The sequence below is a fragment of the Bacillus cereus group sp. N14 genome, assembly GCF_016483555.1.
Lineage (GTDB): Bacteria > Bacillota > Bacilli > Bacillales > Bacillaceae_G > Bacillus_A > Bacillus_A wiedmannii.
The window spans coordinates 57672-115342 of the sequence record NZ_JAEHBQ010000015.1; the positions used below are offsets into that span (position 1 = coordinate 57672).

The window sequence follows — 57671 nt, forward strand, 5'->3', positions numbered from 1 at the left end:
CAGCTCACGTTGGTATTCCGAACTTTATCCCGCGCGAAGCTGTTACATGCTTTGATGAATATGTAGGACCAGGTTACGCGTTACCAACGCCAGAAATGGTGGAAGCAGTTCAATTACTTGCGAAAACAGAAGGTATTTTACTCGATCCAGTGTATACAGGTAAAGCGGTAGCGGGATTAATCGACTTAATTAAAAAAGGTACATTTAATAAAGAAGACAACATTTTATTCGTACATTCAGGTGGTTCACCAGCGTTATATGCGAATACATCTTTATTTGCGTAAGTGTAAAAAAGCATTGGGTATCCAATGCTTTTTTGTTATATACTGGAATTATTAGGAGGTGAGAGGAGGGAGTATATGAGTTCAAATGTAAAATGGACCATATATACGGTACTTAGCATTTCTATGTTACTAATTTTATTTGTGGCTTATGGAGTTTATTTATATTTCAATTAAGTGAAATGGTAACCAAACCAAAGGAAAAATAAAATAATTGCTGTGTTAAATAGAGTAAAACATAAACCGATAATGGCTAAAATTTTTTTCTCAGATTGGCTACAAAAAGAGATGACCGCTAATAGGATCGCTATAACAGCGGAAGCTAATATGAAGTAGGCGAAAGGCACGACATATTCTACTCCAACTCTGTCTAAAATAGGTGCGAAGAGAAAGAGATTAATAGTAACGAATATACTTACAATGAGAAACATATAACTTTTCCAAGTGTATGTTTGTAACTGCATAGAACGACACTCCTTTCTCTTTATTATTTATATTTTTAAGTTTAAATTAATTACCTTTATTTTACAAATCTAAATATTTTGTATTGAAAAGAGGGTATTAATATGAAAATTAGAAATTGGTCTCAAGTCTTTATTGCGATCTGTATACTCATAATAACCGGCTGCTCAAATATATCAGAAAATGAAGATCAAAGAATTCAAGTTCAAAAACATATTGGTGATAATGAATATGAAGATTTTAAGGCAGTGGCAGATAATAACGAAGTGTTGCAAGTAAAGAAAATATTAAATGATGCTAATTTTGAAAATAAAAAAGTGGAAATGTCTCGTCCAGCTGATTATCACTTTATTTTTCAATTTAAAAATCCGAAAATAGAGGCGAAGGCTGTGTTGTATCAAATTTGGGTAAGTCCTAATAAGGATAAAATAGAGATCATAGCGGGGGATAGTCGGTACGTTCAATTAGAAGGGAAACATGCAGCCACTTTGTTTCAGATTGTTACAGGGGAGAACCTAGTTGAATAAAAGTATATAGGGTTATAGGAACTCAGCTCGTATTTTTCATTTTGGAGATAATTAGTATTCAGCAAAAATAGCTATCTTTTTATATTGGAATAAATATTGAGAATCGGATAAAATGGAAATTGGACATTGACTTGATGAGCATGAGGTTCTCCGCTTATAAGCAGATTAATGAACCTTAAGGTTTCCATTAATCCGCCATTGAATAATAATACTAGGAAATATATTGTTTTTACAAAGATTCGATGTTATGTTTAATTTTCTCAATATAATATTTTCCTTATATAGGAGTGGCTATTTGAAGAAGTTAATATTATTAGTTTTATTGGCTACATGCTGTCTCACAATTGCAGGATGTTCTAATAATAGGATTACACCAAAGAATGAGTCTAAAACTTCAACATCTGTAAAGATTAAACGTATCAACAAAGCGTGGTACAAACATATTTAATAGTTTTAAGAAACTTGAAATTGTTGATGATAAAGGTCATAAGGTGAAATTCGTTAGGCTGATAGTAGAGGTTGTGAAACCTGGTGAAAAGCGGGAAGAATAGTTTGCATTTGGATTTATAAAAAATGCGACATTAAAATATTCACAAAAAAGAGTCTACATGTAGTCCTTTTTTTGTGGATATTTTTCATAAATAAAAGACATCTTATGGTGCCTTCCTCTAATTTGAAACATCCGAAAATTATTTTACCAAGTTAAGTAGTATCGCTCTTCAAAAGTCGGGGAATGCGAGGGCGCGTAATAGCTCGATTGATATGGTCCTTTTTTCACTTTATCTACCATCTTAATGTATCTGTCTATTAAAAAATCTAACTTTAATCGATTAAATGAGATGAAATCTGTTAAAAATAATGAAATTTCAGGAAAAATAAGGTACACTATTCAATGGTTTTGGTTTAAAATCGATTGACGTTAATGTATACGGGGGAAAGATTGATGAACAACAATACAGTAAATGAATCTGTTGAAGAAGTTGAGAAAAAACGGGTAAGATCAAAAAAACGTTTTACAAATTGGAAGCTAATCGCAGCGGGTGGCGGTGTAATTGCACTTCTTATTGGAGGAATGAGCTATTATCAAGCAACTCACTTCAATTCGAATGTTACGATTAACGATACAAAAGTCGGTGGTTTGAGCGCTGATCAGGCAATACAGAAATTAAAAACATCTGGACTAGCAAACAAAGTCTATATTGATCAACAACAAATTTTAGATGAACAAGATACAAAAACGGAACTGACGGAAAAAGACTTGCCACAAGTTAAGAAACTATTAAAAAGTCAGTGGACATTTTTCCCTTCCACAAAGGAAAAAGATTATTCATTGCTACCGAAAGAAGCGGATCAGTATCGTAGTGAAACGATGAAAAAACTTGTAGAAGAAAAGCTTGTTTCTATGAATGAAAAATTAAAAGCGCCTCAAGATGCTATGGCTAAGCTCGAACAAGGAAAAGTTGTTATTGCGAAGAGCGTTGATGGAAAACAGTATGACGTTACGAATCTACTAAAAGATTACGACAAGCAGAAGCATAAAAGCGAAATTCATCTAAAGTCTGCATACATACAGCCTATTAAAGAAGACGATCCAATCATCAAAAAAGAAGAGAAAGCATTACAGAATCTTCTTACGCAGTCTGTTGATTATAAAGTGCAGGATGAAGTGTATTCATTAAAAGCGAAAGATTTAATTCAAAATGCTACTATGTCAAAGGATATGAAAGTAACAATCGATGCGAGCGAAATTAAGAATAAGGTTGCTGAAATTAATAAGGCTAAATCTACATTACATAAAGACTTCGCTTTTAAAACACATTCTGGCTCGGTTATTTCAGTAAAAGGACAAGGATACGGCTGGGCACTAGATGTGGAAAAAGAAACAAAACAAGTTCAAGAAGCCTTTGAGAAAGGCGAAAAATCGCTTTCTGCTTCTAATATTCACGGGAATGGTTGGAAGAAGGAAGGGATCGGCTATGAAACAACAGCAAACAATGGCATCGGAGACACATATGCAGAAGTTTCAATTGCAGATCAACAAATTTGGATTTATAAAGATGGGAAATTAGTCGTCACAACAAATGTAGTAACGGGTAAACATAGCACGAGTGAAGATACATCACCAGGTGTGTGGTACGTTCTATATAAACGAACACCATACACGCTGAAAGGAAGCGCAGTAGGTAAAGCTGATTATGCAGTTAAAGTAGATTACTGGGTTCCATTCACAAATAGCGGTCAAGGATTCCATGATGCAGGCTGGCGAAAAGACTGGGCAAATAATGCTTATTTAACAGGAGGATCAGGCGGGTGTGTGAACCTTCTACCTAATGTTGCAAAAACTGTATATGATAGTTTGAACACGAATGATCCAGTTATTGTGTACTAGAAAATAGGTACGTATCAAGAAATAAATAAAGCAGGAAATCTTACCTGATGGTATATGAAAAAACACCTCTTGAATTCGCATACGAAGTATGTAAATTCAATGGAGGTGTTTTTGTTTGAAAACAAGAGTTCATTGCTTCTAAGAAACAAAGTAGAAAGTGATTGAGATGAAGAAACAAGTATTCAAATAGTCAATAAAATTGACATTGAATATCATTTTCACTTAATATAGAATCGTCGCATTTAATTAGACATGACTTTTTTATTAATATAATAGATTTTTAATAAGGTGTCCCATTAAAGAATTTAAACGTAGGAAAGGGTAATATAAAAATGAACTGGAAAAAAGGCGGATTATGGATTATTATTTTTTTCATTGTAAAAGGTACGATTTCTACACTGTTAATCGTTACAGGTGCTAAATATTTTGATTTATCATTTATGCAACTTTTCGTACTAATACTGGTCTTATTACTGATTTCTCTCATAAGCCGAAAATTGCTGTATAAACATAAACAAAACAAAAAGCAAAAAGAGCTAAATATATAATGAAGCCCCAGAGACCTTTGGATTTCTGGGGTTTTATTTCGATAGTTTTTTCTACATGTATATCAACTTAACAGAAAAGGTTGTCCAAAATGATAAAGTCGATGCTGATTAAAATGCGTCGGTTACTTTTATATAAGGATTGAAGAATCTTTATTCTGGAGCTACACACATTCATAAATTATGCTTGTTTTTCAATTGGTAGTTTAAATGTAAAAGTACTGCCTTCTCCTAATTTACTTTCAACTGTAATTTCTCCTCCGTGTAGTTCGACAATCCATTTTACCATCGACAATCCTAAACCTGTGTTTCCGGTGCTTGAAGATGTTCGTGCTGCGTCAACTCGATAGAAGCGGTCCCATATTTTCGTAATATGTTGCTCGCTGATGCCTATGCCATTATCGGAGACTTTACCTATTATGTTGGTTTCATCACGGAACAGTTGCATATGCACAGTGCCGTTCGCTTTGCTATAAGCAATCGCATTCGTTAGTAAATTTATTAATAAACGCATCATCAATGTTTGATCTGCTTTCATAAACAGGTCTTCCTCTATATGAGTTGTTATATCAATCGAAGCTTCTTGAACCATTAATGAAAGCTCTTCTACAACGATTTCCGTTAATTCACTCATATTGATACATTCAAATTGGAAATTATTATGCTTTCCTTGGTCAGCTCTTGCTAATAATAAGAGTTGTGAGATTAGCGCGGACATTTTACGTGATTGCTTTAAAATTACTTCTAACGATTCTTCCATTTCTTTCGGATTATTCCTCAGTGATAATGCGTATTCGCATTGTGAAATAATAACAGATGTTGGTGTTCTTAATTCATGAGATGCGTCAGATGTAAATTGTTTTTCACTTTCGAATGATGTCTCCAATCGCTCAAACATTTTGTCAAAGGTTTGTGCTAAATGATACATTTCGTCTTTCGGTGAACCTTGTAAATTAATTCTCTTCGAAAGGTCTTTACCATCACCAATTTTACTAGCTGAATCACTCATTTGTTGCACAGGTCGAAACGCTCTTTGTGTAATAAAATATCCTCCCACTGCGGCAATGAGAATAAGTAATGGGAATGAGATGAGTGTTATCACGATAAGCGTATTCATCGTTGATGATAATTGGCTCATAGTCATTATTCCACGAATCCAGACTTGCTCATCGCCGCCTGCATTATGGAGAAAATCATATACAATCCATTCTTTATTACCGTCTTTACTAGTTTGTATTTCATCGGATTTAAGCGATATCTTTTTATTAAAGCTTGTTGGACTATTTCCTGCCAGCGGCTCACCTTGTTTACTATAAATGATGATATTTACTCCATCTTCAAAGGTTTCAAAATCATCGTCCATCTTTAATTGACCATGCTTATACTCGATATCTTCAATACTTTCTTTTACTGTGCTCTTCAATTGATCTTTCATATTAAAAAGCAAAACTTTATCTGAAGAAGTTAAAATAAAAGCTAACACGAGTGCCATAATAATTACAATTAGCCCCGTATACCACAGGGTCACTCTCATTTTGATTGATAGTCTTTTCATGATTCTACTCGCAATACGTAACCAGTTCCTCGTACTGTATGAATTAACTTCGTTTCAAACTGGCTATCAATTTTTTTACGAAGATAGCGGACGTAAACATCAATAATATTCGAGCCACCTTCATAGTCGTAATTCCACACATGTTGCTCAATTTTATCTCGTGTCAACACAACTTCCTTATTACGAATCATATATTCTAAAATAGCAAATTCTTTACTGGAAAGAGTGATAACCTGGTCTCCTCTTGTTACTTTATGCGTATTACAATCTACCACTAGGTCAGCGATTTCAAACACATTAGATGTGTTTCCTGTATTTCTTCGCATTAACACTCGAATTCTTGCTAGCAGTTCGTCAAAAGCAAACGGCTTCACTAAATAATCGTCCGCACCTAAGTCGAGTCCTGTTACACGATCATCAATTGTATCTTTAGCTGTAAGAAGCAAGACAGGAGTTGTATGATTGTCCGCGCGTAATCTTTGTAATACTTGTAAGCCATCTATTCCGGGAATCATAATGTCAAGTACAATCAAATCGTAGGTAGCCATGTTTATATAATCTAAGGCATCTTCTCCATTCCCACATGCATCGACACTATAATGTTCAGCATTTAATCGTTTTACCAATATATTTTGTAAGTCTTGTTCATCTTCGACAATAAGAACTCGCATTACCATTCTCCTTTTCTTCTTATTAATATGTATCACTATAATTCCAAAACATTAAAGAAAGATTAGAAACTATTTAATTATATCATTTTATTTTTTTGTACATTAATCTTCCTTTAATGTTTGTTCAGTAATATAAAGGCAAGGATAAGGTGCACATGTAAAGGGAGGAAAACAGAATGAGAAAGTGGATGTTGATTGGAGCAATGTCTTGTTTAATTTTAACAGCTTGTTCTACTCAAGCTGATAACAATACAGAAGTACAACAACTGAAAGTGGAAAATGATACATTGCAAAAAGAAAGTGCTCAACTACAACAAGAACCACACAAAACAGGGCCTGCTACGAATGATACGAAGCAAATACAAGATTTTAAAAACGAAGTCACATCTATCGTTGAAAAGGCAAATAACACGAAACCAGTTGGAGCTAAAGAAGAAAACTTAAATACGTACTTAGCAGCAAAAAAAGAAATTGATCAATTAGATGACAAAATAGATCTATCTGATAATCAGCTAGAAGCAGATTATCACGCCGGAACGATAACTATTGAACAATATAAAGCGCAAGAAAGAGAACGCGATATACTGGAAGATCAATTAGAGCAAGCAGAAAATGCGCTTGAAGCAAGATTTGGAATAGATGATTAATTATTAAGGAGTGGATGAACATGTTAAAACATAAAAAGAAAATAATGATAAGTGTAATTGCTATTTTAGTAAGTGGTATTGCTATTGTTGGTGGATATTATGGTATGGGTTACAATTATGCAAAAAAGAATGAAAACTACACAGAGAAACAAGTTCGTGAAATTTCTTTAGCGCATACAAATGGAGAAATTATGAATGTGAAAAAGGAATTCGAATTAGAAGATGACAACTTAGCACAATCTACATTTGAATATGAAGTGGAAATCAAGACACCTGATAATCTGTTAAATAGTTTAAAGGTTAGTGCTAGAACAGGTACAATAGAAATCAATAGTGAAGATTAAAAAAATATCGCGTATTTGAAAAAACTCCTAACAAAATTTGTTAGGAGTTTTTTATGGTTATATTCTACTATTTTAAAAGAGGGACTGCTACATCACCATCAAGCTAACAAAACAAAATACCACCAAATATGAAAAGGTAGGTTATGCTTATGCGATGAACAAACATGGATTTGGCATGGCCAATGAACGAAGAGAACTTGCACTAATAAAAGCTCTTATACGGTTGCCTCTGAAAAAATGAAAATATGTAAAAGTAGTTGGAAATATTTTTACGTTGTACGGTTTTTGGCTATGAATAGTGGAATAAATATTAAGTATTCAACAGTTAAAATAAAACGAGTCATCTTTTTATTTTAAGAAAAAAGATGACTCGTTTTATGCTAAAATTCACTTAGTGTATATTTTCGTTAAAATGTGGGTGGGACCCCTTTTAGCAAAACCGGAGTGGAAATGATGAGTATAAACAGTTTTGTGGGATTGATAAAGGACGAATTATTAAAAGAGGTAAGTATAAGAAGTGAGGATGAATTCGAACCTGTAGTAGTTAAAGATATTCCTAGACTTTGGAAGTGTTTAGGGATGGGTAATTATGCCGCAGTATTTATGCACAAAGAATATAAAGATTGGGTAGTGAAAGTTTACGCACGAGAAGGAGAAGGAATTGAAAAAGAGTCAGAAGTATACCGAAGAATCGGAAATCATCCTTCTTATTCGAAGCTTATATATAAAGGAGAAAATTTCATAGTATTGAAACGTTTAAAAGAAATTACCTTATACGATGCTGTTCATAAAGGGATTAAAATTCCTAAGCAGGTGATCCTTGATATCAATGCAGCTTTAGAGTATGCAAGGGAACAAGGATTAACTCCTTGTGACGTTCACGGGAAAAATGTGATGATGGAAAACGGAAGAGGATATGTAGTCGATGTATCTGATTTCTTAAAAACAAAAGAAGATAGTAAGTGGAGAGACCTAGAAAAGGCATATTTTACATTTTATTTGCCTTTCATTTATAAATTTCCTTTTCCTATTAAAATACCGTATTTTATGTTAAACATCGTTAGACATTCGTATAGAAAATATAAGAAGTTTAAAAAGAAATTCAAATTGTAAAAGGACCACATACTTATTTTTAGGTTAGGTAAGTGAACCACTAGTAAACAAAAGGACCGTACATTTTAGATATGTCTAATATGTACGGTCCTAATTTTATAACTTCATGAAGTAATCAGTAAGCTTTACATTTCCTTTTTCACGCAATTACTTATTTTCTTCCTCAAACCCTTTATTCTTTTTCTCTAACTTTTCAATTCTTCTTTTAAGTAAAGCAATGACGGCATTTTGATTGTTCTCGCTCCGTTTAATCTTAGGGTCCACAAATCCTTTTTATTGTTGATTTTGCAAGGAATTGATGCGTTTTATGAGCACTGTATGGTTTTATTCACTCCGGCTTCTTTCTGTCACACTCTTGAAGTTAATTATATTTTTCTACGTACTAAATAAAAAGATAAGGCCCCCATAATAACAGGTGCAACGAAATCAAAGAAATGGGAAAAATTAAAAGGAAAAAGAAAAAGAAATGGTATAAGTGTATAGATAACTGCTAGTCCTATAAATACAGGAATTCCAAATTGAAATTCTCTACATCGTTTGATTTTCCTGTATAACACTTCCCCAATTAGACAAGCTACAAGAGTCGGTATACTACCATAAGTGACGATCATTTTAATGAATCCTAATACAATGTTTGGGTGAATAAAGCTAGGATGAGAAATATATGAAATCAAGAACCATCCAAAAATAAAAGCAAACAGACTTGCAGCATAACTAATTGCAAATTTTATCAATGTAATCATCCTCACAGTTTTCTAGTATTAACTCTATCGTATGACATGAAATCCTATTATTAGTAGTAAGAAAAAAGCGGATCCCTACTCTAAAAAGGCATCCACTCATCCTTCTATACTTGTTTTATTTTCTTTGCCCTTGCAAACTTCCAAAAAGCTGCAAGTAGTATGAGCAGTGGAATTCCCTGAATAAAGAGAAATCCTCCGAAAAAATAAAGTGCACGACTAACTAGAGGAGGGGCTGTTGCCGACTCACCCGCAAAATAAGCCCCATAATTAGCCGCTACACCTGCATAATCAGCTATCCCACCTATAAGAAAAGCCGCTGGACTTATGATTAGATTTATCCCTAAACAGATCATTATTGAAGATAGGTTTTTAGCCTTAATTTTTGGTGAAACAGACAAGAAAAATAAGAATATTGCAGTGCCGTTTATAAGAAGTAGTGTTATTACAAAATAAATTCCCATGATATCCCTCCATGATTTTAATTGTACCATCAGCAAGGACAACTTTGTGTAAATTTGGATGAATAGGGTCTTCATGTGAGGTTAACATAACGTCTCATTAACAGTAGTCAATGATGCATATAATTTTCGTTTTTGCTTTCTTTTCTGAGCTGGATAGCGGTGGGGGTGAGTCATAAATTGTGGAACACATTCTTAAGTTATTTAATATGAAAAAATGAAATTCTCCTTCTGCAATTCATTCAAATTGGCCAATCTCCACATCTTTTGAATTCCCTGAAGTGCTAAGCATAAGCAAAATAATTAACTATCCTATGCAAGAAAGTTAGGCTAGTTAATCGCATATGTTTTATTGAAGGGATGTGATTGCATTATGGAACGACCGAATTGGGGAATTGGAGGATTAGTATTCGTTGGCTGCATGTTTCTTGGCGGAGGAGTGGGATCTATATTAGGCGATACGCATGCTGGATGGCTAATAGGGATGGGTGCTGGATTTATTGGGATGGCTTTAACGAGACTGGTCAGAAAGTAATATAACGGGATTCTTCTTCGGGTAAATAAGGGAATATGTACGTAAGTAATTCATGGTATAAGAGCTCTATAAATTATAGTTAGAAACTTCTCTTTTCAAAATTTCTCCATACATAGATATGATTCTCAAGCCGGAGGATGGCACCTTAGGGTGTTTTTTTTATGCTCTCTAAAAATGTTTTACCATATAATAGATTTCGTGAGATTCCGATAATCTTTTTTGTAATAGAATAGATTCATTACCGTTTCAGACCGACGTATTCATTCATAACCTAACAGTAAAAGGGGGATGATTCAAGGTATGGCGTGTAATGATGAATTAATTTGTCAACAGTTTGCAAGAATTATCGGTGGCCAAGAAGGATTCGCCGGTGGAAAATGCGTGGCAACAATAAATCGGGATGAAATACATGCAACTATCTTAGGAAAACGTTTTAGAGTAACAACTTCCTTTTCATTCGAATCAAGAGATAATAAAACTGGACGAGCATTATGTCTAGGCCGGATAGCGCTATTACAAAAAGAAGTCAATGGATTTGTTGCTACAATTATTAAACAAGGAATAATCGTTTCGTCTATACACAATGAGTGGTTATGTGATGATCCAAATTTAATTTACGTTAATATCGAAGACGTTGATGATCCGCTAAGCTTTGCAAGGAAAGTTAGAAAAGCGTTATGTAATTAACCAATCTATTTAGTTAAATGAGCAATATAAAAGGATCTTCAATCGAAAGATCCTTTTATACATAAGGTGAAGGTTTTTCTTTGTATTGCATTAATTAAGTTCACTTGACTAGCAAACGGACGTAATTCCTATGCACGAATCGATATAATAATAATCTCCGCCTTTATTGTAGCGTGAGTGTTAGTCAAAATTAAATATATACGACAAATTTTGACAAAGAAATACATGCATTTTTGTTATGCTATGAAAGTTATTGATTTGTAATGTATATATAGGAGGATTTTTTAATGTTAAAGAAATTGTTATTTTTTGTACTTTTGAGTTTGTGTGTAATGTCTTTAAGTGCTTGTAAAGGTGATGAAGAAAAGTTAAAAGTAGCATCAGATGAGCAAAAAATAGATGAAGATAAAAAAGTAGCGGAGGAAGAAAAACGTAAGCAAGAAGAGCAACAAAGAGCAGAAGAAGAGAAGCGTAAGCAAGAAGAGCAACAAAGAGCAGAGGAAGAAAAACGTAAACAAGAAGAGCAACAAAGAGCAGAAGAAGAGAAGCGTAAACAAGAAGAGCAGCAAAGAGTAGAAGAAGAGAAGCGTAAACAAGAAGAGCAGCAAAGAGTAGAAGAAGAAAAACGTAAGCAAGAAGAGCAACAAAGAGTAGAAGAAAAGCGTAAACAACAAGAGCAGAAGACTCAGCAACAACAGTCTATACAACAAGAGAGAACACAAAAACAAGAAAAAACCACACAAGCAACAGGTGGGAAACCAACAAGATCACAAATTTCAGTTGGTTCACATGTAGTTATTCAATTAGATAATGACTATAGTAAAACTGTAAGTGGTGTTGTGAAAGACATTTTAACACATAGTGAAACACATACATACGGCATTAAAGTTCGATTACAAGATGGACAAATTGGCCGTGTTCAAAGTGTTAATTAGTGAAAAAAGATTTGACTACTTTTCAAATAAATAAACGCTACAAAAAACCGGTTCTTTCGTAAAGGAACCGGTTTTTTGTAGCGTTTTGCTTAGCGTACGAAATTGGCGTTTTGTTGATGTCACCACACCTCTATCAAGTTACCACATACAAGGTAATAGATGTTTTTATAATTTGAAAGGAGAGGAAACGAGCTTGGAGGGAGTACTGGAACCATACAATAAATACATTGAGGGGACATGTTTATCCGCCCGTTCTAATTAACTAAAAGAAGAACTTTCCCATACCGAGTAGACTACTAAGCATTCCGATTCCATTCATGGTGCCTTTTCCTACTGTCAGTAAGTTTCCAAGCAGTCCTGGCTGACCGTTATTCCCCCATCCCATAGGACTTACCTGTCCTCCCCATCCTGGAGGGTTTCCAAAAATACCCCAGTTATTATTGGTATTAAAATTAAAAGCTTTAGCTGGTGGCGATAGTAAAGCGGCGAGATGACCTTGTGCGAACATCCCTGTATGATTGAATGGTTGAGCCCAGGGTAAGGGAGGTTTTTGGAAATTACCTGCATGGCCTGGTAATGGAGTCCAATTAGCAGGATGTCCTTGGGGCATCATCCCTGCATAATGGATTGGCTGACCTAAAGAGAAGGGAGGAGTTTGAGGATTGAAACCCGTATAATTGGCTGGTGAATCCCAACCAAATGGATAGACTCGAGGACTACAATTCTCAGAGATCCTCAGACCATTCATTCCCTCGGCTTTAGTTATTAGGGGCTGTGAATATAATGATGACATTGAAATTTGGTTATTATAGTGTTCCTCGTCGCCCTTTGAATTCAAATACCAATATTGGTGCATAAGCTTATTCCCCTCACTTTAAAAATGTAATGTTAGACTTAGCCTATGTAATATTCCTTTTTATGGATGGTTACATAACTAGATTTACAAGCCTGTATTTAGAGGAATAGGTGTATGGTCTTGTTGATTTATCCTACTATTTGCGGGCAATAAGACAACTCCACCTCAAAATTCAGCCTAATTTAATTTCGGTTAACAAACGCGTTTATAAAGGTTTAATCAATAAAAAAGATTTTAAAACGTTATGTTGAGCAAATAGAATTGCTAAAAAGAGAATATCCATTCGAAGAGTTTGGCAAAATACTGCAAGGATAATGTATTCTTGTGCAGATATACAAACGACTTAAACGAATTAATGGAATTTATAATGAAGGGGTAAATGAATATATGAGTGAAACATTACATAAAAGAAAGCCACCATATTTAATGCTTGTAATCCTTTTTATTGGAGCATTTGTTTCGTTTCTAAATAACTCGCTTTTAAATGTAGCCTTGCCATCAATAATGAAGGATTTAGACATAAAAGATTATTCAACGATTCAGTGGCTTTCTACAGGGTATATGCTTGTAAGTGGTATATTAATTCCAGCCTCAGCATTTTTAATAACCCGCTTCTCCAATAGGAGCTTATTTATTACATCTATGTTGATTTTTATTCTTGGTACGGCCTTAGCGGCTTTAGCACCGAACTTTAGTTTATTACTTACTGGTCGGATGGTTCAAGCAGCAGGTTCTTCAGTCATGGGGCCTTTGTTAATGAATATTATGCTAGTAAGCTTTCCAAGAGAAAAAAGGGGAACAGCGATGGGGATTTTTGGGTTAGTTATGATTACAGCTCCAGCAATTGGACCGACACTATCAGGTTATATTGTAGAGTATTATGACTGGCGTTTGCTTTTTGAAATGATTTTACCGTTAGCAATCATTAGCTTACTGTTAGGGATTTGGAAGTCAGAGAATGTCATGAAACAAAACAAAAATGCAAAACTTGATTATCTCTCATTACTATTATCTTCTGTCGGTTTTGGCGGTTTGTTATATGGATTCAGTTCTGCAAGCTCCGACGGTTGGACGAATAAAGTGGTCTTAACAGCCTTAATCATAGGCGCTATTGCCCTAATTGCTTTCATTATACGTCAATTAAAAATGAATGAACCGTTATTGGATTTACGTGTTTATAAGTACCCAATGTTTGCACTTGCGTCTGTAATTGCGATTGTTAACGCAGTGGCCATGTTCTCGGGTATGATTTTAACCCCAGCTTATGTACAAAACGTCCGCGGTATTTCACCGCTGAGCTCTGGGCTGATGATGCTTCCAGGTGCGGTAATAATGGGGATTATGTCACCAATTACAGGTAAACTATTTGATAAATATGGCCCTCGCATTCTTGGTATAGTAGGACTTTCCATTACAGCCGTTTCAACTTATATGCTAGCAAATCTGCAACTCGACTCTAGTCACACGCATATTATTCTTATTTACACACTGCGGATGTTTGGGATGGCGATGGTGATGATGCCACTTATGACAAATGGTCTTAATCAATTGCCAACGCGCTTAAATCCGCACGGTACAGCTGTTAATAATACAGCTCAACAAGTATCCGGTTCAATTGGTACTGCTATCCTTGTTACGATTATGAATTCGGTAACAAAAACAAAAGCTGAAAGTCTAATGGCTGATGTAGATCCAACAACCTTCACAGAAGCTACGAAGGCAATGTTAACTCAGAAGGCTTTATTATCTGGAATTCAATATTCATTTTATGTAGCGCTTGGCATGAATATTGTTGCACTACTATTAGTTTTTTTCGTTAAACGTGTAGATACAAGCGCGGAAGCTGTCGAGAGGTTAAATCGGTAGAGTAAAATAAAACTTTAGATCATGATTCCTATAAGTTTTTACTGTTTAGTTAGACTATGAAGAAATGCAAATTTCTGCTGCTAAGGCGCTGGTATTTAAATTTGGAAAAGAACCAGTGAAATATAGTAAAAAGGATCTGATATTCATATCAGATCCTTTTTCATTAGTAACACAGTATACTTGCTTATCGTATTTGTTTGAATTGACATTAGGAACTACTGGTTTTCCCAATACTACAATCTTTAGCTCTCAATTTCTGATAAACATTATAATAATACGCTTCATTTTAATTTAGTATTTTCTCTGCAAGTTATAAATCTAATATTAACAAACAGCTTAGATTACCAACCTTATAAGCAATATCATAATCGTGAATAGTTAGGGAAAAGATAAAATAAGGTAATCAATTACATATCTTTATCCCAGGCGATTCATTGCTATCTTCTTTTTATTGAATGGGATATTTTATTTCATGCTTTTTTGAAAGGGTGTTTTTAATGGATAAAAAAGTATCTGCCATTCCTCAACCTAAAACATATGGATTGCTGGGGAATCTCCCATTAATCGATAAAGATAAACCGACCTTATCGTTTATCAAGCTGGCGGAAGAGTATGGTCCCATTTTTCGAATTCAAACTTTAAGTGATACCATCATTGTCGTTTCTGGACATGAACTGGTAGCAGAAGTCTGTGACGAAACAAGATTTGATAAAAGTATAGAGGGTGCTTTAGCGAAAGTTCGCGCCTTTGCTGGAGACGGATTATTTACAAGCGAGACTCACGAGCCTAACTGGAAAAAAGCTCATAATATTTTGATGCCTACATTCAGCCAACGAGCAATGAAAGATTATCATGCTATGATGGTCGATATTGCTGTACAACTCGTTCAAAAATGGGCACGGCTTAATCCGAATGAAAACGTAGATGTTCCGGAGGATATGACTCGCCTTACATTGGATACAATTGGTCTATGTGGTTTTAATTATCGATTTAATAGCTATTATCGTGAGACCCCTCATCCTTTTATTACTAGCATGAGCCGTGCTCTAGATGAGGCGATGCACCAATTACAGCGGCTGGATATAGAAGATAAACTCATGTGGAGAACGAAACGTCAATTTCAGCATGATATTCAATCTATGTTTTCTTTAGTAGATAATATTATTGCTGAACGTAAAAGTAGTGGAAATCAGGAAGAAAATGATTTACTTTCTCGTATGTTAAATGTGCAGGATCCGGAAACTGGTGAAAAATTAGATGATGAAAATATTCGTTTCCAAATTATCACTTTTTTAATAGCAGGGCATGAAACAACAAGTGGATTATTATCTTTTGCAATCTATTTTTTATTAAAGAATCCAGATAAATTGAAAAAAGCCTATGAAGAAGTAGATCGGGTTTTAACAGATCCCACTCCAACATACCAACAAGTTATGAAATTAAAGTATATCCGGATGATTTTAAATGAATCGCTACGTCTATGGCCTACTGCTCCAGCATTTAGTCTCTATGCAAAAGAGGATACAGTGATTGGTGGGAAATATCCAATTAAGAAAGGAGAAGATCGTATTTCTGTTCTTATTCCACAGCTACATAGGGATAAAGACGCGTGGGGAGACAATGTGGAAGAATTCCAACCTGAACGATTTGAAGAGCTGGATAAGGTTCCTCATCATGCTTATAAGCCATTTGGAAATGGTCAACGAGCATGTATCGGTATGCAGTTTGCACTTCATGAAGCCACACTCGTAATGGGAATGCTTCTTCAACATTTTGAATTCATCGATTATCAAGACTATCAGCTGGACGTAAAACAAACATTAACGCTAAAGCCTGGTGATTTTAAAATTAGGATTCTACCCCGAAATCAAACTATTAGCCATACTACTGTTCTTGCGCCTATAGAGGAGAAACTGAAAAACGATGAAATTGAACAGCAAGTTCTGAAGACTCCTTCTATTATTGGAGCCGATAATCTTTCGCTTCTTGTTCTGTATGGATCGGATACAGGGGTAGCAGAAGGTATTGCAAGAGAACTAGCAGATACAGCTAGTTTAGAAGGTGTTCAAACGGAAGTGGTAGCTCTTAACGATCGAATTGGAAGTCTGCCAAAAGAAGGGGCGGTTCTTATTGTAACTTCTTCTTATAATGGAAAACCACCAAGTAATGCAGGGCAGTTTGTGCAATGGTTGGAGGAATTAAAACCGGATGAGCTAAAAGGTGTTCAATACGCAGTTTTTGGTTGTGGAGATCATAATTGGGCTAGTACTTATCAGCGAATTCCAAGATACATTGATGAGCAAATGGCTCAAAAAGGAGCAACAAGATTTTCTACACGTGGAGAAGCGGATGCAAGTGGTGATTTCGAGGAACAGCTCGAGCAATGGAAACAAAGTATGTGGTCTGATGCGATGAAGGCATTTGGATTGGAACTTAACAAAAACATTGAGAAAGAACGCAGTACATTAAGTTTACAATTTGTTAGTCGTCTTGGAGGATCGCCTCTTGCGCGAACATATGAAGCAGTTTATGCATCTATATTGGAAAATCGTGAACTTCAATCATCTAGCAGTGAAAGAAGCACGCGACATATTGAGATATCCTTGCCACAAGGCGCTACGTATCAAGAAGGTGACCACCTTGGGGTGCTGCCAATTAATAGTGAGAAAAATGTCAACCGAATTTTAAAACGCTTTGGATTAAATGGGAAGGATCAAGTCATACTGAGTGCAAGTGGACGGAGTGTAAATCACATACCTTTAGACAGTCCTGTTAGTTTATTTGACCTTCTTAGTTATAGTGTAGAAGTTCAAGAAGCAGCCACTCGGGCACAAATACGAGAAATGGTGACATTCACAGCATGCCCTCCTCATAAAAAGGAATTGGAATCATTATTGGAAGAGGGAGTTTATCATGAACAAATATTAAAGAAACGTATGTCAATGTTGGATCTTCTTGAAAAGTATGAGGCTTGTGAACTCCGATTTGAACGCTTTTTAGAACTTCTTCCTGCGCTCAAACCGCGTTACTATTCTATTTCAAGCTCTCCACTCGTTGCACAGGATCGTTTGAGCATTACGGTTGGTGTTGTTCATGCACCTGCATGGAGTGGGGAAGGGACATATGAAGGAGTCGCTTCTAATTATTTAGCTCAGCGTCATAATAAAGATGAGATTATCTGTTTCATTCGAACGCCACAATCGAACTTTCAATTACCTGAAAATCCAGAAACACCAATTATCATGGTTGGACCAGGTACTGGAATTGCACCATTCCGTGGATTCTTGCAAGCGCGTCGTGTTCAAAAGCAAAAAGGTATGAACTTAGGACAAGCACATCTATATTTTGGTTGTCGTCATCCTGAAAAGGATTATCTCTATCGTACAGAACTAGAAAATGATGAAAGAGATGGATTAATCTCTTTACACACAGCTTTTTCTCGCTTAGAAGGACATCCTAAAACATATGTACAGCATTTAATAAAACAAGATAGAAGCAATTTAATTTCGTTATTAGATAATGGGGCTCATCTTTATATATGTGGTGATGGAAGTAAAATGGCTCCTGACGTAGAAGACACCCTTTGTCAAGCATATCAAGAAGTTCATGAAGTCAGTGAACAAGAAGCAAGGAATTGGCTGGATCGTGTGCAAGATGAAGGGCGATATGGAAAAGATGTTTGGGCTGGTATATGAATTTTTCTTAATTAGATAAGTAATATGTAACGAATGAACTTCTTTCGAATAAGTGTTAATTTAAAAAATAAACTTATATATAAAAATCCCGTATTATTATTGAATACGGGATTTTCTTATTTTTAAATAAGCTGAACTGATACTGTAGAAAAATAATAGTTAATTCATTTGACAATTAAAATGACCTAATTTAATATATATGTCATAGCATATAAATAGTGAAACAAACAAATTCATTGTGAATAATTGACTGGTATGCTATATCCTTTTATATCTTAATTTATAGAGGTGATATATGAATTTACATGATTTAATAGGCTATCTTGTTCATCGTACTGATGTGAAAATGACGAATTATTTTACGAAGAAATTAAAGCCTTATGGAGTTACGCCAGAGCAGTGGGGGATTATTAGTGTTCTTTGTAGCCAAAGGGGCACTACTCAAAAGGAGTTAGCAGAAGCTATTGATAAAGATCAAACTACTGTCGTAAGAATGATACAGTCAATGGAGAGAAAAGGGATTGTAAAGAAGGCTTTGAATGACCAAGATAGGCGTTCACACAACCTATTTTTAACTGAAAAAGGTGACGAGTTAAAAAAAGAAATCCTGCCTGTAGTAAAAGATGCTCACCATTTCGTTACGAGTAATCTGAGCGAGGAAGAGATTAAAGTATTACAATCATTATTAAACAAATTGTATGATACACGCTATTAATACTTGTTCCTTATTGATGCTATGCTATTTATAAGGAACAAATTGTATTTTAGGTAAAATATATGCTATAGCATATATTTTTATTTGAAGGAATGGAGAGATAGCTTTATTTTGTATGATAATTGATTCAGAATCACCTTTTTTCCTAGTACCAGTCAAATTTTTATATTATATATGCTATAGCATGTTGATTTTATCAAATAAATAAGAAAGATGTGATTGCAATTTTAATATTAATCAATGTAGTAAAAGTTGTATTGTTTGTTTTCTTTTTAATGACAGGTACGAAAATTATATCTGGGAAAATGGCAGAGGAGTTCAAGCGATTTGGTTTACCTTCGTTTTTTAATTTCTTAACCGGAGCTTTTGAGATTGTAGGAGCGATTGGAATGTTGATAGGAATTTGGGTTCCAATGGCAGCTTTATTAGCAGGATTGTTGTTAGGTGGTACGATGCTTGCAGCTGCATTAACTCTTATTGTACTAGTGAGAGATCCCTTTAAGAAAGCAATACCTGCGCTTGTTTTGTTTGTCCTTAGTTTAGGGATCAGTTTGTATCATATTTTTTAAACATAACCGAAAACTGTTAAACTTTATGCGTTCAAGTTGATATTATTTTGTAATTATTTTATAGATAGGGGTTGTGAAAATGTAGATAAAATTTCAAATGAGTGCAGGAATAACAGCAGCACTCATTTAAGATATTACCTGCATTCGAATTGAAAAATATTGAAAATAGGAGTGAGTAAAGATGGCATATTTATTACAAGTTGATTTTCCATTTGAAGGTCCTTTTGGTGAAGAAATGGAAAAAGGATTTTGGGATTTAGCAAACAGTATTAACGAAGAAGAAGGATTCCACTGGAAAATATGGACGGAGAATGAAGAAAAAAAAGAAGCTGGAGGCATTTATGTATTTGAAGAAAAACAAGATGCTGAAAAATACGCGAAAATGCACAAGGGCAGACTTCAAGTAGCTGGTGTTAAAGATATTAGAGTAAGAATTTTTAACATTAATGAAAAGTTAACTAAACTGAATCGTGGTTATAGTAAATAATGAGGGACACAGAATTCAAAAAAAGAAGGGGATAATCTCCTTCTTTTTTTGAATTCTTCTTTTATGTCTTATTATGTTTTATGCAAAAAATCCCTATATAAATAAGGATTCGTGTATCGGCATATAGTTCCTTAGAAAAGGTTGTACTAAGTCTAACATATGAGAGTTCTTATATTTGGGAAATTGACGTGAAAGTACTGTGAAAAAAGTTGTATTGAAATAATTATTTATAAAAGGGTACGCCCCTTACTGGGAGGTAAGGGGCACAGGAAATGCAAATTTATTTGTAATTTGCTAAGTTGGTTATAACATATATACCTGTCTATACATGTTACAAAATTATGAACATAATTAATATTTAGTAACTAGGAGTAAAGAAGGTTGTATGACTTAAGTTATTTTTTTTTAGGAATATAACAGTAAAATGCGAGAAGAGACCTGATAACAGGTCCGTTTTTGTTATTGCTTTGGCGTATAATAAATAATGTTGTTTCTCGCGTATCGATACGCGAGAAATAGAGGGAATATCTCATCGGTATCCTTTCCTATCAATCTACAGAAAGAGTAGCGTGTTTTTTTATTTTAGGGGCATCTCTTTTTATTAGTTTGATACCGATGTGACAATACCCCTTTATTGTTTTTCAGACTTCGCTTGTTCTAGAATGTATGCTTCTTCTTGTTCCGGTGTCGCTAATTTGTATGCCTTACCAGTGCTGTTATTGTCCCATTCCCAAAAAAAATTATGCTCCTCAACGGATTGAGAGGTTAGTAGATGATTCAAATCTAAATCATATTGTGGGTTCGGAATATAGTAACATAGCTTTGTTTGAAGTCGATGAAAATGGCAAATACACTATAATTGCTACTCCTAAATACGATGAGTTAAGGGTCACTTACTTTTATGGTGATTACGCAGCTAAAAAAATATAGAATAGAATCTTAGGTTGATTTGTTCAATCTTTTTTCAAAACACGTTTTTAATTTTTACTCGTTTATCAAGATTATTAGCATCCGTGTATTTATATAAAAATACGTATAGATTAAAAGTGAAAAAGCTAGTCGTAGAGAAACTTTAAGATATTGAATTGTAAAGAATAGTATCCTTGTACCAGAAGTATATTTATAGCTTGGATTTATTTTTTCTGACTTTCTATTTTTAATAAATATAAAATAGAAACCATTTTAGCATTCCAAAGCAAAATTTCCTATACAAATCTTTAATTAATATAATAATCTATGAGTAGAATTAACATTTTATTTATATTAAAACATCGAAAAGAGGTGGGACTTTGAACAAATGGGCTATATTATCTTTAATATGTGTACCTTACGCTCTTTTAACTATAATAAATGAGCATACATTACAAATAGGTGGATCAGCGAATATCTTTTGGAAAGTTGGTTTAATTGCACCACTTATAGGCGTTTTATTTTCAGCTGGAGCCAGTAAAACTTACCAACGTGTTATGCTTGCAATATTTAATTTAGGTTACTATTTTGCACTTTACATCTATATGATATACACTTTTTAAAATACTTTTATATTTGTTTATGAACATATATTTTGGGAGAAAATCATGAAAAATAAAACATACTATTTATCAATAATTTTCACAAGTCTTGTTTGTTTATTTTTATTTACAAAAGCTTTAGGATTTATCTTTTGGATAAATGGTGCACCAATAGACAAATGGGTAGCTTTGGTTGGTTTATTTACTATTCCGATTTTTACCTACTACTCTTTTACAGGACAAAATTTTAAAAAAACACAAAAAACGGTAACCATAGTTATAATAATAGTTCAAATAATATGGCTAAAATGGGCTATTAATCAATCCAAATATTATGTACATGTTAACAGTAATAACATTCTCCCATCTCCATATATAATTCAGGAGACTCCAAATTCAGATACTCCTATTTCTCTTGGTCAAAGACTTTTAACTAACTATACTTTTTATAAATCAATTCATTCATATCTATATGTAAGAGAAAATGTCACAGAAAGTGATCGAGGGATTGTTGATTGGATAAAATATTTTGATAGCGAAATAAAAGAAGAAAAAGAAGGACGCATCTATATCGAAACTTATAAGGGGACATTATTTTTCAAGTAAATTGTAAAGGGAGAATTCAATTTGAAATCTCCCTTTTACATTCAACCATTTACTATCTACTCTCCAAATATAAAAATATCAATAGAGTAGATACAATAATTTTTATTCTATAAACTATCCTTAATATTTGTTTATGGCATCTGACATCGTAGATTTCATTGTTTGTAACAGTTCTTCTTTTGTTATTATTTTTTGTACATTTTTAAAAGGTCCGCCTAAAGATTCACCATTTTGATCCTTAATCTCTAGTTCTGTTATCTTTTTATTATTCTTCTGAATGAGTTGAAATAGAGCATATAAACGATCTAATTCTACTGAATCCAATTGGCTAAAGTCAATCTCGTTACTCATTTGCAAAGTTAATAATAATTCATTAGTTGGTTTTCCTTCATCTGGATCTTTACTATCTAAAATATATTGAAGAGCATTTTCCGTTTCAGATTCCACGTAGCCTAATTTTTTCATTTCTTCTAGTGTTGGTTTGAATTTCTTATATTCCTCATATGTTTTTTTTCCATATTGGTATTCATCACCTACTGGATATGAATAGAGGAGACCTTGTACCTTTACTCGGAATTTTAGATATTTGTTATTTTTTTCTTGCACAGTATGGTAGGTATTACCACCATTATTTTCATTTATCGGGCTCCAATCTGTTACAACAACATCAATACCGTGTTTTTTTTTTATATATTCTTGTACCTCAGCTCCATTTGCTTGATTACAACTACTTAGACATAAGAAACAAAATACTAGCAATATTACATGTTTCAATCTTTTCATATAAGCACTCCCTACGTAAGAATTAATTCTTGAATGTGCAGCACACTACAAAACCTTCTTTTCCTGAGTCGTATACTTTAACTTTTATATAGTTTGAATCTTATTGAATCATTTAAGTTCCTGACGTTCCCAACTATACTGCTTGAAGCATTACAGTATTAAAATAAACAACTTATTTATTTTAAGGTCTTTCTCAATTCTATAAGCACATGGTTCATTGGGCTTATATCTAAAATGTACATTCATACGATGGTATCTATTTTACTATAAAATTTAGTTCTATTATTAAAAAGTTCCTTTTTTCTTTCCTAGTATAGATGTTCGCTCTACTTCAATGAGGGAGGATTTATGGAAGGACATTATACAATTTCAAGGTGTGCACCATATATAAGAAGAAAAAACATAGCTACAAACTAAATATAACAAAAGTTGTATATACGTATAATCTCATTTAAAAGCACTAATGATAATGTTATACTACTATCAACCAAGAAGAATCCAACAAACTATGATTAATCACTACATTTTCTTTCATAGCATGTCAACGTAAAAAAGACACTTTCCATTGTGTCTTTTTTTACGCTTTGAGATGAATACATTGACTCAATACTTATATTTGGGGTAGCATCACATTAAGAAAAGAAATAGGAGAGAATATCCTATTTCTTTTTATTAATATAATAAAATGTAATGGCTAAATCCAAGGTAATGATAATAATGAGAAGTAACAAGTGTATAAATGCATCAGTTTTACTGTGTAATAAAGACTTTATAAAGAAATCCCATTCTGTTTCATAGGGAGGTTCTACCCAATTTCGTTGCAGTCCTAACACCATTCCATTTATGAAATAGAAAATACTTAATAGAATCCTTCCAACAAATAAAGCAGCTACTTTTATATTCCACTTCTTTATTAGGATTATATAAAGAAGTGGAAATAGTATAAGTGCCCAAAAAACGATAATAAAAACTGTATTCATCAGTTTCTACTCCTTATGTTGATCATAAAGTTATGATCCCGCTATTTGCCAGGCAGTAAGATCTCACTTCAAAATTCAGCGAAAGAAAAGAAGTTAGGTGGGGATCAACTGCCCGTAAATGCCCGATTGGTGAGGGCTGATAATCATTGGGGGATGAAGCCCCCAATGATTAAAGCTTCACTTTATCTCTCTGTCTCAAAAAACTCAATCCATTCCCCATCGGGACCCGCGAAAAATATGTAACGTGTTCCATCTGGTAATGTTTCAATTTCCTCTCCTAGTAGGAAGGTTACGCCGTGTTTCTGTATTCTTTCGATTTCATCCTCTAATGAATCCACTTTAAAGCAAATGTGATGTACTTTTCCTTCTGCTGGAAGAGAAGAGTTGTAGCCTTCAATGAGTTCGAGTATCGTTTCCTTCGATTCTTCTACACCTAAAAAAGCGAGTTTTAAGTCTGGATTCGGGTGACCCATACGTTTAATGAGCTGTAAGCCAACTACTTCTTCATAAAATGAAATAGATGTTTCTAAGTTTGCGACCATAAGACCGATGTGTTCAATTCTTCTAACTGGCATGTAGATCCCTTCTTTCTGAAAATTATATACAACATGTTATTGAAAATTAAGAAAATAAGCAAGATAAAAACCTTACAAATTTTAGCGTGTTATATGGTATAGTGAGAAAGTATGTTTGGGGAGAAGGAAGGAGATTATACGATGAATACACCTACTCAAACTCCTTCATTATCGGCAACGATGAAAGAGTGGCATTATGCATTAGCGTATGAAATTAAACATTGGAAAACGATAGGTGGTAGTAAAATTTCTATCATGAACGGTCGTTTTTTATATACAGATTATGAAAGTACAGTATACGTATTTCAGCTCATATCGGAAGTAAGCTTACCGGAAGGTTCACCAATTCGGATTGAGTTTGATGGTGAGGAAGCGACAGGAGAAGTATTATCTGTACATGGATTAGAAATAGAACTGAAATTAAATGATTATATACAAGGTGAAATACGAGAAGCTGTTTTATACAGTGAACCGTGGCAATTGTTAGAGCAACTACAAGAGCGATTGAAAGAGGCACATAAAGATAAGCTAAAACGTAGTCGTATAAAGCGTCTTGTTGATGGGACGAGCAGTCCAAAACATATTGAGAAGATGAAAAATCCGAAAAATGAATTGGCGTATCGTTCATTTTACAATCCGACAACGTACGTGTGGGGACCACCTGGAACAGGGAAGTCTTACAATTTATCACGTATTATTTCGGCTCATTATCAAAAAGGAAAATCGGTACTTGTATTAGCTCATAGTAACGCGGCAGTAGACGTATTAATGAGTGAAGTAACGAAGCAAATTGAGAAGAAAAAGAAATGGACACCTGGCGAAATTGTTCGTTACGGTTATAGTCAACATGAACATATACGAAATCATGAAACATTACTTACGTCGAAGCTAGTTGAAACGACGAACGGATCATGGGGAGAAGAAAGACTCTATTTAGAGGAAACACGACAAGATCTTCGTGAAAAGATTTTATCATATAAAGCGACTTCTGCTGATAAGAAGCGTATACAAGAGATTGAAAGTGATCTTCGAAAGCAAAAAGCGAAAATTAAAGAAGTAGAAAAAGAATATATTGAAAATGCAAAAGTAATCGGCGCAACTTTATCGAAATGTGCCATTGATTCACTTATTTATGAGCGTACATTTGATTTAGTTGTCGTAGATGAAGTGAGTATGGCATATGTTCCGCAAATTGCATTAGCTGCTTCACTTGGAAAACGTATCGTCGTTTGTGGGGACTTTTTACAGTTACCTCCAATTGCGATGGCGAACCATGAACTCGTTCGAAAATGGCTTGGGGAAGATATGTTTTACCATGCAGGGATTGTTGATTCTGTCAATAAATCAGAAGCACATCCGAACCTATTTATGCTGCAGGAACAAAGACGTATGCATGCGGATATATCGAAGTTTACAAACTCATTTATTTATAAAAATAGAGTATACGATCATCCGTCTGTTTCAGAACGTAAAGAACTTGCGAAACTACAACCGTTCGCAAATGAGGCAAGTGTTTTATTTGATACGAGCTTAATGGGAGCCTTTTCGTTAAAGGACGCTGCTTCTGGTTCTCGATTTAACATTATGTCTGGTTTAGTAGCGATGCAAATGATGTTAATCGGGCTGTTAGATGGTGTTCAATCGATTGGTGTTGTTACACCTTACAGGGCACAATCCCGCTTTTTATCAACGTGTATTAGAGAAATGTTGCAGAGAACGAAATATCAAAACATACCAGTTTTAGCGGCGACGGTTCATAAGTTTCAAGGGTCTGAAAGAGATATGATGATTTTTGATACGGTTGATAGTTATCCGCAAGAACGACCTGGCGTGTTATTCTTTGACCATAAAAACCATCGCCTCGTCAACGTTGCAGTAACGAGAGCGAGAGGGAAGTTCATTCAATTATCAGATTGCCATTATATGCGTAAAAACTTATCGAGAAAACAAGCGTTATCACAATTAACAGCTCATATAGAACGACACGGAGATGTGTATGATCGTACGACATCAAGACAATTGTGGGAACGGAAAATTTCGAAACGTTTACGTTGGTTTATGGAAATGAATCTTGAAGAGCCGAAAGGACTATTGAAAGATATTTTGGCCGCAAAACGAAAAATTATTATTTCACTTCCAAGCACAAAACAAGTGGATAAGCGAGTATGGCAAGCGTTAATGCGTACAAATGCGCAAATAACAGTGTATAGTGATGGACCAGTTCCATTAAAAAATGTAAAGTTACAAAGGCAAAATAAAGCATTCCCGTTTATCGTAATCGATGATGAAATCTTTTGGGCAGGCGCACCGCTCACATCACAAATGATATTTGAAGGTAGTATGGAATTTCCTTACGTATGTGCAAGATTACAAGCACCGGAAACAATTGGTGTGTTAAAAGGATTTTTAGATATTCGGTAAATTCGGATAGGAATTCCTTGACTTTTAATCGAAATGAACTTAGAATGAATGTAATTTAATATAATCTTATGAAAATTCTTATCACGAGAGGTTGAGGGACTGGCCCTATGACACCTCGGCAGCGGATTCTTTATGAATACTGTGCCAATTCCAGCAAGGTAACTTGAAAGATAAGAAAGAAGCTCATTTTGACTGTATATACAGAAGCCTCTTTCTATCTTTTAGAAAGAGGCTTTTTTACGTGAAAATATAAGGGGGAAGAAAAATGGGAGCGACTGGAGTAACGTCACAAAGAAAAACAATTGAAGAGAGTATAGAAAGAAATAAGGAAAAGTACATAGAAACAAGTCACGATATTCATGCGAATCCGGAGATTGGTAACCAAGAGTTTTATGCATCAAGAACGTTGAGTTTATTATTAGGAAGCGCAGGATTTCAGTTACAACACAATATAGCTGGACATGAAACAGGTTTTATCGCACGAAAAAGTTCAGGAAAACAAGGGCCAGTTATCGCATTTTTAGCTGAGTATGACGCTTTACCAGGACTCGGTCATGCATGTGGTCACAATTTAATTGGCACAATTAGTGTTGCGGCTGCGATTGCATTATCAGAAACGCTTGAAGAAATTGGCGGGGAAGTTGTCGTATTCGGAACGCCAGCAGAAGAAGGCGGGCCAAACGGTAGCGCAAAATCGAGTTATGTAAAAGCTGGTTTATTTAAAGATGTTGATGCGGCACTTATGATTCATCCGAGCGGAAAAACAGCGACAACGAGTCCGTCACTAGCAGTCGATCCACTTGATTTTCATTTCTACGGAAAAACAGCTCATGCCGCAGCTTCACCAGAAGAAGGAATTAACGCATTAGATGCGATCATCCAGCTGTACAACAGTATTAACGCACTTCGCCAACAACTTCCGTCAGATGTGAAAATTCATGGCGTGATTACTGAGGGCGGAAAAGCGCCGAATATTATTCCAGACTACGCAGCAGCAAGGTTCTTCATTCGCGCAGCAACGAGAAAAAGATGTGCGGAAGTAACAGAAAAAGTAAGAAATATCGCACAGGGAGCAGCATTAGCAACAGGTACGACAGTGAAAATTCATCAATTCCAAAATGAAATCGATGAACTACTCGTAACAAAAACATTTAATGACGTCGTAGCCGAAGAATTAGAATTACAAGGTGAAGACGTAAATCGTAAAGAAAGATTTGGCATCGGCTCAACAGACGCAGGAAACGTAAGCCAAGTCGTACCGACCATTCATCCGTACATTAAAATCGGTCCAGACGATTTAATTGCGCATACGAATGAATTTAGAGAAGCAGCACGTTCAGAACTTGGAGATAAAGCATTAATTACATCCGCAAAAGCACTAGCAAATACAGCGTATCGATTAATTACAGAAGAAGGGTTGTTAGAGAAGGTGAAGGAGGAGTTTAGAGAGGCGCAGAGAAATCAGGGGTAGGTGATTAAAAGGAGTGGATGATCCACTCCTTTTTCTTTTTTGGGAAAGCTGGTGCCTGTCAATTTAAATAAAGTGTTCATTTTCACATTGAGATGTCAATTCTCTTATTCCTTTATCAGAACGACAATTTCTCCTCAAACTCACTTTTTAAAACAATTAAAGGAGATGATAATCCGAATTGCATTAAAGAGTCTAAAAATGTAGCGAGAGAATCCATCGAATCGCTCATGACCTTCATCATATAATTAAACTCCCCGCTAATTCGATATAAATCTATTACTTCAGGAGCGGCATTACAAAATTGGATAAAATCAGAGCATTGGCTCGTTTTAAACATGATGAATGCTTGAATGTTCTTATTAATTTTAGAAGGCTCAAATTTCGTTCGGTAAGCCGCTATAACACCTTGATCCTCAAGTTTATTCATACGCTCTTTTACAGCAGGCTGCGTCATGGATATGATCCGTCCTATTTCTGAAACGGAAATTCTCGCATTTTCATATAACAAGTTCATAATTTTATGATCGATTTCATCCAGTTTTACTGCGTTTTGCATTGTGTAGCCTCCTTGTTTTATTTTCTAAAGTAAATCGTAAATTATAACTATAATATCATAGGTGGATGAACTAGATTGCCTATAAATATATATTTTAAATTATTGGTGTTTACATAAAAATATAAGTATAGGTTTTTATCAAACGGAAATTTAGGAAGGATGGAAAAAATGAAAAATCTTGATGGGAAAGTAGCGTTAGTAACAGGAGCGAGTCGCGGCATTGGCCGTGCGATTGCGATGAGATTAGCAAACGACGGTGCATTAGTTGCAATTCACTATGGCCGAAATAAAGCAGCTGCAGATGAAACAATTAGTGAGATTGAATCTAATGGAGGAAAGGCATTCTTAATTGAAGCGGATTTCAATTCAATTGATGGTGTCAAAAAGATAGTAGAACAATTGAAGAATGAATTACAAATAAGAGTTGGTACATCAGAGATTGATATTTTAGTAAACAATGCAGGGATAGGTACACAAGGAACAATTGAAAATACGACAGAAGAAGTTTTTGATGAAATTATGTCTGTAAATATGAAAGCACCATTCTTCTTAATTCAGCAAACATTACCGTTACTACGAGCAGAGGGACGCGTTATTAACGTTTCATCAGCTGAAGTACGACTTGGTTTTACAGGTTCCATTGCATACGGCTTAAGTAAAGGTGCATTAAATACGATGACACTGCCTCTAGCTAAACATCTTGGAGAAAGAGGGATAACAGTGAATACAATTATGCCTGGATATACGAAGACAGATATCAATGCAAAATTGCTAGATGATCCGGAAATACGAAATTTTGCTGCGAATTCATCTGTGTTCGGACGAATAGGGAAAGTTGAAGATATTGCAGATGCAGTAGCATTTCTTGCTTCTTCTGATAGCCGCTGGGTAACAGGGCAAATTTTAGATGTTTCTGGAGGGTTTTGCTTATAGGGGCACTACGCCATACCCATCAAGCTAATCAAGTAAATTACTAGTTATGAAACGATCCTTGTTTCATAGCTAGTAATTTATAGAAAGGTAGGCATGCTAAAGAAGCCTATTAAAACGTGATTTTTTCGCTAGACAACTTGAATAAGGGGTCTATTTTTAATTATTCGTAATCTAACATAATCAAATTTTATTTTACAGTAACAATAAAACAAAATTATTGACCGCGTGGTACAAAAAGGGTATTCTATTCATGTTATCTTTAAAATGAGAGGAGGATACGGGTGAATAAACGCGGCAGACCTCGAGAGTTTGATTATTCCTCAATTGTAGATGTTGCAATGAAAACATTTTGGTTAAGAGGATATGAAGGGTGTTCTACACAAGATTTATGCAGTGATACAGGACTTGGAAAAGGAAGTTTATACAATACTTTCGGTAGTAAACATGAACTGTATAAACAAGTATTAGAACGCTACCATGAAATTGGGATTAAGGAACAAAGGAAATTGTTACATACTCCAATTCCAGTTAAAGAACGATTAAGTAATTTTTTTGAATGGGCATTGAAAGAAGACTTTCAGAATGTTGATCAAAAAGGATGTTTATTGATTAATGCCAGTATAGAACGTGCTAAAAACGATTTAATGGTACAAGAAATTTTCTCGAAGCATGTTGAACTTCTTAAACAAGCTATTGTAACAGTGATGGAGGAAGGATTGCAAACAGGTGAAATTTCAAAGAAGCAATCAGCTGAGGAATTAGCTAGTCTGCTTTTAAGCAGTTATTACGGATTCCGTGTTCTTAATGTATCGATGCAAAATCGGGTGTTGTCTGAACAAGTTATCAAAGGAACAATAGAGTCTATTTGTGGCGCTTAGTGCGCTCTTTTTTCGCACTATTTTTGTACCAATCATTACAATAATGAATAAGGAGTGTTTTTATGCCATCGATTATTTATTTATTAGCTTTAGCAATCTTTTGTATGACTACATCAGAATTTATGGTTGCAGGTATGATGAATGAACTTGCTCTTGCATTCCAGGTTTCTGTATCATCTATTGGTTATTTAATTTCAGCTTATGCAGGAGCAATGGTAATAGGAGGCCCCATTTTAACTGCAATCCTCTTACGAATGCGCAGCAAACAAGCATTATTGTTTTTAATGTTCGTATTTTTAATTGGTCAATCGCTCGGAGCTATTGCTTGGAACTATGATATTATGATGATTTCACGTATTATAACTGGTATTGCTTCAGCTTCAGCTTTTGGAGTTGCGATTTCCTTTTCTGCGACATTGGTTCACTCTGATTCAAGGGGAAAAGCTGCATCAATTGTACTTGCAGGTTTAATGTTCGCAACTGTATTAGGTTTACCTATAACAACCGTTATTTCCCAATCTTTTGGCTGGCGTATTAGTTTTGGGGCTGTTTCTGTTCTTGTGCTAGTATCAGGGCTTATGATTCAACGGTTGTTACCATCATCTTCAAATAAAGAGCAATTAAATTGGAAAGACGAACTTCTGCGATTTAAGAATATTCATCTTTGGGCAGCGTACGTAACAAGTATGTTCATTATTGGTGGTACGTTTGCAGCATTTAGTTATTTCACTCCGATCTTTACAAATGTCACAGGCTTTTCAAGTGCAAGTATTCCATATTTACTTGCTCTCTATGGTAGTGCGACGGTAATTGGAAATATAATAATCGGCAAGTTTGCTGATGAATTTACAATGAAAATACTTATGGGTGGATTAATTATATTAATCATAGCGTTGTCTGTATTTGCTTTAAGTGCAGAGAATAAATACATTGCAGTGATTTCTACAATTTTTATTGGTTTAACTGGTGTAGCATTGAATCCAGCTATGGTTGCGAGGGTGATGAAAACAGCTAGTAATGGAATAATGATAAATACCGTTCATAGTTCTTTTATTACGCTAGGTATTGTTATTGGTTCGTCACTAGGTGGTCTTGGAATCAGTAAAGGATATGGTTTTGTATCTCCGCTATGGATTGGAGCTTGTTTAGCTATCCTTGGGGTAATTTCATTATTCCCATATTTACATAAAGGAAAGGCAGATTAAGATGTTTAAAATTTCTTTATATGGGGGAGCACCACATCACCATCAAGCTAATATTTTCATATCCCCCTAAATTAAAATTTTCTTTCTCTACAGATAGCTATTCTGAGAAGCCGTTCATTTGTTCGTTTTTGGGGCATTTCTTTTTCTTAAGTTGATGGGCATGTATGGTGACCTCTATTAGACGATAGTGAATGAACAATTTCGGGGTTCAGTTCAACTTTATTCAAAATAAGATTTTTTTGCAGTAAAATCAATGTTAGTGGAACTTTTTTAATCAAACTTTTTTCTAAATGAACATAAATACTTGCAATATTCAAATTAGTACTATATAGTTCTAATTATGACAAAGGTAAAATTAATGAATCAAAAACGTGTGATTGAAGTAGCTGCAACATTATTTTTAGAAAAAGGGTTTGCTTATACAAGTATGGATGAATTAGTACGTGTAAGCAAAGTTTCAAAGTCTAATGTGTATTATCACTTTTCTAATAAGGAAGTATTATTAGAAGGGGTCGTTGATTATTGGATTGAAATGTATCAATCTGCAATTGATGACGTACTTTCTCAGAACCAATTTTTAGTTGAAGATCGTATCCAACTGTTTTTAAAGCAATTATCACAAGGAGTTCAGTCGAGAGAGTATAAGGGGAGCTGTCCATTTATTACTCTTTATATTCAAAGTCCTACACAGGCCACGCAAATAAAAGAAAAAATAGGTCTTTTTTTTACAGGATTACAAAAGAAAGTTTCTCTATTACTTAAACAAGGGGTAGAGAATGGAGAATTCAGAAATACGATTAATATTGATGAGGTAGCATCACTTTTTATTACAAATCTTGAAGGAGCGTTATTTATTTCAGAAACATTGAAGGATGCAACTGTAATCACGAAAACAGCTAATCATTTTTTAAAATTGCTTCGATAAAAGAAGCATTTTTTTTACATCAAATTAGTACTAAGTAGTACTAAAAAGGAGATTTTATATGAGAACAGTATTTTTAACTGGTGGAACAGGCTTTATTGGAAAGCAATTAGTGAAAGAATTAGCCAAAGAGGATGTTAAAATTCTTCTTTTAGTAAGGTCGAAAAGTAAAGCAACAAGCATTTTTCAAGAAAGAGGCATCTTAAAAAAGGAAGTTATGCACTTTATTGAAGGTGATTTGACGAAAATAGATTTAGGTCTAAGTGCTGAAGATAAGGAGAGGGTATTGAAAACGGATGTGATTATTCACGCAGGAGGCCCCATGGATATTCAAGCGACAAGTAAAGAGGCAGCTTCCGTATTTTTAAATGGTGCCAAACATATTAGTGAATTAGCTAAAAGTATTCATCAATTGAAGGGCTTGCAACAATTTATTCATGTTGTAGGTTATATGAGTCCCTTTGATGATAAAAATAGCAAGATTGCAATTGATGTGTTTCAAGAAGGAAACAATTATTTGAAAATAAAAAATCCATATGAGAGAACAAAATTTTTAGCAGATCTTTATATCCGTCACCAGGCATTAGCGGTAGGTTATCCGCTTTCTGTAATTAATCCGCCAACTGTAGTCGGTAGTAGCAAAACAGGGAGTACAGAGCAGATAGCAGGATTAGGTTTGCTTGTGATGAGTATGCGAAGAGGGCTCATGCCAGTGATTCCTGGAGGTAAGGGATATAGGTTACCACTTATTTCAAACGATGAGCTTGCGAAGTTTATTGTGCAGGTTTTCAGATTGGAGCAACCGACTATTCAAACATATACACTTGTTGAAGACAAACAGCACGATCAGAACATTGCTGAATTATTAAGTATTATGTCGGAAAGTATGAATATGAGGGCACCAAAAATCTCTGTCCCAATGCCACTTATGAAAGCAATTATGAATAGTGGAGTAAGTAAAATAACAAAAATTCCTTCTGATGGACTGAATTTTATTACAAAACGAAAATTTTCAAATGTTTCAGCGAAAAAAATTATGGGAGGAGATTGGTTTAAGAAGACGAGTGTAATGAAATTTTTCCCTGCCGTAGTAGCTGATCTGGATTATCGAATGATGTATCAAAATGGCCAGCATAATCATTTATTTAAACGAACATTATGCGATAACACTACCCTTTACCAATTACACGGAGAGGGTAAACCGTTTATTTTATTACATGGTTTATTGAGTGATGGAGAGGATTTATTTCCTTTAGCACAAGAGCTTCATGAAAAAACTGGTCAACCTGTATGGATCTTGGATCTTCCAGGTTTGGGACGTTCTCCTTTTAAACGAGAGAAAAATATTCTAGATATCTATTTGAATGTAGTGAAAAAGTTATTGGAGAAAGCTACTAATGGTGCACATTTAATTGGCCATTCATTCGGTGCGTTTATTCTTCTGGAAGCATTGGCACAAGAGTACATAGATAAGAAGTATTCAATCACTTTACTTCAGCCACCTGTTGCTAAAAAAAATGCTAAATCGCTAAATGTTCCTCAATTTATGAACAAATGGACATTAAAATTGGCAACTACTAATTTGATAGGGCGTTATTTATTAAGTAATGGTTTGTTTGAAAGTATGGAGAGCATCCCTAGACATTATATTGAAAAAATAAGTAACAGTTTTACTTCTCCTAGAATTTTAAATACTACGGTTCAGCTTAACAGTTTACTATTGAAAAACGATCAAGGTGATTTCAATGAAGTAACAAAGTATAATCTTCACATTATTTGGGGGGATTATGACAGAGGCTATTCTGCTCCATCGCATCTTGGTAAGGTTGATTTTGTTCCATATGGCCATCATTTTCCTCTTAGCCATCCGAGTGAAACGGCAACATTAGTAATAAAAAATAGTAATACTAGCAGATGAGAGTGTGGGATAAATAAAAAGTGTGTAATAAGATCGTTGTGTCTTTGAAATAAAATCGTACTGTTTTGGGTCCCCCTATCATCATCAGACTAAGAAACGCCAATACCTCAAAACGAAAAAATGAGCATTTTGTTACAAGATAGTACAAAATTTCGTTCTGGGGGTACTATAAGATGTTAGCTTGATGGGCATGGGATCCCGCCCACATTTTAACGAAAATATACGCTAAGCAAATTCCAACATAAAGCGAGCCGAATTTTCTACTCTTAAGAAAAATTTCGGTTCGTTTTATGGTTTCATGACAAGTTGTTTACTGAACAATAAAGTTCTTTATTGGAACAGGCTACTTTCTTCAACAATTGGGCCAGATTGTTGAAGAAGAAATATAATAAAAATGCTTTTGATTGTTTTATTAAACGAATTAAACCGCAAAAAACAAGAAGAATTCCCCCCCTTTTTACTAGTACACTAAATGCTATAAAAGGGGGGGGGAGATTATGAACAATAAAGCCATTGGATTATTTCAAGGAATTGCGTTATACATTTCAGCTATTCTAGGATCAGGTGTCCTTTTTTTATCGGGGGTAACGGCCTCAATAGCGGGCCCTGCATCTATTGTATCCTGGTTTATCGTTATTATAATTAGTTTTCCGCTTGCTTATTCCTTTGCTAGTTTGGCACGGATATATCCTGATTCCGGTGGAGCAGCAACCTTTGTTAGAAATTCTTTTGGATATCATCTTGGCAATATCGTTGGGTGGTTTTACTTTGTAACAGCAGCAGTTGGTCAAACGATTGTATCTTTAACTGGTGCTTTTTACGTCAGTCAGGCATTTGGATTTTCGCATTTTGAAACAATTATAATTGCCGTCTTTATTTTGGTAATTGCAGGTGTTTCCAATTATTACGGCGTAAATGTTAGTGGTAAAGTTGCAGTGTTTTTAAGTTCCTTATTACTGATTCTTTTAGCGTCAGCTGTATTTGTGGCGTTTCCAAGAATACAATGGGGGAATTTTACTCCCTTTGTTCCAAATGGATGGTTTTCTGTCGGGAACGCTATAACGGTTATCTTTTGGGCATTTTTCGGTTGGGAGGCGATTTGTAATCTGGCTGAGCACTTTAAAAGGCCAGAAAAAGATATTGTCAAAGGAGCAGTTATTAGTGCAGTTGTCATTGGATTATTATTTTTAGCGCTCAGCCTTGTCACTATTGGAACGGCCACGTATGGCAGTCAAGAAAGCAACCTGTCTCCTATTGGTGTTATAATGGGAGATACAGTAGGCGGAGGTGCCAAAGTCGTTACAGCTGTTTTAGCTTTAATTATTTGTACAGGGACAGCGAATGCTTTTGTAGCCAGCCTAACGCAATTAGGATATTCATTAAGCAGAGATGGTGCTTTCCCAAAATTTTTCTCAAGGCTGCATGCAACTACTCAAATTCCAAGACAGATGGTATTGTTTGTTATCTGTTTTTCGGTAGCAGGTGTGTTAGTGACAAAAGCTTTGTCACTAACGTTTGATGATATTTTGTTTATACCGACTTCTCTTGGGATTCTAGTTTATGTTCTTTCAATGGCAGCAGGCGTTAAATTATTTAGGAAGAACACACTGGCATGGTGGGCATCGTTAATCTCTTTCATTTTATGTTTGCTGGTGATTCCATTTTTTCAATTGTATATATTTGTTCCGTTAATTGTCGTGGCTATATATGCGATTTATATGATTTTGAGTAATAAGATTTTCGCCTACAAGGGAGGATTAAAATCTAATGAAGGATCAAAATAACCTTTCTAGAGACACCATGTGGAAAGCAACAGTATCATGTGATTCAGCGTATGACGGGATATTCTTTTACGCAGTAAAGACAACTGGAATTTTCTGTCGGCCTTCTTGCAAGTCTAAGGTTCCTAATTATGAAAATGTATCCTTTTTTTCAAATGCGCACGAAGCTCAAAGGGCAGGCTATCGCCCATGCAAAAGATGCCGATCAGATCTAAATATAAAAATATACGACCCGTTCGAATGCGTTTTGGAAGATACTATGCGATTGATAAAAAATAATTATGTTCAAAACATGTCTTTAAATGAAATTGCATCAAGGGTAGGAGTTAGTCGTTTTCATTTAAATCGGATTTTCAAAGAAAGAACAGGGTATACTCCTCGAATATATCTAGAAAGGATCAGAGTTAAGAAAGCAAAGGAACTGCTCTTGACAACGGTCTTTAATAGTACAGAGATTGGTTATCAAACAGGCTATCAAAGTGTATCTAGCTTTTATAATGCATTTAAAAGAAATACAGGATTTTCACCGAGTCAATTCCGTGCTTTCCATAGTGGAAATACCGTAAACCAAGAACTTGACTGAATTCACGTTCTTTAACAAAAGATAGCATGAATTAACAAGAGTGCTTTGTACTCATCGTATTTTTCGATAAATCATTACTGATTGATTAAAAGTAAACAACTTTGTATTGAACAATAATAAGCCATTTTTTCTCTGTTATAGAATTGTAAGCTTTTTAATTCACTCCTCAACAAACGGGCAGGATTATTGAACAAGTTTTATGAACTTTAGTGGTAGCATCATTAGTGAAATGCTTTATAACAACTAATTAAGGAGGGATAGAATATGAGAAATAACTTTCAAATCATTGCGTTACAAGAGAAGGAGTTTAATAACCTATTTCTAATGAATGAAGAAGTATTAAAAAGTATCGGGGCAGTCAAAATAATAGCAAATAAAAATCCTGGATATCCTTGCAGGATAAGTTTGAAGGATGCAGAGGTAGGAGAAGAGGTAATTTTACTGAATTACCAATATCATAGTGTTAATTCGCCTTATAAAGCAAGTGGTCCTATATTTATACGAAAGGGAGCAACTACTGCTAAGCTAGATGTAAATGAAATTCCGCATATGTTACATCATAGGTATCTATCTGTACGCGGCTACAATGCTGACTCAATGATTGTAGAAGCAAGGGTTACAGAAGGCGTAAATTTAAGAGAAAATATAGATGAAATTTTTGATAATAAAGAAGTAGAATATATTCACATTCTTAACGCTAAACCAGGATGCTATAACTGCCTTGTTAATAGAGTATAAAAAAAGTAGTTAGACTAGTGTATTTTACTCCGGTTCATTTCAAAATATAATTGAAAATTCATTTTTAAATTAAAAAAAGAAGGTGTTACCTTTATATATTAATACCTTCGAAATATTGTATAACAGATAATTTTTATGCATTATTGATTATTGTGCTAACGAATCAGGATAGTGTGGCGACCGACCAACTAAATAGTTGCTTCTCCTCAATTATTAGAAGGGAAGTTCTATCATTTCGCGAATTTATTAGACATAGACGAGTGCTATAATTTTCTATATCTACATAAAGAGGTGACTACGCATGAATCAAAGACCGTCAGAAGAAGAATACGCCGGGAACTCCGGCGAATATATCCGTTTGGTACCGGACGGTGAAATCATCGATATTCTGCTCGCCCAGGAAAAGCAAATGACCGAGCTCATGGCAGCGTTGACCGAAAGCCAGTACGCGTATCGGTATGCTGAAGGAAAATGGACGCTGAAAGAAGTCGTGGGCCACATTGCAGACTCAGAACGCGTCATGACCTACCGCCTGCTCCGGTTCGCAAGAGGGGATCAGACGCCTCTGACTGGTTTCGATCAGGAATTGTTCATGCCTCCTTTCGGAAGTTGGACAACCGAGCAATTGGCCGAAGACTACCGGGCCGTACGGCAATCAACGATCACATTGCTGCGCGGGCTACCGGTGGAGGCATGGACCCGCAAGGGCACAGCCAACAACCTAAGCATTACGGCGCGCGCCCTCGCGTACGGCATCGCAGGACACGAACTTCATCACATGGGGGTCATCCGAAACCGGTACTTGAGTTAATCGTCGGCTGAGGCTTTTGGAATGGAACTAACACCACTCATACAACCTTAGATACCGTTCTTATTAGGGTCCCGCCCCACAACCATCAACTTAAGGATTTAGACTATTTATGAATATGCACCAAAAACAAGAGTTATATCGATTTTTCTCATTTTGGGGTATTTGTTTTTCTTAGATTGAGGGTGACGGGGCACTACTCTATAATGATCAAATTAAAATTTAAAACAGTTATAGAGACTCCATTCCTCCGAAATATTGTAACTATTAAGTTGTAAAAAGAACCATAGTTTTTCATTTTTGAAAAGGCTATGGGCTTTTTTAGTTGTAGCAAAGATAGGATGCGAGGAAGTTTTTTTGATAAATCAAAAAAACTTGATGAACTAGTTGCATATAGAACTCATCTGCGTATATACTATAAATATCAAAAAAAATTGATGAAGGGAGAGTGAACTACAGTGGCACAAGATTTTCAGCTCTATGAGAAAAAGTTTAAAGCGTTGGCGGATCAGAAGCGTCTAGAAATCATGTATGAACTTTGCCAGCGAGGCCAGACTTGTGTATGTGATTTAACAGAGATTTTTGAAATGACGCAATCTAAGTTGTCATATCATTTAAAGATTTTATTAGATGCAGGTTTAATTGTAAAAGAAACAAAAGGTACGTGGAGTTATTATGATTTAAATGATGCGGAAGTAAATAATTTATTATCAGAAGAATTATGTTGTATCTTTAGAAAAACAGGAAAAGGTAGCTGTTGTTAAAATTTTGCACTATTAATCAAAAAAACTTGATTAATAACATATAAAGAGGAGGAATAAGCTATGAGATATGTTCATGTTGGTATAAATGTTACGGATTTAGAGAAGTCTATCGAATTCTACGAAAAGGTATTTGGTGTGTCACCAGTTAAGGTGAAAGTGGATTATGCAAAATTTTTATTAGAGACGCCAGGACTTAACTTTACGCTGAACGTACGAGATGAAGTGAATGGAAATCAGGTAAATCATTTCGGTTTCCAAGTGGATACAGCTGAAGAAATTATGTTACATAAAGAAAGGTTAGAAAAAGAAGGTTTCTTTGCACGTGATGAAATGGATACAACTTGTTGCTATGCGGTTCAAGATAAGTTTTGGGTAACAGATCCTGATGGGAACGAGTGGGAATTCTTTTATACAAAAGCAGATAGTGATGTTCATAAAATAGAAGAGGCATCTTGTTGCACGACTTCTAACGTAGTAGAACAAAATTCTTGTTGTTAATAGGAGATGGAAAATAAAATGAAACGTTTATCTTTTCTAGATCGATATTTAACACTATGGATTTTTCTAGCTATGGCTGTTGGGATTGGTTTAGGGTTTGTGTTTCCTAGTGTAGTAGACGGACTGAATACATTACAAGTTGGAACGACGTCCATCCCGCTCGCTGTTGGTTTAATTGTCATGATGTATCCACCATTAGCGAAAGTTCGTTACGAGGAAATGGGCCGAGTATTTAAAGACGTAAAAGTATTGGTTTTATCTTTAGTACAAAACTGGATTATTGGTCCTGTACTTATGTTTGTTTTAGCAATTATTTTTCTTCCAGATAAGCCAGAATACATGGTCGGGCTCATTATGATTGGTTTAGCACGTTGTATTGCAATGGTAATTGTTTGGAACGATCTTGCAGATGGGGATAAAGAGTATGCAGCAGGTTTAGTAGCTTTTAACTCAGTATTCCAAATGTTATTCTTCTCCGTTTATGCATACGTGTTTGTAACAGTCATTCCAGAATGGTTAGGGATTGAAGGGGCTATTGTCGATATTACAATGATAGAAGTAGCGAAATCAGTATTTATCTATTTGGGAATTCCTTTTATAGCAGGTATGTTAACACGCTTTGTACTCGTTAAGTTAAAAGGAAGACAGTGGTATGAAAAGGTATTTATACCGAAGATTAGTCCACTGACATTACTTGCATTATTATTTACAATCATCGTTATGTTCTCTTTAAAAGGGGAAATGATTGTTAGCGTACCATTAGATGTAGTAAGAATAGCGATTCCATTATTAATCTATTTTATTGTAATGTTTTTTGTTTCTTTCTTTATGGGAAGAAAAATTGGTGCAAACTATCCAGTGACTACAACGTTAGCATTTACAGCAGGTAGTAATAACTTTGAATTAGCAATTGCTGTAGCAGTTGGTGTGTTTGGTATTCATTCGGGTGCAGCATTTGCAGCTGTTATCGGGCCGTTAGTTGAAGTACCTGTAATGATTGCACTTGTAAACGTTGCTTTTTGGTTTAAGCATAAATATTTTAATGATCAACCAGTATAATTTAAAAATAAAGGCGGAAAACAACATGAAAAACAAAAAGACAATCTATTTCTTATGCACAGGAAATTCATGCCGAAGCCAAATGGCAGAAGCATGGGGCAAACAATATTTAGGCGATAAGTGGAATGTATATTCTGCAGGAATCGAAGCGCACGGAGTAAATCCAAATGCTATTAAAGCAATGAATGAAGTAAATATCGACATAACGAATCAAACATCAGATATAATTGATGCAAATATTTTAAATAACGCTGATTTAGTCGTTACCCTTTGTAGTCATGCGGATTCTGTTTGTCCTTCGACACCTTCGCACGTAAATCGTGTTCACTGGGGATTTGATGATCCGGCAGGAAAAGAATGGTCTGAATTTCAACGTGTTCGCGATGAAATTGGGGAACGTATAAAACGATTTTCTGAAACAGGGGAGTAAATAAAGAGTCAATCTTCTATTTTATAGGGATTGGCTCTTTTTTATTTTACATTTCAGTGGTTTAAAACAACTATTAAAACGAATAGAGAATATTCTGTCATAGTGGTAAAGTTAGAATAGAGAAGTTTCAGGGGGGCGTAACATATGATTTCTGAATTAAACAAGAATGATTTTTATCAATGTAACGGTTTAGTAAATGAAAAAGGTCAATTAGAAGTAAAAGCTGTAATTGCAGGGGTGAATCCTGGTCGTATATTTGTAGATAACATCTATTCTCCTAATTCGGGACTTATTTGGTTAGGGAATAACGATGGCTTCTTTTTTATAGGAAGTGCAGAAAATGAAAAGTTTAATAATGAAATTAGTAGTTTTATTGATAAGGTGATAGAGCCTGAGGCGAGAAAGGTTGGACTAAATTGCTTTGAAGCAATCGGTAATCATTCAAAGTGGAATAAAACAATCGAAAAAATATTTCAACATCGTAAATTAAAGAGTTGGAACCAAAGAGTGTATACGCTAAAAAGAGAAGACTATGAAGATCATTATGGACCTAAAATTGAACAAGGATATACAGTGCTAAAAATGAGTAAAGCTCTCTATGAAAATCAAGGGGGCTCATTGAAGAACATTGAATTTTTACAATCAAAAATTTTAGAGTTTTGGCCTTCACTGAATAGTTTTTTTAACAAAGGAATTGGTTATTGTATAGTTTTTGACAACATGATTGTAAGTGTATGTTTTTCAGGGTTTGTTTTTGAAAATATACATTGTATAGATATTGAAACGATAGAAGGTCACCAAGGGAGAAAATTAGCTCAAAGGATAGCTCATAGTTTTGTAAAAGAATGTTTGGAGAATAATATCATTCCATATTGGGACTGCATGGAATTAAATAAGCCTTCTGTGGCCGTTGTAGAAAATGTAGGTTTTACAAATGTGTTTAATTATGTAGGTTATTATTTTCTGTTTGAGTAAATTAGGGGGCTCTTATCTTAAAAGTTTTTTACATGTAAGGAGAATAGGATGAAACACATAACAAAAGACGTATTAATGAACTATTTTAAAGAAATTTATTCACTAGCAGTGGAAGAAGAATTACATAATAATAGTTGGAATACAGATTTACACTATAAAATTATGGTAAATGGAAAGCGGTATTCCGCTCGGTTTATAAATAGCAAGCGAACAATCAATCCAGCTTTTGGGGCGTTATCAAACGAACAATTGATAGAGCAAGTACGGTTTACGCATTATTTACGCGAGCATGGGCTTCCTTTTATGCAGATTAAGGAGAATAGGGCGGGGGATTCATTTACATTTGTCACTTGGAATGATGAACAGTACCGATTTGTATTATCTATTTGGATTGAAGGGGAACATATTACTCATTGTACAGAAACTATCGCAAAAGCCTTCGGAAAGGAAGCAAGAAAGATTCATGATATTTCTTGCGCATTTCAAAGCTCAATTTTTCAAAAGAAATCTCATTTAGATGGGTATGTTGAGTTTATTAATATGTTAGAAAGTAAGGCAAGCGCATGTGAAGAATTACGAGAGTATATAGATCTTGCTAAATATCATATAGAGTGCGCATATACGAGTGAATTAGAATTTATCGTACAAACAGATTTGAATCCTTTGAATGTTTTATGGGACTCAAGTGAACAGGTAAAAGGAATTGTAGATTTTGAATCTATTAGTTATGTAGACCGCATTGAAGGAGTATCCTTTTTGATAAAGTGGTATTCTCGAACAGAAGGAATACAATCACATGAAGTATGTTCAAGTGTTGCTAGTGCATTTTTAGAAGGGTATAAGGCCCATAATATTTTAACATCAAATGATTATAAAAGACTTTATTCATTATTATGGCTATCCGGTAGTTTGAATTGGAATTTTGTGAAGAAAACGCTAAGTGTAATAAGTGATGAGCGGGAATTGGAAAAACATTTGGAAGTTTATAGAGTGCGGGGGGAAAGACTATCTTCATTGTTAATTTGTAGATAACATGTATTCTCCTAATTTGGGATTCAAATAAGAAACCATATGAGGTGTTCTAAAAATGAAAATACAAATTGTATTGTTTGACGGCTTCGGAGAGCTTGTCTCCTTTGCACCTTTTGAAGTATTAAACAGAGCGATAGAAGAAGGGGCTCCATTTACAGTTGAATTTGTTTCAAGTGAACCAAAACAAGAAGTTACTACTTCGTTTGGAGTTACAGTTAAATTACATGATTTTTTACGAATGGATAATCGTCCAGATTTGTTAATTGTACCTGGGGGTGGCTGGAATCATAAAGCTGAACATGGGGCACGAAAGCAAGCAGAGCTTGGTACTTTGACCAAAATGATTAGAGAGATGCACAATGAAGGCACGATTGTTGCTGGAGTTTGTACAGGAGGTATGTTACTAGCTGCATCTGGTATATTGAATGATAAAAAGGCAACAATGCATCATTTGGCGCAGAGTGAAATGAGTAAATATGGTGCAGAACTTCTTCATTACCGAATTGTGGATCAAGGCGATATTATCACTGCAAGAGGAGTTACTTCAGGAATTGATTTAGGTATTTGGATCACGGAAAGGTTCGCAAGCTCCAAAATTGCAGCTGCAGTTGAGTATAGAATGGAATACGAGAGGCGAGGTGTTGTTTGGGAGTAATTTGAATTCTTTTTTGCTATAGAGCGTATTGGATATCCTCAAGGAGAAAGAGCCAATTCATATGAGTAGGCTCTTTCGTTTATATACTATGTTGCTTATTTTTTACAGTAATATTCCTTTTAAAATATCATACAATGGATAATATATTTTGTTCCACAGTGATAATTATTTTCATTATATATTCATAAATTAGTAAAAATCAGTTTACAAATTTGCGTCTAGCTTATATAATTTGACTCATATAAAAAAGTTTCCCTAGGGAAACTTAAATACGGATCTACATTCGTGTTATATTTTTTTGTTCAAAATTTGCCTTTGTGCAAAATAATTATATAGAAGAAAAAAAGAAAGGGGAATGCACAAAAAATGGGTGAGGCTATAATTGTCAAAGATTTGTTTGTATCTTATCAAGGGAATCAAGTAGTTCAAAATGTTTCCTTCAATATTGGAAAAGGGAACCTTGTTGGAATTATTGGTCCAAATGGTGCGGGGAAATCTACTTTAATGAAAGCTGTTTTAGATTTAATCCCAAGTGATAAGGGATATGTTCAGATTCTTGGAGAGGATATTCGAAGTGCTAGAAAGCATGTTGCGTATGTACCGCAAAGAAGTGATATAGATTGGGATTTTCCGATTACAGTTTTAGATGTTGTTCTAATCGGAACGTATCCATCTTTAGGGATGATGAAAAGACCGAGGAAAGAGCATCGAGATTGGGCATTTGAATGTCTAAAAAAAGTCGGTATGGAGGAATTTAAGGATCGTCAAATTGGTGAGCTTTCAGGTGGACAACAACAACGTGTCTTTTTAGCGAGAGCATTAGCACAAAAGGCGGAGATATTTTTCTTAGATGAACCGTTTGTTGGAATTGATGTAACGAGTGAAGAGACAATTATTAAAATTCTTAGAGAATTACGTAAAGAAGGGAAAACAATTGTTGTTGTACATCACGATCTAAGTAAAGCAGAGTCCTATTTTGATAAATTACTATTATTGAATAAGAGCTTAATTCATTACGGAGAAGTAAGGCAAGTATTAGAACCAACTGTTATGTCAAAAGCATATGTAAATCACGGCATATTGTTTAATAATGCAGCGGAGGTACATTCATCATGAAGATTGTAGAATTTATAGATGCATTAATGCAGTACGGTTTTCTGCAGAAAGCGTTATTAACTTCCGTTATGGTAGGAGTTATTTGCGGCGTAATTGGCTGTTTTATTATTTTACGAGGTATGGCTTTAATGGGAGATGCCATTTCGCATGCTGTTCTTCCAGGAGTAGCGCTTTCTTATATGATTGGTATGAACTATTTTATAGGGGCGGTTTTAACAGGTGTTATTACTGCAGTTGGAATCGGATTTGTAAGTCAAAATAGTCGAATTAAACATGATATGGCGATAGGGATTATGTTTACATCTGTTTTCGCGATAGGAATTATTTTAATTACCTTTATGAAGAGTAGTTCTGATTTGTACCATATTTTATTCGGGAATGTTCTATCAGTTCGTTCTTCTGATATGTGGATGACACTTATCATCGGAGTGGTCATTATTAGTCTTGTAATTTTATTTTACAAAGAATTACTCGTATCTACTTTTGATCCAACGATGGCGCAAAGCTATGGATTACCGAACAAATGGATTCATTATGGCTTAATGATTCTACTTACAATGGTTACAGTTGCTTCACTTCAAACTGTAGGAATTATTCTAGTTGTCGCTATGCTTATTACACCAGCGGCTACAGCTTATTTATTAACAAACCGTTTGTGGGTCATGATTTATTTAGCAGCAGGAATTGGTGCACTTTCATCTGTAGTAGGGCTATATTTTAGTTTCTCTTATAATCTTGCTTCAGGTGCAACGATTGTTCTTGTCGCAACATTCTTGTTCGCATTGGCATTCTTTTTCTCGCCGTCACAAGGTTTATTTTGGAGAGCTATCAAAATTAGAAAAAATAGAGCAGAGTTGTCATAATTGATTGGAGGATAATGATGAAATTTAAAAATATTTTATTATCGGTAGTTTGTATGTTCGTATTTGCATTAACAGCGTGTTCTAGTAACACAAATGGGAAAGAAGAGAAAAGTGGGAAATTAAAAGTTGTAACTACATACTCCATTATATATGATATGGTGAAGCAAATTGGTGGAGATAACGTTGAGATTCATAGTCTTGTTCCAATTGGAGCTAACCCACACGAATATGATCCACTACCAAAAGATGTTATGAAAATGACAGATGCAGATATGGTGTTTTACAATGGGTTAAACCTAGAAGAGGGCGGAGCATGGTTTAAAAAACTATTGAAAACGGCAAATAAATCAGAGCAAGATGCACCTGTTTATAAAGTAAGTGAAGGTGTAGAAGCTATTTATTTAGAAACAAAAGGATTAGAAAAAGAGCCAGACCCACATGCATGGATGAATATTAAAAATGGTATTGTATACGCTGAAAATGTGAAAAAGGCATTAATTAAAGAAGATCCTAAAAATAAAGAGTTCTATACTAAAAATGCCGACAAGTATGTAGCCGAACTTCAAAAGTTGCATGATGAGACAGTGAATAGAATTCATCAAATCCCTGAAGAAAAACGTTTCTTAATCTCTAGTGAAGGTGCATTTAAATATTTTGGAAAAGCATATGGCATTAAGACGGGATACATTTGGGAAATCAACTCAGAAAATCAAGGTACTCCAGATCAAATTAGAGATGTTGTAAGTTTAATTCAAACAAACAAAGTTCCGGCTTTATTTGTTGAAACAAGTGTAGATCGACGTAGCATGGAAACTGTTTCAAAAGAAACAAACGTACCGATTGCGGGTACAATTTTTACAGACTCACTAGGTAAATCAGGTGAGGATGGAGATACTTACTTGAAAATGATGAAATGGAATACAGATATAATTATTAATGGGTTACAAAAGTAAAATCTAGCTAGTGTAACTATTGAAGTTTTATAAGATAAGAAAGAGCCAACTCATGTGAATTGGTTCTTTCTTTTATGTATCATGTTTTATTAATAATTTGGTTGAATATACCCTAATTTTATTCCCTTCGTGACAGCTTCTAAAGAAGAGGAAACGTTTAATTTATCAAATACGTGTTGAATGTGATTGGAAATTGTACGTTCGCTAGCGTATAGCATGGAAGCAATTTCTTTGCGCTTATAGCCATCACATAGTAATTGTAAAATTTGTTTCTCACTATGAGTTAATTCTTCAATTATTTCTGTAGAGGTTGGAAAATGAGATGCGCCTTTATTAATGTCACTTAATATTTGAACCAATACTTCAGGTAAAATATTTTTATTAATAAAACCACTCACACCTAGTTTTTGAGCTTCATACTGGTAAACAGGTAAATCATAACCTGTTAATATAACTATTTTTGTATTACATTTACTATCCAAAATCATTTTAGCTACTTCCAAACCATCTTCACTACTGATATTGCTCAAATTAATATCTAGTAAGATAATATCTGGTTTAAACTGATTGATAATTGTAATGACATTTTCGATATTTTGTAATGAGTGAAAGGCATCTATTTCAGGATAATCTTCTAAGGCTATTTCCAAGCTTTTTGCAAACAAAGCGTGATCATCTATTAATAAAATGTTTATAGGAATCGTCTCCTTTCATCGGAATAAAAATAGTAATGCATAAACCAGAAGGAGTGCTATTTGAAATGGTCATTTTACCATTTAATAAAAGTAGCTGTTCGTTAATTGAATTCAATCCTTTATGACCATTTAGTATGTCTGCGTCGGTAGTTGTTAAACCTATACCATCATCTTTCACAATAAGTTGTATTTCACCATTTTGTTGTGTTAAATGTAAATGTATCTGTGAACAATTTGAATGTTTGAATGCATTCGTTACTAGTTCTTTTAAAATTCGATATACGACAAGCTGATAGGGTTCTACTAAAAACAAGTCGTCATTACACTTAAAGGATATATTAACATGTTTCATTTCATATTTTTTTTGTATCATTTTGAGTAAATTAAGATAATTTTCTTTTAATGTAAGTGTTTTTAATAGAGTTGGATGATACTCTTGCATTTCAATGCGTATTGTATGACTTAAGTTGTCCAGTGTGGCTACAATCATGTCATGAATTTCTTTTTTGTTAGATTTGTTCATCATATTTTTTACAGCCAATATGTCTTGTAGTATTTCATCGTGTAAATAATTAGAAAATCCACTTTTTAATTGTTCTTCTTTCACTATTTGTACTAAGTTATGAACATAAGAACTGTCTGGCAAAGTTTTTAATTCTTTTGTATTCAAATTTGAGATAGTGTTTTTTGTGTCTTGAAATAATAATGTGAAATAAAGCTGAACGAACCAAATAATTGTATGTATAAAAATGAAATAAGTTACCATATTAAATTGAAATAGTACCCCGAGTACACTTATAAAAATAAAAATGCATAAAAACATAAAAGTGATTGCGCCTTTTTTTAAGGGGAAATATTGTTTTATAGACATATGATTTTTAAAAGCTATTGCATGAATACTAAATAGGGGAAACAAAATTATTATGTACCATCCTAAATTATTTACGTATTCGGGACTCTTTCCAAAGAACGTAACATATACGATAAAAGGAACGATAAGAATTGCAGTAGATTTAAGTAAATGCTTTTTTTCACTTTTACAAACAAATTGTATTCGTTTGTAATGTTGCAGGAACAGAAAAATAATACAACTAACACTAATAAGCCATTGAAATGAAAATAGAATGGAAAATATTCTATCGTTTATTAAATATGCGCTTAATGTTAGTAAACATGTAACTTGTAAAATCCAATCCTTTTCTTTTTTATAACTATAAATAGAATCTTGGAAAAAGAATAGGAGTATAAATTGCACGATTTTATATAGAATCAAGACACTCAGTAGTGTACTGAATGTACGAAAAATCTGTTCATCATTTAGTGTAAGTAAAAACTGCCAAGAAGTAAAAAGTAGTAAACTCGAAAACTGTGATAATAGAGTATTGTTTTTTAAATTGATAAAACTAATATATGATCCATAAATGGACATGATCGTTATAAACAGTAAAGGGAGTAATTTTGCGGTTCCTATAATATTGTTCATTGAAAATTCATAGCATAAAAAAATAATCATACAAAGTTGGTTAATTAAAATTAAAATTTGTTTTTGCTCATAGTAGTTTTTCATAAAATCACGAACCTTTGCTAGATTACATATAGATAAAGCTGATGTTTTTTATTTATCATCAGCTTTATTTTTAAGTGTTTATTTTTTATTGTTAAATATAATTTTATAACATGCTCTTTTTGTTAACAAATAATAAACGATATATACAACAGTAAAAATAATTACTGCAAAAAGAATAGGTAATATAAAGGCACTGCTTTTCCCTAATAGGTCATCCATTAACGCGGTTTTATAGGCAACTAATGCAAAAATGCTATGTGCTAATCCTAATATGTATGGAATGCTAAACAAGGTGAAAATTTCTTTACCTATTATTCTTTTTATCTTCTTTTTGTTATAACCCATTCTATTTAAAATAATAAATTCGTTTTTATTTGCCATCACACTTGAAAGGTTATGGAAATAGAGAATACTGCCTGTTGCAATAAAGAAGATGATAGTAATAAAACTAATAAGCAAGAACGTTGAGCTATTTTGCTGAATAATATAATCATTTTTTTGGTAACTGCTTGTAAAATACATATTATTTTTAAATAGTGGGGCTAAGTTTTCATAAACAGCTTTATTAGTCCTCATATCTTTCCCATTAAAACTCACTATCGTTTTTTGTGGTAGCTTTAAAGTTTTTATTTCTTTATACAGTTGATCCGAGATAATAAGCGTTCCTACACTATTTGCAAATCCAATGGGATTAAGTAATGTAGTGTCTTTCACTTTAACGTCTATATTAGTTGTAGCGGTTACGTTTAAAGTATATATTTTCCCTTTATCTGGGTTTTCTTTTTCAGGTCGATATTTTACTAGGATGCTTTCATTTTTAGCTAAATGATTAAATTCTACATTTTTATCCTGAACATGTATTAACTCTCTGTAATCGGACTCAGAGATAAGATCAAATCCGTGTTCCTTTTTTATACTATATTCTTTTGGCAAACTCTCAGAATTAGATTTTCCGTTAATTATGGTTGTTTCTGTATAGTTCATACTTTCTTTATCGACAGTGTTTTGTACAGTTTGTAGTGCTTTATTGGCTACTTCTTTATCTTCTAATGGGAATTCAATAGCTGAAGGTACGATACGTTCTGTAGCGGCAACTGGATAGTAAAGTGTCAGTAGAGTAGAACTGAAAATAGCTAAAGTTCCAGCGGTTAATAAGGTTAACAAAATTAATGTTTTTGCTTTTGAACGGATTTTAAATATAAAGTTTGGGATGACGATAATATTGGATTCTTTATAAAACCATATTTTATTTTTCTTCAGCTTTTGAATAGCATATGGTAAAAAAGAATGAATAAAGAAGATTGTTCCTAATATTACATTGAACATTGTTAAGAGAGCAATTGGTGAAAAGCCAATTGTTTTCCACAAGGATTTCATGCCTCGTGTAATATCGATAGCTAAGAAATAGCCAATTAAAATTAAAAATAATCCTAGTAGTGAAAAAGCTGTATTAATTTTCACCTTATTTTCTTCCTTTTGTTCCATACGTACTAAAGTTAGTAAGGAACTTTTTCGAAGGATAATCCAATTTGATAAAGATAAAACAAAAAGAACAGCAAAGATAAAAGAAAAGGTGAATAGTACTGCATCAAGGTTAATAAATGGTACTTTAGAAGTATCTATTTGTAATTTTAATATTTTAATTATCGCTCCTACAATCCCTTTATGAGCAATAGCACCAAAAATAATTCCTACAAGTAAGGCAGCAAAGCAAATTATTATATTTTCAAAAGTTAACAGTTTTAGAATCGTTGATTTTCTATATCCTAAAAGGGAGTAAATGCCGAGCTCGTTCATTCTTTTTTTCATAAAAAATGTATTAGAGTATGACATATAGAATAGTACAAATGCCATAACAAAGATCGCCACTGTTTTTGACATTGTTTCTACTCTATCGTCAGACGAAATCTTTTCCATAACAATGTCGTTCATGGAAAAAGAGATAAAGGAGAAAAATACCATCAGTACAAAAGCTACTGAAATAAAATAGAATGAATAGAAGGAGAAGTTATTTTTTAAATTCTTTTTTGCAATTGTAAATAATCCCATAGTTCAATCTTCCTTTCATATTTCTAGTTATATCGATTTTCATCAATTTTAGAGATTTCTTTTAATATTTCTTCAAAAAATTCTTTTCTATTTTGCTTATTTTTCTTTAATTCTTTTATAATGTTCCCGTCTTTGAATATTAAAATTCTACTAGAAAAACTAGCTGCATAGGCATCATGAGTTACCATTAAAATTGTAGTTTGAAGTTCCTCGTTTACTTCTTTTAATTTTTGAAGTAGTTCTGTTGCAGAATTTGAATCTAATGCGCCTGTTGGCTCATCTGCAAATAAAATACTAGGCTGCTTCGCAAGGGCTCTTGCAGCTGCAACTCTTTGTTTTTGTCCACCCGACAGCTGACTAGGATACTTGCCTAATTGCTCAAATATTCCAAAACGCCGTGCTAAACTTTCTATTGTTGATTCAATTTCCTTTGGTGATTTTTTTAACAGAGTAAGGGGAACCGCAATATTTTCCTTTACTGTTAAGCTATTAAGTAAAAAATACTCCTGAAAAATAAAACCTAAATAATCCTTCCTAAAATCAGCAGATTTATTATTGTTAAGCGTTTCGATGTTGACCCCGTTTATAAAAATATCGCCATCTGTAGGTGTGTCGATAGTGGATAAAATATTTAATAAAGTCGTTTTTCCAGATCCAGAGGCCCCCATGATACCTACAAATTCGCCCGCTTTAATATCAAATGACACTTTATTAAGTCCAGGTAATTGGTTTTTGTTATAAATCTTTGTTACATTCCTTGCAGATACTAATGCATTCATTTTATTTACTCCTTTTCATCTATTTATATATAAAGTGTATCTTTTGATATATATAGAAGCATGAGTAAAAAGCGCAACTTTGTATTACGAAATGGTGTAACTGATAATAAAAGGAGAAAATAATTTTGTTTTTCTTTTATGAAGTTGTATAAGTAATAAAAAATGATAGATATATCATGATAGGGATATGAATAAAAGAAGTATGGTCGTTAGCCTGTGAAAAGAGGGAAGTGCAACATAATGGACATAAACGTTGCTTATACATGTAAAGGAAGATGTCATAAAATGAATAAAGACTGCTAATTTTTGTGTACTTTGATTATGTAGAAATAGGGGAGATGACATGAAAGACAATACGCCTAAGAAAATTTTATTTATTCAATCAGGCATTCCTTTTTATTATCCAATGATCGAAGAAGCAATTTTGAATAGTTTACAAAAGGTAAACAGTAATACAATTATGGTGAACCCAGAACGAGCGATAGAAACCGCATTAAAAATGAAACCGGATTTTATTTTGGTACTTGGTGGTTTAAACGAGGGAATTATTAGTGTCATGCCAGTACTAAAGAGTGCAGGTTTTACTACTGGACTTTGGCTGACAGATGATCCGTATTATACGGATGTAACACAACATCTTGTGCCGTACTATGATTACATATTTACGCAAGATTTAAATTGTATCAAGTTTTATAGAGGATTAGGATGTAAGAATGTATTTCATCTTCCGTTAGCAGCAAATCAAGATGTGTTTAAACCTTCTCAGGAAGAAGATACATATAAATATGATCTTAGTTTTATAGGTACAGCATTTGAAAATAGACTTACTTTTGTTGATTCTATTTCAGAGTATTTAGCAGAAAAAAATACAAAAATTGTGGGATTTGGTTGGGAGAAGTTAAAGAATTATGAAAGATTAAAGGATAAAATACAACTCTTGCCACTTGCAAAGTATGAAGATGCGTTACAATTTTACGCCTCTACTAAAATCAATATAAATTTACATCGTTCACCAAGTGATAAGGAATTGAATTGTAATTCTGCAAATATCCAAGCATATTCAGTAAATAATAGGACGTTTGAAATTAATGCCGTAGGTTCTTTTCAATTAACGGATATACGTCCAGATGTAGCAAAGCATTACATACCAGGTGTTGAAATAGAAAGGTTTAATAGTGCACCAGAGTTTATACAAAAAGCGGAGTATTATTTGGAGCATGTACAAGAAAGAAAACAAATAGCAAAAAATGGGCTGGATAGGACTTTGAAAAATCACACATATGATAAGCGTATAATACAATTATTAAACTATATTAATTTTATAGGGGTGAAGATGTAGTCTAACTATTAACTGAAATGATAAGCGTTTCGTGCTTTCAACTAGAGTTAACTTTCTTATTCTATAAAAATCATTTACGAAAAAGGGATTTGGATAATTTTGTCGAATTCATTTATTCTGAAAAAACAATTTCGCATTCAAACTAATTTATATCTGATAATTAGAGGAGATTAAAATGAATCACTTTTTTGTAGAATTTGGCGAATATAAAGCAAGTGTTTGTGAATGGGGAGATAAAAGTAATCCTCAAATCATTTGTTTTCATGGTTTAGGAAGTACAAAATTAAGTTTTATAGAAATAGCGGAACTTTTAAAAGAGAACTATCATATTGTATCGTTTGATCTACCTGGACATGGGAATACACCAAGTTTTGAGAAGGATGAAGATTACGGTGCATCTCATTTAACAAATTGGGTAGTAGCATTACTTGAACAGATAGGAAAAGAAACATTTCATATATTAGCGCATTCATGGGGAGCAAGCGTTGCGCTTCACTATGCAGCAGAATGTACAGAAAAAGTGAATAAAATGGTTTTGCTAGATGGTGGTTATCATCATGGTAAAATGAATGCAAATTATTTTGCGGAGCTATATAAAGGTGCGAAAGAAGGAGAGTGCCCACCGCGGTCATTAGAAGAAGGAATCACCCATTACGAGAAAGATTTTGATGAATATATTTTTGACAGTAAAGAAGCATTCATCCAATCAGAAAAAATGGTTTACAGCAGGTGGTCACCATTAATAGAACGTGCGGTTTATGATTTAATGCAAGAAGAAGATAATAAAGTGAAATGGCATGCTACTGGCGATACCGCTAGAGGTGTAATTAAGTTCCAATATACGGTGTATAAAACATTGAAATCTCATAAAATTAAAAGCGATATTTTATTATTGTATTGTGATCTTCCACATAATTATTTAGAAATAAGAGAATTACAGATTGCGGAATTTAAGAAGCATATTAATATTACGACTAAGCTGTATATAGATACAGGGCACCTAATGCATTGGGATAGACCAGAAGAGATTGCTGAGGATGTTTTAAATTGGTTCAAATAAAGAAGGTCCGTTGTTCGAATTTGAGCAACGGATTTTCTTTTGAAAAACTGAATTCAAGAGTGATAGAGGGATAAGCAAGAGCATTACAGTTCTATTACCAATTCATTTTTTGGTATAATAGATGTGAAGCAGGAAATAGATAGAAAGATACTGCTAGTAATTTATACTTAAATGTAGGGTAATTAACTGTTACGATTTATTTAACCAATTATAAAGAAAGTTAATTAAATATATCAGTAAGCCCTGCTAGTCAAGTGATTGGCTAGTAGTGAGGGTTAACTGCGGGTAATCCCTAAAGCTGATTGAACTACAACGTGGCTAGAAATGGCGAGCGTGAATGTTGCGAAAGCAGAAAAAATCAATCAGATGGTGTAAGGTTAAATCCTAAACACTAGAATAATGGGTCTTCCGCATCGAATCATCTAAGTCAAAATGGATAAGATGAACGTTCAACGACTATCTCGCATAACTGACGAGAGTACATCACAAGCCTATGGTGGTGGAAAAATCCTCTATCTCTAAAGAGATAAACATATAGTCTGCGCTCATGTGAAAATATGAGAAGTTCATAAGAGAACTGGCTAAGGAATTGCGCCCTTTGTTGAACGAGATAAATTTGATTGAATTGTATAGATTTAGTTAAGTTTATCGTATCGGAGATTGAACAGAGTTATGGGGACAGAAAAAGAAATTAGTTCCGCTAAATTAATATGGAAGATGACGCGCCCGCATACGTTAACGGCGACGTTTTCTCCTGTAATTTTAGGAACAGTGGCATCACTTTATGTTGCCAAAATTGATTGGCTTTTATTTATTGCGATGATGGTTGCATGTTTAGCATTGCAAATCGCAACGAACTTATTTAATGAGTACTATGATTTCAAACGTGGATTAGATACTGCTGATTCTGTTGGAATTGGTGGTGGAATTGTTCGTCATGGATTGAAACCAAAAAATGTTTTAACAGTTGCACTTTTATTGTATGTACTAGCAGCAATTATTGGAGTTTATATTTGTATGAATAGTAGCTGGTGGTTAGTCGTTATCGGTTTAATTGGGATGGCGGTTGGCTATTTATATACAGGTGGTCCATTACCAATTGCGTACACTCCATTTGGAGAATTAGTTTCTGGATTGTTAATGGGGACATGTTTTGTACTCATCGCTTTCTTTATTCAAACGAATACGATAACAATTGAAAGTGTATTGATTTCTATTCCAATTGGAATTTTAGTAGGTGCAATCAACATGTCGAATAACATCCGAGATATCGAAGAAGATATTAAAGGTGGAAGAAAGACATTAGTAATCCTCCTTGGGAGAGAAAAAGCAATAGTAACACTAGCTGTAGCCTTTTTCATTGCTTATTTATGGATCGCGGTGATTGTATTGATGGGTTATATAAGCCCTTGGGCATTAGTTATGTTCCTAGGTTTGAGAAAGCCAATCTCTGCCATTCAAAGTTTCCAAAAAGGTGCAAAGGATCCAGGGTATATGCGCATCGCAATGAAATCAACAGCGATGACAAATACGATTTTTGGTTTCTTATTATCAGCAGGATTATTAATTAGTTATTTGTTTTAAATAAAAACTATTGTTTCGTGACTAAACCCCGATTTCTCGATTTTAATATAGAGATATTGGGGTTTTATTTTTATAGCGTGTATTTTCCCTTTTAATCAAAAGCAACTTTAAAAACAAATAAAAATATCAAGCATGTGAGCATCAAGAACGGAAGTGCATGGAATATACATCTTTAGCTTGATGGGTATGTGGCGGTACCCCTACGCCATCAACCTAAGAAAACAGGTCACCCCCAAAACGATAAATAGGCTTTTTTCACAATAAAACCTAAAAATTTCGTTTTGGGGGTGTTATAAAACTTTATCTTGATGGAAATGGGGCAGTCCCCCTGGTTTTAAGTTAAAAAAATCCCCGGAAATAAACCTTTTATAAATATGATTATTTTATTTCGAGGGGCTCTTTATAAATCTTAGCTATATATTTTACGAAATCAATGACGGGATAGTGTATGAGTGAACGGTGCTGCGTAAAACGGATCCCTTCTTTTTCCATTTTCGAAATGAGTTGTTCAATTTCCAACTCTTTTTGTTGTATCCTATTATAATTTTGATATACAATGTTTTTCCATTGATAGGAAGAACCGTGAAAAAAATTCTCTCCTTTTACCCTGTGACTAAATATAATTTCTATTTTTTCTCTACGTTGTTTTTCCTTCATATGCGCTTCCGTTGACTGCATGTTTATCGCCTCGTCCCTTTTTGTTGTATACTGTTTTACAAAAATTGGTCTAACTCATCATAGCCAATGTGCATTAAGCTTGTTGGGAATTGTCGTTTAAGGCTATCTCATCAACTGTATTTTTTTCAAGCGCTTAATCTAATATATCGGATTATAATCTTACGTCCAAATAAGTTGATAGTGTATATAAAACACTATCAATCTTTATTATAAAACGATTCTTTATAGGCATGCACCTTTTTACACTCACCAAAATTTACAACATGACGAGTATCTTTATCCATGAATGTTATTCTGTATTTACTGAGGTTAGTTTTTTATTTTGACTAACTAACATATTGTTTGCCTCAATATCTATTTTATAAAAAAGAAAATAGATGTAACGGTCCCTCTTTTGATAAAAAAATCCTATGAAAATATAGCGCTCTTAAAGAGTTTTGTTACAAGTTTGTTATGTTTGATTTAAAAAAAGGAAAGTAATATTTATTTGTAGAAAATTTTTAAGGATAAAAATAAGCTGAATATTCATAGTAAGAAAAGGGGGCGCTTATATGCTAACAAATGATTTAGATTTCCGATTAGAACCACGTTTAAAAGAACTGTATGAACAACATAAAATAAGAGCACAGAAGATAGACTGGGGTTATCATGAGTTTTTACCATGGGATAAGGGAATGGACTTTAAAAGAGTTCCTTGGGATGAAAGTCAAGTTACTCTCCCTTCTGGTGTAATTACGGCCATTGAAACAGCTTTATTAACAGAAGTGAATTTACCATGGTTTACAACGTATTTATCTGCGACTTTTAAAGGTTCCCTTTCTGTTAT

Annotated in this window: 56 protein-coding genes, 2 pseudogenes and 1 riboswitch (2 of these 59 cut by a window edge); of the genes and pseudogenes, 42 read left to right on the plus strand and 16 right to left on the minus strand. The window is 34.1% G+C overall.

What is annotated here, in order from left to right; all coding sequences use genetic code 11:
* Positions 1–284: the end of a D-cysteate sulfo-lyase gene (gene cuyA, locus JDS82_RS20045; protein ID WP_001046584.1), read on the plus strand. Its footprint begins 712 nt before the window's first position; 284 of the gene's 996 nt are visible here — the last part of the coding sequence; its start codon lies off the left edge, out of view; its stop codon occupies positions 282–284.
* Between the two features lie 170 nt (positions 285–454).
* Here the strand turns inward: cuyA and JDS82_RS20050 are convergent, their stop codons facing one another.
* Positions 455–745 (minus strand): hypothetical protein, encoded by a 291-nt coding sequence (locus JDS82_RS20050; RefSeq protein ID WP_098057095.1) that lies wholly within the window; start codon positions 743–745, stop codon positions 455–457.
* Between the two features lie 102 nt (positions 746–847).
* Here JDS82_RS20050 and JDS82_RS20055 point away from each other — a divergent pair, with 102 nt between their 5' ends.
* From JDS82_RS20055 to JDS82_RS20065, 3 genes are all read left to right on the plus strand, one after another.
* Positions 848–1270, plus strand: a complete 423-nt coding sequence (locus JDS82_RS20055; RefSeq protein ID WP_000702376.1) for a YhfM domain-containing protein — start codon at positions 848–850, stop codon at positions 1268–1270.
* Positions 1271–2213: 943 nt separating this feature from the next.
* Positions 2214–3659: a L,D-transpeptidase family protein gene (locus JDS82_RS20060; protein WP_199713814.1), complete on the plus strand. Its 1446-nt coding sequence runs from the start codon at positions 2214–2216 to the stop codon at positions 3657–3659.
* A 332-nt stretch (positions 3660–3991) separates the two neighbouring features.
* Complete coding sequence (locus tag JDS82_RS20065; RefSeq protein WP_001104092.1) at positions 3992–4207, plus strand: hypothetical protein; 216 nt, start codon at positions 3992–3994, stop codon at positions 4205–4207.
* A gap of 178 nt (positions 4208–4385) precedes the next feature.
* Here JDS82_RS20065 and JDS82_RS20070 read toward each other — a convergent pair whose 3' ends face one another.
* Complete coding sequence (locus JDS82_RS20070) at positions 4386–5759, minus strand: sensor histidine kinase (RefSeq protein ID WP_199713815.1); 1374 nt, start codon at positions 5757–5759, stop codon at positions 4386–4388.
* Positions 5756–6430, minus strand: a complete 675-nt coding sequence (locus JDS82_RS20075; RefSeq protein WP_001264520.1) for a response regulator transcription factor — start codon at positions 6428–6430, stop codon at positions 5756–5758. Before JDS82_RS20075 ends, JDS82_RS20070 begins: the two co-directional genes overlap by 4 nt.
* 176 nt (positions 6431–6606) lie before the next feature.
* On the opposite strand from JDS82_RS20075, the gene JDS82_RS20080 reads away from it, so the two are divergent.
* The 3 genes from JDS82_RS20080 (at position 6607) to JDS82_RS20090 (ending at position 8534) form a co-directional block, all read left to right on the plus strand.
* Positions 6607–7077: a hypothetical protein gene (locus JDS82_RS20080; protein ID WP_064057487.1), complete on the plus strand. Its 471-nt coding sequence runs from the start codon at positions 6607–6609 to the stop codon at positions 7075–7077.
* A 20-nt stretch (positions 7078–7097) separates the two neighbouring features.
* The gene (locus tag JDS82_RS20085; RefSeq protein WP_000912144.1) at positions 7098–7421 is read left to right on the plus strand and encodes a PepSY domain-containing protein; all 324 of its coding nucleotides are present in this window, start codon (positions 7098–7100) and stop codon (positions 7419–7421) included.
* A 453-nt stretch (positions 7422–7874) separates the two neighbouring features.
* Positions 7875–8534: a protein kinase family protein gene (locus JDS82_RS20090; protein WP_000026520.1), complete on the plus strand. Its 660-nt coding sequence runs from the start codon at positions 7875–7877 to the stop codon at positions 8532–8534.
* Between the two features lie 365 nt (positions 8535–8899).
* Here the strand turns inward: JDS82_RS20090 and JDS82_RS20095 are convergent, their stop codons facing one another.
* Positions 8900–9277: a hypothetical protein gene (locus JDS82_RS20095; protein ID WP_033658739.1), complete on the minus strand. Its 378-nt coding sequence runs from the start codon at positions 9275–9277 to the stop codon at positions 8900–8902.
* Between the two features lie 104 nt (positions 9278–9381).
* Positions 9382–9738 (minus strand): hypothetical protein, encoded by a 357-nt coding sequence (locus JDS82_RS20100; RefSeq protein WP_000513488.1) that lies wholly within the window; start codon positions 9736–9738, stop codon positions 9382–9384.
* Between the two features lie 370 nt (positions 9739–10108).
* Between JDS82_RS20100 and JDS82_RS20105 the strand changes: the two genes are divergently transcribed.
* The 3 genes from JDS82_RS20105 to JDS82_RS20115 all read left to right on the plus strand — a co-directional run bounded on the left by JDS82_RS20105 (position 10109) and on the right by JDS82_RS20115 (position 11892).
* A complete protein-coding gene (locus JDS82_RS20105) occupies positions 10109–10270 on the plus strand; it encodes a hypothetical protein (RefSeq protein ID WP_000441005.1) in 162 nt (53 codons plus the stop codon).
* Between the two features lie 300 nt (positions 10271–10570).
* Positions 10571–10957 carry a DUF1259 domain-containing protein gene (locus tag JDS82_RS20110; protein ID WP_098057554.1) on the plus strand — a complete coding sequence of 129 codons (387 nt, stop codon included), beginning with the start codon at positions 10571–10573 and terminating at the stop codon, positions 10955–10957.
* Positions 10958–11244: 287 nt separating this feature from the next.
* Entirely contained in the window at positions 11245–11892 is a 648-nt protein-coding gene (locus JDS82_RS20115; protein ID WP_199713816.1) for a YwbE family protein, read from the plus strand.
* A gap of 262 nt (positions 11893–12154) precedes the next feature.
* On the opposite strand, the gene JDS82_RS20120 is transcribed toward JDS82_RS20115, so the two are convergent.
* Positions 12155–12748 carry a hypothetical protein gene (locus JDS82_RS20120; protein WP_199713817.1) on the minus strand — a complete coding sequence of 198 codons (594 nt, stop codon included), beginning with the start codon at positions 12746–12748 and terminating at the stop codon, positions 12155–12157.
* A 387-nt stretch (positions 12749–13135) separates the two neighbouring features.
* Between JDS82_RS20120 and JDS82_RS20125 the strand changes: the two genes are divergently transcribed.
* The 5 genes from JDS82_RS20125 (at position 13136) to JDS82_RS20145 (ending at position 20080) form a co-directional block, all read left to right on the plus strand.
* Positions 13136–14614: a DHA2 family efflux MFS transporter permease subunit gene (locus JDS82_RS20125; RefSeq protein ID WP_064470864.1), complete on the plus strand. Its 1479-nt coding sequence runs from the start codon at positions 13136–13138 to the stop codon at positions 14612–14614.
* Positions 14615–15111: 497 nt separating this feature from the next.
* Positions 15112–18309, plus strand: a complete 3198-nt coding sequence (gene cypD, locus JDS82_RS20130) for a bifunctional P-450/NADPH--P450 reductase (protein ID WP_199713818.1) — start codon at positions 15112–15114, stop codon at positions 18307–18309.
* 295 nt (positions 18310–18604) lie between these two features.
* Entirely contained in the window at positions 18605–19024 is a 420-nt protein-coding gene (locus tag JDS82_RS20135) for a MarR family winged helix-turn-helix transcriptional regulator (protein WP_001048560.1), read from the plus strand.
* A gap of 218 nt (positions 19025–19242) precedes the next feature.
* Complete coding sequence (locus JDS82_RS20140) at positions 19243–19593, plus strand: DoxX family protein (RefSeq protein ID WP_048566310.1); 351 nt, start codon at positions 19243–19245, stop codon at positions 19591–19593.
* A 181-nt stretch (positions 19594–19774) separates the two neighbouring features.
* Complete coding sequence (locus JDS82_RS20145; RefSeq protein ID WP_199713819.1) at positions 19775–20080, plus strand: monooxygenase; 306 nt, start codon at positions 19775–19777, stop codon at positions 20078–20080.
* 631 nt (positions 20081–20711) lie between these two features.
* On the opposite strand, the pseudogene JDS82_RS29820 reads toward JDS82_RS20145, so the two are convergent.
* Positions 20712–20843 (minus strand): annotated as a pseudogene (locus JDS82_RS29820) (DUF6241 domain-containing protein); the annotation flags it as partial.
* 526 nt (positions 20844–21369) lie between these two features.
* On the opposite strand from JDS82_RS29820, the gene JDS82_RS20150 reads away from it, so the two are divergent.
* Together JDS82_RS20150 and JDS82_RS20155 are read left to right on the plus strand one after the other, a co-directional pair.
* Complete coding sequence (locus JDS82_RS20150; protein WP_061671974.1) at positions 21370–21612, plus strand: hypothetical protein; 243 nt, start codon at positions 21370–21372, stop codon at positions 21610–21612.
* A 45-nt stretch (positions 21613–21657) separates the two neighbouring features.
* Positions 21658–22197 (plus strand): hypothetical protein, encoded by a 540-nt coding sequence (locus JDS82_RS20155; RefSeq protein ID WP_064449543.1) that lies wholly within the window; start codon positions 21658–21660, stop codon positions 22195–22197.
* A gap of 123 nt (positions 22198–22320) precedes the next feature.
* On the opposite strand, the pseudogene JDS82_RS20160 reads toward JDS82_RS20155, so the two are convergent.
* From JDS82_RS20160 to JDS82_RS20170, 3 genes and pseudogenes are all read right to left on the minus strand, one after another.
* Positions 22321–22980, minus strand: a pseudogene (locus JDS82_RS20160) (hypothetical protein); the annotation flags it as partial.
* 659 nt (positions 22981–23639) lie between these two features.
* On the minus strand, positions 23640–23960 hold the full coding sequence (locus JDS82_RS20165; RefSeq protein ID WP_001098754.1) for a hypothetical protein: 321 nt from the start codon (positions 23958–23960) through the stop codon (positions 23640–23642).
* 182 nt (positions 23961–24142) lie between these two features.
* A complete protein-coding gene (locus JDS82_RS20170) occupies positions 24143–24535 on the minus strand; it encodes a VOC family protein (protein ID WP_001145261.1) in 393 nt (130 codons plus the stop codon).
* Positions 24536–24646: 111 nt separating this feature from the next.
* Between JDS82_RS20170 and JDS82_RS20175 the strand changes: the two genes are divergently transcribed.
* Both JDS82_RS20175 and JDS82_RS20180 read left to right on the plus strand, forming a co-directional pair.
* Entirely contained in the window at positions 24647–26956 is a 2310-nt protein-coding gene (locus tag JDS82_RS20175) for an AAA domain-containing protein (RefSeq protein WP_061671973.1), read from the plus strand.
* Between the two features lie 75 nt (positions 26957–27031).
* A riboswitch (SAM riboswitch) is annotated at positions 27032–27133 on the plus strand.
* Positions 27134–27221: 88 nt separating this feature from the next.
* Positions 27222–28427, plus strand: a complete 1206-nt coding sequence (locus tag JDS82_RS20180) for a M20 family metallopeptidase (RefSeq protein WP_199713820.1) — start codon at positions 27222–27224, stop codon at positions 28425–28427.
* A 115-nt stretch (positions 28428–28542) separates the two neighbouring features.
* Here JDS82_RS20180 and JDS82_RS20185 read toward each other — a convergent pair whose 3' ends face one another.
* Entirely contained in the window at positions 28543–28983 is a 441-nt protein-coding gene (locus JDS82_RS20185; protein ID WP_001178572.1) for an Lrp/AsnC family transcriptional regulator, read from the minus strand.
* Positions 28984–29151: 168 nt separating this feature from the next.
* Between JDS82_RS20185 and JDS82_RS20190 the strand changes: the two genes are divergently transcribed.
* The 19 genes from JDS82_RS20190 to mntA all read left to right on the plus strand — a co-directional run bounded on the left by JDS82_RS20190 (position 29152) and on the right by mntA (position 47094).
* Entirely contained in the window at positions 29152–29916 is a 765-nt protein-coding gene (locus JDS82_RS20190) for an SDR family oxidoreductase (RefSeq protein WP_142950354.1), read from the plus strand.
* 281 nt (positions 29917–30197) lie between these two features.
* On the plus strand, positions 30198–30794 hold the full coding sequence (locus JDS82_RS20195; RefSeq protein ID WP_001042189.1) for a TetR/AcrR family transcriptional regulator: 597 nt from the start codon (positions 30198–30200) through the stop codon (positions 30792–30794).
* Positions 30795–30856: 62 nt separating this feature from the next.
* Positions 30857–31999, plus strand: a complete 1143-nt coding sequence (locus JDS82_RS20200; protein WP_149237203.1) for an MFS transporter — start codon at positions 30857–30859, stop codon at positions 31997–31999.
* A gap of 358 nt (positions 32000–32357) precedes the next feature.
* Positions 32358–32924: a TetR/AcrR family transcriptional regulator gene (locus tag JDS82_RS20205; protein WP_048566096.1), complete on the plus strand. Its 567-nt coding sequence runs from the start codon at positions 32358–32360 to the stop codon at positions 32922–32924.
* A 58-nt stretch (positions 32925–32982) separates the two neighbouring features.
* Positions 32983–34839, plus strand: a complete 1857-nt coding sequence (locus tag JDS82_RS20210; protein ID WP_199713821.1) for an alpha/beta fold hydrolase — start codon at positions 32983–32985, stop codon at positions 34837–34839.
* Between the two features lie 497 nt (positions 34840–35336).
* Positions 35337–36623, plus strand: a complete 1287-nt coding sequence (locus tag JDS82_RS20215; protein WP_199713822.1) for an APC family permease — start codon at positions 35337–35339, stop codon at positions 36621–36623.
* Positions 36607–37203, plus strand: a complete 597-nt coding sequence (locus JDS82_RS20220; RefSeq protein WP_000654819.1) for a bifunctional transcriptional activator/DNA repair enzyme AdaA — start codon at positions 36607–36609, stop codon at positions 37201–37203. Before JDS82_RS20215 ends, JDS82_RS20220 begins: the two co-directional genes overlap by 17 nt.
* 264 nt (positions 37204–37467) lie before the next feature.
* Positions 37468–37941 carry a DUF1203 domain-containing protein gene (locus tag JDS82_RS20225; protein WP_063547862.1) on the plus strand — a complete coding sequence of 158 codons (474 nt, stop codon included), beginning with the start codon at positions 37468–37470 and terminating at the stop codon, positions 37939–37941.
* Positions 37942–38242: 301 nt separating this feature from the next.
* Complete coding sequence (locus tag JDS82_RS20230) at positions 38243–38752, plus strand: DinB family protein (protein WP_199713823.1); 510 nt, start codon at positions 38243–38245, stop codon at positions 38750–38752.
* A 455-nt stretch (positions 38753–39207) separates the two neighbouring features.
* Positions 39208–39513 carry an arsenical resistance operon transcriptional regulator ArsR gene (gene arsR / locus JDS82_RS20235; protein WP_000046014.1) on the plus strand — a complete coding sequence of 102 codons (306 nt, stop codon included), beginning with the start codon at positions 39208–39210 and terminating at the stop codon, positions 39511–39513.
* A 60-nt stretch (positions 39514–39573) separates the two neighbouring features.
* Positions 39574–40011, plus strand: coding sequence for an ArsI/CadI family heavy metal resistance metalloenzyme (locus JDS82_RS20240; RefSeq protein ID WP_199713824.1), 438 nt, complete (start codon positions 39574–39576; stop codon positions 40009–40011).
* Between the two features lie 18 nt (positions 40012–40029).
* Positions 40030–41070, plus strand: coding sequence for an ACR3 family arsenite efflux transporter (gene arsB, locus JDS82_RS20245; protein WP_199713825.1), 1041 nt, complete (start codon positions 40030–40032; stop codon positions 41068–41070).
* Positions 41071–41095: 25 nt separating this feature from the next.
* On the plus strand, positions 41096–41500 hold the full coding sequence (arsC, locus tag JDS82_RS20250; protein WP_064057504.1) for an arsenate reductase (thioredoxin): 405 nt from the start codon (positions 41096–41098) through the stop codon (positions 41498–41500).
* 144 nt (positions 41501–41644) lie between these two features.
* Complete coding sequence (locus JDS82_RS20255; protein WP_199713826.1) at positions 41645–42475, plus strand: GNAT family N-acetyltransferase; 831 nt, start codon at positions 41645–41647, stop codon at positions 42473–42475.
* Between the two features lie 48 nt (positions 42476–42523).
* Positions 42524–43507: a phosphotransferase enzyme family protein gene (locus JDS82_RS20260; protein ID WP_048559874.1), complete on the plus strand. Its 984-nt coding sequence runs from the start codon at positions 42524–42526 to the stop codon at positions 43505–43507.
* 55 nt (positions 43508–43562) lie between these two features.
* Positions 43563–44162, plus strand: coding sequence for a DJ-1/PfpI family protein (locus JDS82_RS20265; RefSeq protein WP_048559873.1), 600 nt, complete (start codon positions 43563–43565; stop codon positions 44160–44162).
* A 366-nt stretch (positions 44163–44528) separates the two neighbouring features.
* On the plus strand, positions 44529–45278 hold the full coding sequence (locus JDS82_RS20270; RefSeq protein WP_048559872.1) for a metal ABC transporter ATP-binding protein: 750 nt from the start codon (positions 44529–44531) through the stop codon (positions 45276–45278).
* Positions 45275–46141 carry a metal ABC transporter permease gene (locus JDS82_RS20275; RefSeq protein ID WP_043937143.1) on the plus strand — a complete coding sequence of 289 codons (867 nt, stop codon included), beginning with the start codon at positions 45275–45277 and terminating at the stop codon, positions 46139–46141. The genes JDS82_RS20270 and JDS82_RS20275 overlap by 4 nt, the downstream gene beginning before the upstream one ends.
* Positions 46142–46158: 17 nt before the next feature.
* A complete protein-coding gene (gene mntA, locus JDS82_RS20280) occupies positions 46159–47094 on the plus strand; it encodes a manganese ABC transporter substrate-binding protein/adhesin MntA (protein WP_048559871.1) in 936 nt (311 codons plus the stop codon).
* Between the two features lie 89 nt (positions 47095–47183).
* Here the strand turns inward: mntA and JDS82_RS20285 are convergent, their stop codons facing one another.
* The 4 genes from JDS82_RS20285 to JDS82_RS20300 all read right to left on the minus strand — a co-directional run bounded on the left by JDS82_RS20285 (position 47184) and on the right by JDS82_RS20300 (position 52184).
* Entirely contained in the window at positions 47184–47789 is a 606-nt protein-coding gene (locus JDS82_RS20285) for a response regulator transcription factor (RefSeq protein WP_116891148.1), read from the minus strand.
* Positions 47767–49356 carry an ATP-binding protein gene (locus JDS82_RS20290; RefSeq protein WP_199713827.1) on the minus strand — a complete coding sequence of 530 codons (1590 nt, stop codon included), beginning with the start codon at positions 49354–49356 and terminating at the stop codon, positions 47767–47769. Before JDS82_RS20290 ends, JDS82_RS20285 begins: the two co-directional genes overlap by 23 nt.
* Before the next feature lie 78 nt (positions 49357–49434).
* Positions 49435–51405, minus strand: coding sequence for an FtsX-like permease family protein (locus JDS82_RS20295; protein ID WP_199713828.1), 1971 nt, complete (start codon positions 51403–51405; stop codon positions 49435–49437).
* A 23-nt stretch (positions 51406–51428) separates the two neighbouring features.
* The gene (locus tag JDS82_RS20300) at positions 51429–52184 is read right to left on the minus strand and encodes an ABC transporter ATP-binding protein (RefSeq protein WP_199713829.1); all 756 of its coding nucleotides are present in this window, start codon (positions 52182–52184) and stop codon (positions 51429–51431) included.
* Between the two features lie 343 nt (positions 52185–52527).
* Between JDS82_RS20300 and JDS82_RS20305 the strand changes: the two genes are divergently transcribed.
* The 3 genes from JDS82_RS20305 (at position 52528) to menA (ending at position 56167) form a co-directional block, all read left to right on the plus strand.
* On the plus strand, positions 52528–53523 hold the full coding sequence (locus JDS82_RS20305) for a CgeB family protein (protein ID WP_064449514.1): 996 nt from the start codon (positions 52528–52530) through the stop codon (positions 53521–53523).
* 175 nt (positions 53524–53698) lie between these two features.
* Positions 53699–54583 carry an alpha/beta hydrolase gene (locus JDS82_RS20310; protein WP_199713830.1) on the plus strand — a complete coding sequence of 295 codons (885 nt, stop codon included), beginning with the start codon at positions 53699–53701 and terminating at the stop codon, positions 54581–54583.
* Between the two features lie 672 nt (positions 54584–55255).
* Positions 55256–56167: a 1,4-dihydroxy-2-naphthoate polyprenyltransferase gene (gene menA, locus JDS82_RS20315; protein ID WP_000536371.1), complete on the plus strand. Its 912-nt coding sequence runs from the start codon at positions 55256–55258 to the stop codon at positions 56165–56167.
* Positions 56168–56545: 378 nt separating this feature from the next.
* On the opposite strand, the gene JDS82_RS20320 is transcribed toward menA, so the two are convergent.
* Positions 56546–56845, minus strand: coding sequence for a hypothetical protein (locus tag JDS82_RS20320; RefSeq protein WP_001191994.1), 300 nt, complete (start codon positions 56843–56845; stop codon positions 56546–56548).
* Between the two features lie 551 nt (positions 56846–57396).
* Here JDS82_RS20320 and JDS82_RS20325 point away from each other — a divergent pair.
* Positions 57397–57671, plus strand: partial view of an acyl-ACP desaturase gene (locus JDS82_RS20325; RefSeq protein WP_199713831.1) — the 5' portion only. 634 nt of this gene lie beyond the right edge of the window; the window shows 275 of its 909 coding nt (coding positions 1–275); its start codon is at positions 57397–57399; its stop codon lies off the right edge, out of view.

Excerpts from the sequence above, each read along its gene's own strand:
- JDS82_RS20050 (WP_098057095.1), bottom strand. The coding sequence starts at position 745 with ATGCAGTTACAAACATACACTTGGAAAAGTTATATGTTTCTCATTGTA.
- JDS82_RS20055 (WP_000702376.1), top strand. The coding sequence starts at position 848 with ATGAAAATTAGAAATTGGTCTCAAGTCTTTATTGCGATCTGTATACTC.
- JDS82_RS20060 (WP_199713814.1), top strand. The coding sequence starts at position 2,214 with ATGAACAACAATACAGTAAATGAATCTGTTGAAGAAGTTGAGAAAAAA.
- JDS82_RS20065 (WP_001104092.1), top strand. The coding sequence starts at position 3,992 with ATGAACTGGAAAAAAGGCGGATTATGGATTATTATTTTTTTCATTGTA.
- JDS82_RS20070 (WP_199713815.1), bottom strand. The coding sequence starts at position 5,759 with ATGAAAAGACTATCAATCAAAATGAGAGTGACCCTGTGGTATACGGGG.
- JDS82_RS20075 (WP_001264520.1), bottom strand. The coding sequence starts at position 6,430 with ATGCGAGTTCTTATTGTCGAAGATGAACAAGACTTACAAAATATATTG.
- JDS82_RS20080 (WP_064057487.1), top strand. The coding sequence starts at position 6,607 with ATGAGAAAGTGGATGTTGATTGGAGCAATGTCTTGTTTAATTTTAACA.
- JDS82_RS20085 (WP_000912144.1), top strand. The coding sequence starts at position 7,098 with ATGTTAAAACATAAAAAGAAAATAATGATAAGTGTAATTGCTATTTTA.
- JDS82_RS20090 (WP_000026520.1), top strand. The coding sequence starts at position 7,875 with ATGAGTATAAACAGTTTTGTGGGATTGATAAAGGACGAATTATTAAAA.
- JDS82_RS20095 (WP_033658739.1), bottom strand. The coding sequence starts at position 9,277 with ATGATTACATTGATAAAATTTGCAATTAGTTATGCTGCAAGTCTGTTT.
- JDS82_RS20100 (WP_000513488.1), bottom strand. The coding sequence starts at position 9,738 with ATGGGAATTTATTTTGTAATAACACTACTTCTTATAAACGGCACTGCA.
- JDS82_RS20105 (WP_000441005.1), top strand. The coding sequence starts at position 10,109 with ATGGAACGACCGAATTGGGGAATTGGAGGATTAGTATTCGTTGGCTGC.
- JDS82_RS20110 (WP_098057554.1), top strand. The coding sequence starts at position 10,571 with ATGGCGTGTAATGATGAATTAATTTGTCAACAGTTTGCAAGAATTATC.
- JDS82_RS20115 (WP_199713816.1), top strand. The coding sequence starts at position 11,245 with ATGTTAAAGAAATTGTTATTTTTTGTACTTTTGAGTTTGTGTGTAATG.
- JDS82_RS20120 (WP_199713817.1), bottom strand. The coding sequence starts at position 12,748 with ATGCACCAATATTGGTATTTGAATTCAAAGGGCGACGAGGAACACTAT.
- JDS82_RS20125 (WP_064470864.1), top strand. The coding sequence starts at position 13,136 with ATGAGTGAAACATTACATAAAAGAAAGCCACCATATTTAATGCTTGTA.
- cypD (WP_199713818.1), top strand. The coding sequence starts at position 15,112 with ATGGATAAAAAAGTATCTGCCATTCCTCAACCTAAAACATATGGATTG.
- JDS82_RS20135 (WP_001048560.1), top strand. The coding sequence starts at position 18,605 with ATGAATTTACATGATTTAATAGGCTATCTTGTTCATCGTACTGATGTG.
- JDS82_RS20145 (WP_199713819.1), top strand. The coding sequence starts at position 19,775 with ATGGCATATTTATTACAAGTTGATTTTCCATTTGAAGGTCCTTTTGGT.
- JDS82_RS20155 (WP_064449543.1), top strand. The coding sequence starts at position 21,658 with ATGAAAAATAAAACATACTATTTATCAATAATTTTCACAAGTCTTGTT.
- JDS82_RS20165 (WP_001098754.1), bottom strand. The coding sequence starts at position 23,960 with ATGAATACAGTTTTTATTATCGTTTTTTGGGCACTTATACTATTTCCA.
- JDS82_RS20170 (WP_001145261.1), bottom strand. The coding sequence starts at position 24,535 with ATGCCAGTTAGAAGAATTGAACACATCGGTCTTATGGTCGCAAACTTA.
- JDS82_RS20175 (WP_061671973.1), top strand. The coding sequence starts at position 24,647 with ATGTTTGGGGAGAAGGAAGGAGATTATACGATGAATACACCTACTCAA.
- JDS82_RS20180 (WP_199713820.1), top strand. The coding sequence starts at position 27,222 with ATGGGAGCGACTGGAGTAACGTCACAAAGAAAAACAATTGAAGAGAGT.
- JDS82_RS20185 (WP_001178572.1), bottom strand. The coding sequence starts at position 28,983 with ATGCAAAACGCAGTAAAACTGGATGAAATCGATCATAAAATTATGAAC.
- JDS82_RS20190 (WP_142950354.1), top strand. The coding sequence starts at position 29,152 with ATGAAAAATCTTGATGGGAAAGTAGCGTTAGTAACAGGAGCGAGTCGC.
- JDS82_RS20200 (WP_149237203.1), top strand. The coding sequence starts at position 30,857 with ATGCCATCGATTATTTATTTATTAGCTTTAGCAATCTTTTGTATGACT.
- JDS82_RS20205 (WP_048566096.1), top strand. The coding sequence starts at position 32,358 with ATGAATCAAAAACGTGTGATTGAAGTAGCTGCAACATTATTTTTAGAA.
- JDS82_RS20210 (WP_199713821.1), top strand. The coding sequence starts at position 32,983 with ATGAGAACAGTATTTTTAACTGGTGGAACAGGCTTTATTGGAAAGCAA.
- JDS82_RS20215 (WP_199713822.1), top strand. The coding sequence starts at position 35,337 with ATGAACAATAAAGCCATTGGATTATTTCAAGGAATTGCGTTATACATT.
- JDS82_RS20220 (WP_000654819.1), top strand. The coding sequence starts at position 36,607 with ATGAAGGATCAAAATAACCTTTCTAGAGACACCATGTGGAAAGCAACA.
- JDS82_RS20225 (WP_063547862.1), top strand. The coding sequence starts at position 37,468 with ATGAGAAATAACTTTCAAATCATTGCGTTACAAGAGAAGGAGTTTAAT.
- JDS82_RS20230 (WP_199713823.1), top strand. The coding sequence starts at position 38,243 with ATGAATCAAAGACCGTCAGAAGAAGAATACGCCGGGAACTCCGGCGAA.
- JDS82_RS20240 (WP_199713824.1), top strand. The coding sequence starts at position 39,574 with ATGAGATATGTTCATGTTGGTATAAATGTTACGGATTTAGAGAAGTCT.
- arsB (WP_199713825.1), top strand. The coding sequence starts at position 40,030 with ATGAAACGTTTATCTTTTCTAGATCGATATTTAACACTATGGATTTTT.
- arsC (WP_064057504.1), top strand. The coding sequence starts at position 41,096 with ATGAAAAACAAAAAGACAATCTATTTCTTATGCACAGGAAATTCATGC.
- JDS82_RS20255 (WP_199713826.1), top strand. The coding sequence starts at position 41,645 with ATGATTTCTGAATTAAACAAGAATGATTTTTATCAATGTAACGGTTTA.
- JDS82_RS20260 (WP_048559874.1), top strand. The coding sequence starts at position 42,524 with ATGAAACACATAACAAAAGACGTATTAATGAACTATTTTAAAGAAATT.
- JDS82_RS20265 (WP_048559873.1), top strand. The coding sequence starts at position 43,563 with ATGAAAATACAAATTGTATTGTTTGACGGCTTCGGAGAGCTTGTCTCC.
- JDS82_RS20270 (WP_048559872.1), top strand. The coding sequence starts at position 44,529 with ATGGGTGAGGCTATAATTGTCAAAGATTTGTTTGTATCTTATCAAGGG.
- JDS82_RS20275 (WP_043937143.1), top strand. The coding sequence starts at position 45,275 with ATGAAGATTGTAGAATTTATAGATGCATTAATGCAGTACGGTTTTCTG.
- mntA (WP_048559871.1), top strand. The coding sequence starts at position 46,159 with ATGAAATTTAAAAATATTTTATTATCGGTAGTTTGTATGTTCGTATTT.
- JDS82_RS20290 (WP_199713827.1), bottom strand. The coding sequence starts at position 49,356 with ATGAAAAACTACTATGAGCAAAAACAAATTTTAATTTTAATTAACCAA.
- JDS82_RS20295 (WP_199713828.1), bottom strand. The coding sequence starts at position 51,405 with ATGGGATTATTTACAATTGCAAAAAAGAATTTAAAAAATAACTTCTCC.
- JDS82_RS20300 (WP_199713829.1), bottom strand. The coding sequence starts at position 52,184 with ATGAATGCATTAGTATCTGCAAGGAATGTAACAAAGATTTATAACAAA.
- JDS82_RS20305 (WP_064449514.1), top strand. The coding sequence starts at position 52,528 with ATGAAAGACAATACGCCTAAGAAAATTTTATTTATTCAATCAGGCATT.
- JDS82_RS20310 (WP_199713830.1), top strand. The coding sequence starts at position 53,699 with ATGAATCACTTTTTTGTAGAATTTGGCGAATATAAAGCAAGTGTTTGT.
- menA (WP_000536371.1), top strand. The coding sequence starts at position 55,256 with ATGGGGACAGAAAAAGAAATTAGTTCCGCTAAATTAATATGGAAGATG.
- JDS82_RS20320 (WP_001191994.1), bottom strand. The coding sequence starts at position 56,845 with ATGCAGTCAACGGAAGCGCATATGAAGGAAAAACAACGTAGAGAAAAA.